General features: G+C 62.1%; 45 protein-coding genes, 1 tRNA gene and 3 pseudogenes (1 of these 49 only partly in view). 35 read left to right on the top strand and 14 right to left on the bottom strand.

What is annotated here, in order from left to right; genetic code table 11:
- On the bottom strand, positions 1 to 1,045 hold the 5' portion of the coding sequence (locus tag C8K61_RS01700; protein ID WP_178086406.1) for a PilT/PilU family type 4a pilus ATPase. It extends 164 nt beyond the left edge of the window; the window shows 1,045 of its 1,209 coding nt (coding positions 1–1,045); the start codon lies at positions 1,043 to 1,045; its stop codon lies off the left edge, out of view.
- Positions 1,046 to 1,222: 177 nt separating this feature from the next.
- Between C8K61_RS01700 and C8K61_RS01695 the strand changes: the two genes are divergently transcribed.
- A complete protein-coding gene (locus tag C8K61_RS01695) occupies positions 1,223 to 1,501 on the top strand; it encodes a peptidylprolyl isomerase (RefSeq protein ID WP_108094445.1) in 279 nt (92 codons plus the stop codon).
- Between the two features lie 71 nt (positions 1,502 to 1,572).
- Here the strand turns inward: C8K61_RS01695 and C8K61_RS01690 are convergent, their stop codons facing one another.
- Complete coding sequence (locus C8K61_RS01690; protein ID WP_108094444.1) at positions 1,573 to 2,799, bottom strand: acyl-CoA dehydrogenase; 1,227 nt, start codon at positions 2,797 to 2,799, stop codon at positions 1,573 to 1,575.
- A 160-nt stretch (positions 2,800 to 2,959) separates the two neighbouring features.
- On the opposite strand from C8K61_RS01690, the gene C8K61_RS01685 reads away from it, so the two are divergent.
- The 10 genes from C8K61_RS01685 (at position 2,960) to C8K61_RS01640 (ending at position 13,020) form a co-directional block, all read left to right on the top strand.
- Positions 2,960 to 3,868: a LysR family transcriptional regulator gene (locus tag C8K61_RS01685; protein ID WP_108094443.1), complete on the top strand. Its 909-nt coding sequence runs from the start codon at positions 2,960 to 2,962 to the stop codon at positions 3,866 to 3,868.
- Between the two features lie 96 nt (positions 3,869 to 3,964).
- Positions 3,965 to 4,369, top strand: coding sequence for an MbcA/ParS/Xre antitoxin family protein (locus tag C8K61_RS01680; RefSeq protein ID WP_108094442.1), 405 nt, complete (start codon positions 3,965 to 3,967; stop codon positions 4,367 to 4,369).
- Between the two features lie 29 nt (positions 4,370 to 4,398).
- Complete coding sequence (locus C8K61_RS01675; protein WP_108094881.1) at positions 4,399 to 5,049, top strand: RES family NAD+ phosphorylase; 651 nt, start codon at positions 4,399 to 4,401, stop codon at positions 5,047 to 5,049.
- A gap of 18 nt (positions 5,050 to 5,067) precedes the next feature.
- Positions 5,068 to 5,718 (top strand): DUF502 domain-containing protein, encoded by a 651-nt coding sequence (locus C8K61_RS01670; protein ID WP_108094441.1) that lies wholly within the window; start codon positions 5,068 to 5,070, stop codon positions 5,716 to 5,718.
- A gap of 91 nt (positions 5,719 to 5,809) precedes the next feature.
- Positions 5,810 to 6,187: a MerR family DNA-binding transcriptional regulator gene (locus C8K61_RS01665; RefSeq protein WP_108094440.1), complete on the top strand. Its 378-nt coding sequence runs from the start codon at positions 5,810 to 5,812 to the stop codon at positions 6,185 to 6,187.
- Positions 6,188 to 6,234: 47 nt separating this feature from the next.
- A complete protein-coding gene (locus C8K61_RS01660; protein ID WP_108094439.1) occupies positions 6,235 to 7,398 on the top strand; it encodes an isovaleryl-CoA dehydrogenase in 1,164 nt (387 codons plus the stop codon).
- A 153-nt stretch (positions 7,399 to 7,551) separates the two neighbouring features.
- Positions 7,552 to 9,159 (top strand): carboxyl transferase domain-containing protein, encoded by a 1,608-nt coding sequence (locus C8K61_RS01655; protein WP_108094438.1) that lies wholly within the window; start codon positions 7,552 to 7,554, stop codon positions 9,157 to 9,159.
- 125 nt (positions 9,160 to 9,284) lie between these two features.
- Entirely contained in the window at positions 9,285 to 10,085 is an 801-nt protein-coding gene (locus C8K61_RS01650; protein WP_108094437.1) for a gamma-carboxygeranoyl-CoA hydratase, read from the top strand.
- Positions 10,082 to 12,016 (top strand): acetyl/propionyl/methylcrotonyl-CoA carboxylase subunit alpha, encoded by a 1,935-nt coding sequence (locus C8K61_RS01645; protein WP_108094436.1) that lies wholly within the window; start codon positions 10,082 to 10,084, stop codon positions 12,014 to 12,016. The genes C8K61_RS01650 and C8K61_RS01645 overlap by 4 nt, the downstream gene beginning before the upstream one ends.
- Before the next feature lie 101 nt (positions 12,017 to 12,117).
- Entirely contained in the window at positions 12,118 to 13,020 is a 903-nt protein-coding gene (locus tag C8K61_RS01640; protein ID WP_108094435.1) for a hydroxymethylglutaryl-CoA lyase, read from the top strand.
- A 92-nt stretch (positions 13,021 to 13,112) separates the two neighbouring features.
- Here the strand turns inward: C8K61_RS01640 and C8K61_RS01635 are convergent, their stop codons facing one another.
- On the bottom strand, positions 13,113 to 14,531 hold the full coding sequence (locus C8K61_RS01635) for a short-chain fatty acid transporter (protein ID WP_108094434.1): 1,419 nt from the start codon (positions 14,529 to 14,531) through the stop codon (positions 13,113 to 13,115).
- A 306-nt stretch (positions 14,532 to 14,837) separates the two neighbouring features.
- On the opposite strand from C8K61_RS01635, the gene C8K61_RS01630 reads away from it, so the two are divergent.
- The gene (locus tag C8K61_RS01630) at positions 14,838 to 16,262 is read left to right on the top strand and encodes a sigma-54-dependent Fis family transcriptional regulator (protein ID WP_108094433.1); all 1,425 of its coding nucleotides are present in this window, start codon (positions 14,838 to 14,840) and stop codon (positions 16,260 to 16,262) included.
- A gap of 86 nt (positions 16,263 to 16,348) precedes the next feature.
- Here the strand turns inward: C8K61_RS01630 and uvrB are convergent, their stop codons facing one another.
- Complete coding sequence (gene uvrB / locus C8K61_RS01625) at positions 16,349 to 18,364, bottom strand: excinuclease ABC subunit UvrB (RefSeq protein WP_108094432.1); 2,016 nt, start codon at positions 18,362 to 18,364, stop codon at positions 16,349 to 16,351.
- A 187-nt stretch (positions 18,365 to 18,551) separates the two neighbouring features.
- On the opposite strand from uvrB, the gene C8K61_RS01620 reads away from it, so the two are divergent.
- Both C8K61_RS01620 and C8K61_RS01615 read left to right on the top strand, forming a co-directional pair.
- Positions 18,552 to 19,748 (top strand): amino acid aminotransferase, encoded by a 1,197-nt coding sequence (locus C8K61_RS01620; RefSeq protein ID WP_108094431.1) that lies wholly within the window; start codon positions 18,552 to 18,554, stop codon positions 19,746 to 19,748.
- Positions 19,749 to 19,829: 81 nt separating this feature from the next.
- Positions 19,830 to 19,905: transfer RNA gene (locus C8K61_RS01615), tRNA-Asn, on the top strand.
- A gap of 123 nt (positions 19,906 to 20,028) precedes the next feature.
- Here C8K61_RS01615 and C8K61_RS01610 read toward each other — a convergent pair.
- Positions 20,029 to 20,688, bottom strand: a complete 660-nt coding sequence (locus tag C8K61_RS01610; protein WP_108094430.1) for a thiopurine S-methyltransferase — start codon at positions 20,686 to 20,688, stop codon at positions 20,029 to 20,031.
- Between the two features lie 98 nt (positions 20,689 to 20,786).
- On the opposite strand from C8K61_RS01610, the gene C8K61_RS01605 reads away from it, so the two are divergent.
- Positions 20,787 to 21,557: a class III extradiol ring-cleavage dioxygenase gene (locus tag C8K61_RS01605; protein WP_108094429.1), complete on the top strand. Its 771-nt coding sequence runs from the start codon at positions 20,787 to 20,789 to the stop codon at positions 21,555 to 21,557.
- 137 nt (positions 21,558 to 21,694) lie between these two features.
- Here the strand turns inward: C8K61_RS01605 and C8K61_RS01600 are convergent.
- A pseudogene (locus tag C8K61_RS01600) lies at positions 21,695 to 23,399 on the bottom strand (DEAD/DEAH box helicase).
- Positions 23,400 to 23,779: 380 nt separating this feature from the next.
- Here C8K61_RS01600 and C8K61_RS01595 point away from each other — a divergent pair.
- Complete coding sequence (locus C8K61_RS01595; protein WP_108094427.1) at positions 23,780 to 24,571, top strand: crotonase/enoyl-CoA hydratase family protein; 792 nt, start codon at positions 23,780 to 23,782, stop codon at positions 24,569 to 24,571.
- Between the two features lies 1 nt (position 24,572).
- Here C8K61_RS01595 and C8K61_RS01590 read toward each other — a convergent pair whose 3' ends face one another.
- A complete protein-coding gene (locus tag C8K61_RS01590; protein ID WP_178086418.1) occupies positions 24,573 to 25,319 on the bottom strand; it encodes a spermidine synthase in 747 nt (248 codons plus the stop codon).
- 326 nt (positions 25,320 to 25,645) lie between these two features.
- On the opposite strand from C8K61_RS01590, the gene C8K61_RS01585 reads away from it, so the two are divergent.
- From C8K61_RS01585 to C8K61_RS01575, 3 genes are all read left to right on the top strand, one after another.
- The gene (locus C8K61_RS01585; protein ID WP_108094425.1) at positions 25,646 to 26,980 is read left to right on the top strand and encodes an NAD(P)/FAD-dependent oxidoreductase; all 1,335 of its coding nucleotides are present in this window, start codon (positions 25,646 to 25,648) and stop codon (positions 26,978 to 26,980) included.
- Positions 26,970 to 27,710 (top strand): sulfite exporter TauE/SafE family protein, encoded by a 741-nt coding sequence (locus tag C8K61_RS01580; protein WP_108094424.1) that lies wholly within the window; start codon positions 26,970 to 26,972, stop codon positions 27,708 to 27,710. Before C8K61_RS01585 ends, C8K61_RS01580 begins: the two co-directional genes overlap by 11 nt.
- Before the next feature lie 111 nt (positions 27,711 to 27,821).
- Positions 27,822 to 29,168 (top strand): class II 3-deoxy-7-phosphoheptulonate synthase, encoded by a 1,347-nt coding sequence (locus C8K61_RS01575; protein ID WP_108094423.1) that lies wholly within the window; start codon positions 27,822 to 27,824, stop codon positions 29,166 to 29,168.
- 84 nt (positions 29,169 to 29,252) lie between these two features.
- On the opposite strand, the pseudogene C8K61_RS01565 reads toward C8K61_RS01575, so the two are convergent.
- Positions 29,253 to 31,579: pseudogene (locus tag C8K61_RS01565) on the bottom strand (autotransporter outer membrane beta-barrel domain-containing protein).
- Between the two features lie 1,026 nt (positions 31,580 to 32,605).
- The gene (locus C8K61_RS01560) at positions 32,606 to 33,238 is read right to left on the bottom strand and encodes a TetR family transcriptional regulator (protein ID WP_108094420.1); all 633 of its coding nucleotides are present in this window, start codon (positions 33,236 to 33,238) and stop codon (positions 32,606 to 32,608) included.
- Positions 33,239 to 33,504: 266 nt separating this feature from the next.
- Between C8K61_RS01560 and C8K61_RS01555 the strand changes: the two genes are divergently transcribed.
- Genes C8K61_RS01555 through adeC form a run of 3 tightly spaced genes read left to right on the top strand, consistent with a single transcriptional unit; the run spans position 33,505 to position 39,269 of the window.
- On the top strand, positions 33,505 to 34,674 hold the full coding sequence (locus tag C8K61_RS01555; RefSeq protein ID WP_108094419.1) for an efflux RND transporter periplasmic adaptor subunit: 1,170 nt from the start codon (positions 33,505 to 33,507) through the stop codon (positions 34,672 to 34,674).
- Between the two features lie 3 nt (positions 34,675 to 34,677).
- Positions 34,678 to 37,812, top strand: coding sequence for an efflux RND transporter permease subunit (locus tag C8K61_RS01550; protein WP_108094418.1), 3,135 nt, complete (start codon positions 34,678 to 34,680; stop codon positions 37,810 to 37,812).
- Positions 37,812 to 39,269: an AdeC/AdeK/OprM family multidrug efflux complex outer membrane factor gene (adeC, locus tag C8K61_RS01545; RefSeq protein WP_108094417.1), complete on the top strand. Its 1,458-nt coding sequence runs from the start codon at positions 37,812 to 37,814 to the stop codon at positions 39,267 to 39,269. The genes C8K61_RS01550 and adeC overlap by 1 nt, the downstream gene beginning before the upstream one ends.
- Positions 39,270 to 39,457: 188 nt before the next feature.
- On the opposite strand, the gene C8K61_RS01540 is transcribed toward adeC, so the two are convergent.
- Genes C8K61_RS01540 through C8K61_RS01525 form a run of 4 tightly spaced genes read right to left on the bottom strand, consistent with a single transcriptional unit; the run spans position 39,458 to position 44,123 of the window.
- Positions 39,458 to 40,831: an aspartate aminotransferase family protein gene (locus tag C8K61_RS01540; protein ID WP_108094416.1), complete on the bottom strand. Its 1,374-nt coding sequence runs from the start codon at positions 40,829 to 40,831 to the stop codon at positions 39,458 to 39,460.
- 45 nt (positions 40,832 to 40,876) lie between these two features.
- Positions 40,877 to 42,238 (bottom strand): glutamine synthetase family protein, encoded by a 1,362-nt coding sequence (locus C8K61_RS01535; protein ID WP_178086405.1) that lies wholly within the window; start codon positions 42,236 to 42,238, stop codon positions 40,877 to 40,879.
- 23 nt (positions 42,239 to 42,261) lie between these two features.
- Complete coding sequence (locus C8K61_RS01530) at positions 42,262 to 42,819, bottom strand: helix-turn-helix domain-containing protein (protein WP_108094879.1); 558 nt, start codon at positions 42,817 to 42,819, stop codon at positions 42,262 to 42,264.
- Between the two features lie 14 nt (positions 42,820 to 42,833).
- Entirely contained in the window at positions 42,834 to 44,123 is a 1,290-nt protein-coding gene (locus C8K61_RS01525) for an FAD-binding oxidoreductase (RefSeq protein ID WP_108094415.1), read from the bottom strand.
- A 177-nt stretch (positions 44,124 to 44,300) separates the two neighbouring features.
- On the opposite strand from C8K61_RS01525, the gene C8K61_RS01520 reads away from it, so the two are divergent.
- From C8K61_RS01520 to C8K61_RS01500, 5 genes are all read left to right on the top strand, one after another.
- Positions 44,301 to 44,501: a heavy-metal-associated domain-containing protein gene (locus tag C8K61_RS01520; RefSeq protein WP_108094414.1), complete on the top strand. Its 201-nt coding sequence runs from the start codon at positions 44,301 to 44,303 to the stop codon at positions 44,499 to 44,501.
- Positions 44,502 to 44,523: 22 nt separating this feature from the next.
- On the top strand, positions 44,524 to 46,227 hold the full coding sequence (locus tag C8K61_RS01515; protein WP_108094413.1) for a copper resistance system multicopper oxidase: 1,704 nt from the start codon (positions 44,524 to 44,526) through the stop codon (positions 46,225 to 46,227).
- Complete coding sequence (locus C8K61_RS01510; protein WP_108094412.1) at positions 46,224 to 47,123, top strand: copper resistance protein B; 900 nt, start codon at positions 46,224 to 46,226, stop codon at positions 47,121 to 47,123. The genes C8K61_RS01515 and C8K61_RS01510 overlap by 4 nt, the downstream gene beginning before the upstream one ends.
- 236 nt (positions 47,124 to 47,359) lie before the next feature.
- The gene (locus C8K61_RS01505; RefSeq protein ID WP_108094411.1) at positions 47,360 to 47,746 is read left to right on the top strand and encodes a hypothetical protein; all 387 of its coding nucleotides are present in this window, start codon (positions 47,360 to 47,362) and stop codon (positions 47,744 to 47,746) included.
- A 436-nt stretch (positions 47,747 to 48,182) separates the two neighbouring features.
- Positions 48,183 to 48,428 carry a DUF3077 domain-containing protein gene (locus tag C8K61_RS01500; RefSeq protein WP_158272491.1) on the top strand — a complete coding sequence of 82 codons (246 nt, stop codon included), beginning with the start codon at positions 48,183 to 48,185 and terminating at the stop codon, positions 48,426 to 48,428.
- A gap of 454 nt (positions 48,429 to 48,882) precedes the next feature.
- Here C8K61_RS01500 and C8K61_RS01495 read toward each other — a convergent pair.
- Positions 48,883 to 49,044: pseudogene (locus C8K61_RS01495) on the bottom strand (helix-turn-helix domain-containing protein); the annotation flags it as partial.
- Between the two features lie 273 nt (positions 49,045 to 49,317).
- On the opposite strand from C8K61_RS01495, the gene C8K61_RS01490 reads away from it, so the two are divergent.
- From C8K61_RS01490 to C8K61_RS01455, 8 genes are all read left to right on the top strand, one after another.
- Positions 49,318 to 51,192 carry a cytochrome c gene (locus tag C8K61_RS01490; protein ID WP_108094408.1) on the top strand — a complete coding sequence of 625 codons (1,875 nt, stop codon included), beginning with the start codon at positions 49,318 to 49,320 and terminating at the stop codon, positions 51,190 to 51,192.
- Between the two features lie 114 nt (positions 51,193 to 51,306).
- Positions 51,307 to 52,443 carry a catalase family protein gene (locus C8K61_RS01485; RefSeq protein ID WP_108094407.1) on the top strand — a complete coding sequence of 379 codons (1,137 nt, stop codon included), beginning with the start codon at positions 51,307 to 51,309 and terminating at the stop codon, positions 52,441 to 52,443.
- A gap of 287 nt (positions 52,444 to 52,730) precedes the next feature.
- Positions 52,731 to 53,000: a hypothetical protein gene (locus tag C8K61_RS01480; RefSeq protein WP_108094406.1), complete on the top strand. Its 270-nt coding sequence runs from the start codon at positions 52,731 to 52,733 to the stop codon at positions 52,998 to 53,000.
- A gap of 174 nt (positions 53,001 to 53,174) precedes the next feature.
- Entirely contained in the window at positions 53,175 to 53,873 is a 699-nt protein-coding gene (locus tag C8K61_RS01475; RefSeq protein WP_108094405.1) for a DUF421 domain-containing protein, read from the top strand.
- A complete protein-coding gene (locus tag C8K61_RS01470; protein ID WP_178086404.1) occupies positions 53,870 to 54,970 on the top strand; it encodes a DNA topoisomerase IB in 1,101 nt (366 codons plus the stop codon). Before C8K61_RS01475 ends, C8K61_RS01470 begins: the two co-directional genes overlap by 4 nt.
- A gap of 103 nt (positions 54,971 to 55,073) precedes the next feature.
- Positions 55,074 to 56,087, top strand: coding sequence for a GlxA family transcriptional regulator (locus C8K61_RS01465; RefSeq protein WP_371919957.1), 1,014 nt, complete (start codon positions 55,074 to 55,076; stop codon positions 56,085 to 56,087).
- A 39-nt stretch (positions 56,088 to 56,126) separates the two neighbouring features.
- Positions 56,127 to 56,378 carry a DUF1272 domain-containing protein gene (locus C8K61_RS01460; RefSeq protein ID WP_108094404.1) on the top strand — a complete coding sequence of 84 codons (252 nt, stop codon included), beginning with the start codon at positions 56,127 to 56,129 and terminating at the stop codon, positions 56,376 to 56,378.
- 30 nt (positions 56,379 to 56,408) lie between these two features.
- On the top strand, positions 56,409 to 57,578 hold the full coding sequence (locus tag C8K61_RS01455) for an MFS transporter (protein ID WP_256589358.1): 1,170 nt from the start codon (positions 56,409 to 56,411) through the stop codon (positions 57,576 to 57,578).
- Positions 57,579 to 57,671 lie beyond the last annotated feature (93 nt).

The following is a 57,671-nucleotide window of genomic DNA, read 5'->3' as shown; positions in this document are numbered from 1 at the left end:
TGAGCTTGAGACGCACGTTGTTGGCCGAGTCGGCGTTTTTCACCGCCTCTTCTTCATCGATAGCCCCTTCGTTGACCAGCTCGATCAGCGCCTGGTCGAAGGTCTGCATCCCCAGGTTGCGCGACTTCTCCATGATTTCCTTGATCTCACTGAGCTCACTGCGCTTGATCAAGTCGCGCACGGTGGGCGTGCCCAGTAACACCTCAACAGCAGCACGACGTTTGCCGTCGGTGGTTTTCACCAGACGCTGGGAAACGAACGCTTTAAGGTTGTTACCCAGGTCGTTGAGCAACTGCGGGCGGCGTTCTTCGGGGAAGAAGTTGATGATGCGGTCCAGCGCCTGGTTGGCGTTATTGGCGTGCAACGTGGAGATCGCCAGGTGGCCGGTGTCGGCAAACGCCAGGGCGTGTTCCATGGTTTCGCGGTCGCGGATCTCGCCAATCAGAATCACATCCGGTGCCTGACGCAGGGTGTTTTTCAGCGCAGCGTGGAAACTGCGGGTGTCCACCCCCACTTCGCGCTGGTTGATGATCGACTTCTTGTGCCGATGCACATACTCCACCGGGTCTTCGATGGTGATGATATGGCCGCCGCTATTGCGGTTGCGGTAGTCGATCAGCGCCGCCAGGGAGGTGGACTTGCCCGAACCGGTCCCACCCACGAACAGCACCAGGCCGCGCTTTTCCATTACCGTTTTCAGCAGAATTTCCGGCAGCTTCAAGTCTTCGAACTTGGGGATCTCCATCTTGATGTTGCGCGCCACGATCGATACTTCGTTGCGCTGTTTGAAGATGTTGATGCGGAAGCGGCCGATGCCTGCCAGGGAGATCGCCAGGTTCATTTCCAGCTCGCGCTCGAACTCGACTTTCTGTGCCGAATCCATGATCGAGTCGGCCACAGCGGCGATTTCGCCAGACTTCAGCGGCTCGGCACTGAGTGGTTTAAGCACACCGTTGAACTTGGCGCAGGGCGGCGCACCGGTGGACAGGTAGAGATCTGAACCATCCTGGGTGGCCAGAATTTTCAGCATCGGGTTCAAGTCCATGGGCTACGCCTCCTTTAAGTCGGTGGAATTAATACGGTAGGACACTGTGAGGGAAACACTCGCCAGCTAATTGGCGCCATTTCTGCGACGCCGCGAATACTGGCACACTATGCGGCCCAAGCGTTTAGCTCGACCTTTGCAACTGCAAAATAGTTAACGAAATTCGTAGGAGCCCCCATGGCAAAAGCAATGGCCCGCCACATTCTGGTGAAAACCGAGGCCGAAGCCGCCGCATTGAAAAAGCGTATCGCTGCGGGCGAGGCATTCGATGTGCTGGCAAAGAAATACTCGACCTGCCCCTCTGGAAAAAAGGGTGGCGACTTGGGTGAGGTGCGCCCGGGGCAGATGGTCAAGTCCATCGACTCAGTGATCTTCAAGAAAGAACTACGCATCGTGCACGGTCCGGTGAAAAGCCAGTTCGGCTATCACCTGGTGCAGGTGTTTTACCGCGATTAACCGCGCCGATTCGAAGACGTAAAAAAGCCCGCCGCGGTTATCCGGGCGGGCTTTTTCTTACAGGCTAAGCCTTAGTGGCTTTTCAGCATGTCTTTGGGCATGTGCTTGCCAATTTCGAACTTGCCGATCGCTGCGCGGTGCACTTCGTCCGGGCCATCGGCCAGGCGCAGGGTACGTTGCATGGCATACATGTAGGCCAGCGGCGTGTCGTTGGAAACACCGGCGCCGCCATGCATCTGGATAGCGCGGTCGATCACTCGCAGGGCCACGTTCGGCGCCACGACTTTGATCTGGGCGATTTCGCTTTTGGCTACTTTGTTGCCGACGGTATCCATCATGTACGCCGCTTTCAGGGTCAGCAGGCGCGCCATGTCGATCTCCATCCGCGAGTCGGCAATGATGTCGACGTTGCCACCCAGGCGAGCCAGCGGCTTACCGAAGGCAGTGCGGCTGACGGCACGCTGGCACATCAACTCCAGGGCGCGCTCGGCCATGCCGATGGAGCGCATGCAGTGGTGGATACGGCCCGGGCCAAGGCGACCCTGTGCGATTTCAAATCCACGGCCCTCACCCAGCAGCACGTGATCGTAAGGAACGCGGACGTTTTCGAAGAGGACTTCGGCGTGACCATGCGGGGCGTCGTCGTAGCCGAACACCGGCAATGGACGCAGAATTTTTACCCCGGGGGTGTCGACGGGCACCAGAATCATCGAGTGTTGTTGGTGACGCGGGCCATCCGGATTGCTCAGGCCCATGAACACCATGATTTTGCAGCGCGGGTCGCAAGCGCCCGACGTCCACCATTTGCGACCGTTGATCACCCACTCATCACCCACGCGCTCGGCACGGGCTTCCATGTTGGTGGCGTCGGACGAGGCAACACCCGGCTCGGTCATGGCGAAGGCGGAGCGGATCTCGCCAGCCAGCAGCGGCTCGAGCCAGCGCTTTTTCTGCTCTTCATTGGCATAACGCACCAACACTTCCATGTTGCCGGTGTCTGGTGCCGAGCAGTTGAACGGCTCGGAACCCAGCAAGGAGCGACCCATGATTTCCGCCAGCGGGGCGTATTCCATGTTGGTCAGGCCGGCGCCGAGTTTCGACTCCGGCAGAAACAGGTTCCACAGCCCTGCGCTCTTGGCCTTGGCTTTCAGCTCTTCCATGATCGCGGTCGGCTGCCAACGATCACCTTCGTTCACCTGGGCTTCGAACACCGCTTCGGCGGGATAGACATATTCGTCCATGAATGCGGTAACGCGTTCGCGCAGTTCTTGAACCTTGGGGGAGTAAGCGAAATCCATCGGAGACACCTTCTGACGGGCTGTTGGTGAGGTTGGAAAAGATCCTAGAACAGCGATGAAAATTTATCTAACCTATTCTCGGCGTGTATAAACATTCATCACCGATATATGATTGGCTGATACTGAGCACAATCCCAATAAGATCAGGAGCGCGTTGGCAATGAATTTGAGCAAGGTCGATCTCAACCTCTTTATCGTCTTCGACGCCATCTACACCGAAGCCAACCTGACCCGCGCCGGGCAGATCGTCGGCATCACCCAACCTGCCGTTTCCAACGCCCTGGCCCGCTTGCGCGAGACCTTCAACGACCCGCTGTTCGTGCGCACTGCGCAAGGCATGGTGCCTACGCCGATGGCGCAGAACATCATCGGGCCGGTCCGCAATGCCCTGTCGCTGCTGCGCGTTTCCGTGCAGGAAAGCCGCACCTTCAACCCGCTGCAAGCCAACAAGACCTACCGCATCAGCATGACCGACCTCACCGAGGAGATCATTCTGCCGCCACTGTTCCAGCGCCTGCGTCGCCAGGCCCCGGCAGTGCAGATCGAAAGCTTTTTGTCCAAGCGCCGCGAGACCACTAAAGAGCTAGCCGCCGGCCGCCTGGACTTTGCCGTTGACGCGCCGCTGAACACCGACCCGCAGGTGCGCCACGTCAAGTTGCTATCCGACCGTTATGTGTGCGCAATCCGCAAGGGCCACCCGCTGGCCAAGGAAAAACTGAGCCTGGATGAGTATATGTCGCTCACCCACATCCATATTTCCAGCCGCCGCAGTGGCCTCGGCTACGTCGACCTGACCCTCGGCAAAATGGGCATCCAGCGCAAGATCGCGCTGCGCTCGCAGCATTACCTGATGGCCTCGATGGTGATGCAGAAAACCGATATGGCGATGACCGTGCCCGAGCGTTTCGCCCGCAGCCACGACCTGCATTACGTCGGTGTGCCGGTGGAAGTACCGGCCGTGGAAACCCACCTGTATTGGCATGAAAGCACCGACCAGGACCCGGCCAACCGCTGGATGCGCGAGCAGATGATCGAGCTGGCCCAGCAGGTCAGCGCTCAGGACGCATAAGCCCCCGTATCACGGTTCCGGCCGCATCGTTGGCTATTTGCGAATCTTCCACGAATGGACTAATGTTCCATTCAAGTCCACTTGTGGAGAGTCGCCATGTCGCTCGCCAACGCCACCAATAGCGCCACCCTTGATCTGGATTCCGCTCACGCGGGCCATGTGGCGCTGAAGTTCTTCTTCAATCTGATGGAGAAATGGAACTGCTCGGTAGAAGAACAGACCGTGCTGCTCGGCTCCATCGGCCGCAGCACCCTGTACAAATACCGCCAGTTGCCGGAAATCCGCCTGCCCCGCGACACGCTTGAGCGGGTGTCGTACCTGATGGGCATTCACAAGTCCCTGCGCATTCTGTTTGGCGACAAACCGTCGACCTACGACTGGATTCGCAAGGCCAACAGTGAAGCCCCCTTCAACGGTATGAGCGCCTTACAGTTGATGCTGGCCGGCGGCGTGATGGATATTGCCGTGGTGCGTCGTTACCTGGATGGAGTACGTGGTTGAAACAACCCACTCAAGTTTTGCCTGCATGGATGCGGGCCTATCGCATCGTTTCCAGCTCCTTTCCGCCGATCTCGGTGTTCGAGGACGTGCTGGACCCCGCCGACCTCGAACAAGCCTTTCTGCTTGAAAGCCTGACCAACGACCGCCTGCGCGAAGAGGCCGGCCTGCTCAACCACGTGGCACCGGAAGACCGCGTCTGCGGCCCCGGCGCCTCGCCGCTGATGGCAGCCTTTACCCATGTCGGCGCCAAAAGCCGTTTCACCGACGGCCAGTACGGCGTGTATTACTGCGGCAGCACGCTGCAAACCGCCATCGCCGAAACCCGTTACCACCGCGAACGTTTTATGCGCGCCACCCACGAGCCGAGCATGGAGCTGACCCTGCGTACCTACGTGTGCAAGGTGGTGCAGCCGCTGGACGACATTCGCCAGGGCTTCGATGAGTTGCACGACCCCAATCCCGACAACTACGCCCTGCCCCAACGTTTTGCTGCAGAGCGTCGCAAGTTGCGCTCCTGGGGTTTGCTCTACCGCAGCGTGCGGCTGGCCGAAGGCGAATGTGCCGCCCTGTTTCGCCCACCGGCGGCCAGTATTCCGGTGCAGGGCGAGCACCTGCGCTACGTCTGGGACGGCCAGTTGCAACAGATCACCCAGGTATTCACCCTCAAAGCCATTGCTTGATTGCCCGCGGACGTGCCGATGTTTAAGAAGAGTTTCAACTCCCTGCTGACCACCTGGCTGGCGGGGCTGATCGTGTTGCTGCCGCTTACCTTGACCATGATTCTGCTGACCTGGGTAGTCAGCCTGCTCAACCGCGTGATCGGGCCGTCCACCTACATCGGCGGCGTTTTCGCGGCCATGGGTCAACCCTTTGCCAGCAACACCTACCTGGCTTACGGCCTGGGCACGGTTTTGCTGGTGGTCGCCATCTACGCGCTCGGCCTGGGCGTCCAGCTCGGTTTGCGCAAGCCGCTGGACTGGCTGACCGACATGACCCTGCGGCGCATTCCGCTGTTCGGCAAGCTATACAACCTGGCCGATCGTTTCGTCGCCTTGCTGGACAAGAAAGAAGGCGCCGATATCAACGCCATGAGCCCGGTGTGGTGCTTCTTCGGCGGTGACGGCGTAGCGGTTCTGGCCTTGATGCCCAACCCCGAGCCCATCGATATCGACGGCCGTCATTACTACGCCGTGCTGGTGCCCACTGCCCCTATCCCGATTGGCGGCGGCTTGCTCTACGTGCCAGTGGAATGGGTGAAACCGGCCAATATCGGCGTTGATGCGTTCACCAGCATTTACGTGTCCATGGGCATCAACCCACCGCCGCAAAGCCCGAAAAAACCAGAATAAGCCTCGCACAAGGCATAAAAGCTGGCTTGACGCTGTAGGGAAATCTGCTTTACGTTAACGTAAAGGTAAGAACCCCCTAGAGCGTTTTCCCATGCCGACCACCTACAGCATTTCCGACCTGGCCCGCGAGCTGGACATCACCACCCGAGCCATCCGCTTCTATGAAGAACAAGGCATGCTCAGTCCCGAGCGCCGTGGCCAGGAACGTATCTATTCGGCGCGGGACAAGGTCTCGCTGAAGCTGATTCTGCGCGGTAAGCGCATCGGTTTTTCCCTGGCTGAATGCCGCGAGCTGATTGAGCTCTACGACCCCACCGGCAACCACAAACAACTCGAAACCTTTATGCGCAAGATCGCCGAGCGCCGCGAACAGCTGCGCCAGCAATTGCTCGACATCGAACAGATGCAACTGGAGCTCGACACCGCCGAAGAGCGCTGCCTGACCGCCATGGCGCAGATTCCCGCTTAACCACCTTTCCCGGCGCAAGCCCAACAAAAATAATCAGCAGGTGCCCCATGAGCTATCCCTCCCTGAACTTTGCCCTCGGCGAAACCATCGACATGCTGCGCGACCAGGTGCAAGCCTTCGTCGCCGCCGAACTGACCCCGCGCGCCGCTGCCATCGACAGCGACAATCTGTTCCCCGCCGACATGTGGCGCAAGTTCGGTGACATGGGCCTGCTCGGCATCACCGTTAGCGAAGAGTACGGCGGCGCCGGCCTCGGCTACCTGGCCCACGTGGTGGCCATCGAGGAAATCAGCCGCGGTTCGGCCTCGGTCGGCCTGTCCTACGGCGCCCACTCCAACCTCTGCGTCAACCAGATCAACCGCAACGGCACGGCCGCACAGAAAGCCAAGTACCTGCCCAAGCTGATCAGCGGCGAGCACGTTGGCGCGCTGGCCATGAGCGAGCCCAACGCCGGCTCCGACGTGGTGTCGATGAAGCTGCGTGCCGACAAGCGTGGCGACCACTACGTGCTCAACGGCAGCAAAACCTGGATCACCAACGGTCCGGACGCCAACACCTACGTGATCTACGCCAAGACTGACCTGGAAAAAGGCGCCCACGGCATTACCGCTTTTATTGTCGAGCGCGACTGGAAGGGTTTCTCCCGTAGCAGCAAGTTCGACAAGCTGGGCATGCGCGGCTCCAACACCTGCGAGCTGTTTTTCGATGACGTGGAAGTGCCGGAAGAAAACATCCTCGGCGTGCTCAATGGCGGCGTGAAGGTGTTGATGAGCGGCCTCGACTACGAGCGCGTAGTGTTGTCCGGCGGCCCCATCGGCATCATGCAGGCCTGCATGGACGTGGTGGTGCCGTACATCCACGACCGTAAACAGTTCGGCCAGGCCATCGGCGAATTCCAGCTGATCCAAGGCAAAGTCGCCGATATGTACACCCAGCTCAACGCCAGCCGCGCCTACCTGTATGCCGTGGCAAATGCCTGCGACCGTGGCGAAACCACGCGTAAAGACGCTGCCGGGGTGATCCTCTACAGCGCCGAGCGTGCTACGCAGATGGCCCTGGACGCGATCCAGATTCTCGGCGGCAACGGCTACATCAACGAATTCCCCACCGGCCGCCTGCTGCGCGACGCCAAGCTCTACGAGATCGGCGCCGGCACCAGCGAAATCCGCCGCATGCTGATTGGCCGCGAGCTGTTCAACGAAACCCGCTAATTCCACTCGGTCGGTCCCCTCTCCCATTTACGGGAGAGGGTTAGGGAGAGGGCAAGCTGCGCGCACGATCTGCGCCGGGCCAGGCCCTCTCCCCCGGCCCCTCTCCCGCACGCGGGAGAGGGGAGAAAAAGCCCGCATGCTCAGGAGCGCCCCATGGCCATCCTCACCACCCAGATCAACACCCGCACCCCCGAGTTCGCGGCCAACACCGGCGCCATGCTCGAGCAGGTCAATCACCTGCGCGCCCTGCTCGCCCAAGTGCAGCAAGGCGGCGGCGCCAAGGCGCAAGAACGCCATACCTCACGGGGCAAACTGCTGCCGCGCGAGCGCATCAACCGCCTGCTCGACCCTGGCTCGGCCTTTCTTGAAGTCGGCCAACTCGCTGCCCATGAGGTGTATGGCGAAGACGTACCCGCCGCCGGGGTGATTGCCGGCATCGGCCGCGTCGAAGGCGTGGAGTGCATGATTCTGGCCAACGACGCCACGGTCAAAGGCGGCAGCTACTACCCGCTGACAGTGAAAAAACACCTGCGCGCGCAAACCATCGCAAAAGAAAACCGCCTGCCGTGCATCTACCTGGTGGACTCCGGCGGCGCCAACCTGCCGCGTCAGGATGAGGTGTTCCCCGACCGCGAACACTTCGGCCGAATCTTCTTCAACCAGGCCAACATGAGCGCCATGGGCATCGCCCAGATAGCCGTGGTGATGGGTTCCTGCACCGCTGGCGGCGCTTATGTGCCAGCCATGTCCGACGAAACCATCATGGTCCGCAACCAGGCCACCATCTTCCTCGCCGGGCCGCCGCTGGTGCGCGCCGCCACCGGTGAAGTGGTGAGTGCCGAAGACCTTGGCGGCGCCGACGTGCACTGCAAAACCTCCGGTGTGGCCGACCACTATGCCGAAGACGATGAGCACGCCCTGGCCCTCGCCCGCCGCTGCATCAGCAACCTCAACTGGCGCAAACAGGGGCAACTGAACAGCCGCCCTCCGCAGCTGCCGCTGTATGCCAGCGACGAGCTGTATGGGGTGATTCCGGCCGATGCCAAGCAGCCGTTCGATGTGCGCGAAGTGATCGCGCGCCTGGTGGATGGCTCGCAGTTCGACGAGTTCAAGGCCCTGTTCGGCAGCACGCTGGTGTGCGGCTTCGCCCACCTCAACGGCTACCCGCTGGCGATCATCGCCAACAACGGCATTCTGTTCGCCGAGTCCGCACAAAAAGGCGCGCACTTTATCGAGTTGGCCTGCCAGCGCGGCATTCCCCTGCTGTTTCTGCAGAACATCACCGGCTTTATGGTCGGGCAGAAATACGAAGCCGGCGGCATCGCCAAGCACGGCGCCAAGCTGGTGACCGCCGTGGCCTGCGCCAAGGTGCCGAAGTTCACCGTGATCATTGGCGGCAGTTTTGGCGCCGGCAACTACGGCATGTGTGGCCGCGCCTACGACCCGCGTTTTCTGTGGATGTGGCCCAACGCGCGCATTGGTGTGATGGGCGGCGAACAGGCGGCTGGCGTGCTGGCCCAGGTAAAACGTGAACAGGCTGAGCGCAGCGGTCAGCAGTTGAGTGCCGACGAGGAAGCGGCGATCAAGCAGCCGATCCTCGCCCAGTACGAGCAGCAGGGTCACCCCTACTACTCCAGCGCGCGACTGTGGGACGACGGCGTTATCGACCCGGCGCAAACCCGAGAGGTGCTGGCCCTGGCGCTGTCCGCCAGCCTCAATGCGCCGATCGAGCCGACCCAGTTTGGTGTATTCCGGATGTAGCGCTTGGCGGCGAACCTCGTTCCTTGTGGGAGGGGCTTCAGCCGCGATGCTTTTGATTTATGCCAGACCTATCGCGGCTAAAGCCCCTCCCACAGGGTCCGCGCAGCCCAACAGAGAATGTGGCAATGACTGACTTCACCACTGTAGAACTCGACATCTCCGCCAACGGCATCGCCACCCTGTGGCTCAATCGCCCGGAGAAAAACAACGCCTTCAACGCCGAGATGATCCGCGAGCTGATCCTCGCCCTCGACCTGATCAAGGCCGACCGCAGCATCCGCTTTATGCTGCTGCGCGGGCGTGGCAAACATTTCTGCGCCGGCGCCGACCTGGCCTGGATGCAGCAGTCCGCCGCCCTCGACTACAACGCCAACCTCAACGACGCCCGTGAACTCGCCGAGCTGATGCACAGCCTGTATCACCTCAAGGTGCCGACCCTGGCGGTGGTGCAAGGTGCTGCCTACGGCGGCGCACTGGGCCTGATCAGTTGCTGCGACATGGCCATCGGCGCCCGCGATGCACAGCTCAGCCTCTCGGAAGTGCGCATCGGCCTGGCGCCGGCGGTGATCAGCCCGTTCGTGGTGCAAGCCATCGGCGAGCGTGCGGCGCGCCGCTACGCGCTGACCGCCGAACGTTTCGACGGCGAGCGCGCGCAGCAGCTGGGCCTGCTGGCCGAGAGTTACGCGCCGGAACAGTTGGAAAACGAAGTCAACAACTGGACCGCCGCCCTGATGCTCAACAGCCCGCAGGCCATGCAGGCGAGCAAACAGCTGCTGCACGAAGTCGGCAGCGGCGTGCTCACCCCGGCCCTGCGTCGCTACACCGAAAACGCCATCGCCCGGATCCGCGTCAGCGCCGAAGGGCAAGAAGGCCTGAACGCTTTTCTCAGCAAGCGCAAACCCGCCTGGCAGGAGCCGCAGTCATGATCAGCCGTCTGTTAGTCGCCAACCGTGGCGAAATCGCCTGCCGCGTGATGCGCACCGCAAAGGCCTTGGGCGTCAGCACCGTGGCCGTGCACAGCGCCATCGACCGCAATGCCCGGCATGTGCGCGAAGCCGATCAGGCCGTAGACCTCGGCGGCGCCAAGCCGGCAGACAGCTACCTCTTGGTGGACAAACTGATTGCCGCGGCCCAGGCCAGCGGCGCCCAGGCGATTCACCCGGGCTACGGTTTCTTGTCCGAGAACGCCGGTTTCGCCCGCGCCATCGAAGCGGCCGGGCTGATCTTCCTCGGCCCGCCCGCCTCGGCCATCGACGCCATGGGCAGCAAGTCGGCGGCCAAAGCGTTGATGGAAACCGCCGGCGTGCCGCTGGTGCCCGGCTACCACGGTGAGGCGCAGGACATTGCCACCTTCCGCGCCGCCGCCGAGCGCATCGGCTACCCGGTGCTGCTCAAAGCCACGGCGGGCGGCGGCGGCAAAGGCATGAAGGTGGTGGAACAGGAAAGCGAGCTGGCCGAAGCCTTGGCCTCTGCCCAGCGTGAAGCACTGTCGTCGTTCGGCAACAGTCAAATGCTGGTGGAAAAGTACGTGCTCAAACCGCGGCACGTGGAAATTCAGGTGTTCGCCGACCAGCATGGCAATTGCCTGTACCTCAACGAGCGCGACTGCTCGATCCAGCGCCGCCACCAGAAAGTGGTCGAAGAAGCCCCCGCCCCCGGCCTGAGCCCGGAGCTACGCCAAGCCATGGGCGAAGCAGCGGTAAAAGCAGCCCAGGCGATCGGCTACGTCGGTGCCGGCACTGTGGAATTTCTGCTGGATGCCCGCGGCGACTTCTTCTTTATGGAAATGAACACCCGCCTGCAGGTGGAACACCCGGTGACCGAAGCCATCACCGGCCTCGACCTGGTGGCCTGGCAGATCCGCGTGGCCCGAGGCGAGGCGCTGCCATTGACGCAGGAACAGGTGCCGCTGATTGGCCACGCGATTGAAGTGCGCCTGTATGCCGAAGACCCGGACCACGATTTTCTGCCGGCCACCGGCACCTTGCAGCTGTACCGCGAATCGACGCCTGGCGTTGGCCGGCGGGTCGACAGCGGTGTGGCCGAGGGTGATCAGGTGTCGCCGTTCTACGACCCGATGCTGGGCAAGCTGATTGCCTGGGGCGACAACCGCGAAGACGCGCGTCTGCGTCTGCTGGCCATGCTCGGCGAGTTTGCCGTTGGCGGGGTGAAAACCAACCTGGCCTTCCTGCAGCGCATCCTCGCTCACCCGGCCTTTGCGGCAGCGGAGTTGGATACCGGTTTCATTCCCCGTTATCAGCAGCAACTGCTGCCCGCCCCTGGCGAACTGCCGGTGGCCTTCTGGCAACTGGCCGCCCGCGCCTGGCAACTGACCCAGACGCCCGCGCAACGTGACGACGACCCGCACGCTCCCTGGACCACCAGTAGCGGCTGGCGCGCCGGTCTGCCAGCGGAAACCGACCTGCACCTGAGCTGCGCTGGCGAACACCAGGTGGTTCGTTTGCGTGGCAGCGACAGCAGCGTGCAACGCCGCGGCGACTACCTGCTGGTGGACGACAATGGCCTGCGCCATCAGCATCTGGCCATTCGCCAAGGCGCGACGCTGTATCTGCAGTGGCACAGCGAACTGCACGCGGTGCAACTGTTCGACCCAATTGCCGCCGCCGACGCCAGCCATCAGCAACACGGCGGGCTGACGGCGCCCATGAACGGCAGTATCGTGCGCCTGCTGGTCGAGCCCGGCCAAAGCGTGCAAGCCGGCACCGCCCTGGTGGTGCTGGAAGCAATGAAAATGGAACACAGCATTCGCGCCCCGCAGGATGGCACCGTCAAAGCGTTGTATTGCGCCGAGGGTGAGATGGTCGCGGAAGGTGCGGTGTTGGTGGAGTTGGAATAGCGTAATGGCCGTCGCGGCTAAAGCCCCTCCCACAAGGAATCACGGTCCCTGGTGGGAGGGGCTTTAGCCGCGAGCTTTTTGTACCTGACTTGGAGACTGCTATGCCCTTGCCCTCCCACGTCCGCCTGGTCGAAGTCGGCCCGCGTGACGGTTTACAGAACGAGAAACAGGCCATCAGCGTGGCGGCAAAGGTCGCATTGGTGGACCAACTGTCCGCCGCCGGCCTGGGCTATATCGAAGTCGGCAGCTTTGTCTCACCCAAATGGGTGCCGCAGATGGCTGGTTCAGCTGAGGTGTTTGCCCAGATCCAGCGTCTGCCGGGCGTTACCTACGGCGCGCTGACGCCCAACCTCAAGGGCCTGGAAGCAGCGATTGAAGCCGGTGTCACCGAAATCGCGGTATTCGCCGCAGCCTCGCAAGCCTTCTCGCAGAAAAACATCAACTGCTCCATCGCCGAGAGCCTGGCGCGGTTTCAGCCGGTGATGGAACTGGCCAAACAACACCAGATCACGGTGCGCGGCTACGTCTCCTGCGTGCTCGGTTGCCCGTATGAAGGTGAAGTGCCGCCTGAGCAGGTCGCCATGGTCGCCCGCGAGCTGTTCGCTATGGGCTGTTACGAAGTGTCGTTGGGCGACACCATTGGCACCGGTACACCGAGCAGCACAAGAACCCTGTTCGAAGTGGTCGGCCGCGATATTCCGCGCGACAAACTGGCCGGTCATTTCCATGACACCTACGGCCAGGCCCTGGTGAATATCTACGCCAGCCTGCAAGAAGGCATTGCGGTGTTCGACAGCTCGGTCGCCGGCCTCGGCGGTTGCCCCTATGCCAAAGGCGCCACCGGCAACGTCGCCACCGAGGACGTGCTGTACATGCTCAATGGCATGGGCATCGAGACTGGCATCGACATGGGCAAATTGATTGCCGCTGGCCAGGGCATTTGCGAAGTGCTCGGCAAAGCCAATGGCTCGCGCGCGGCCAAGGCGTTTCTCGCCAAGCATTGATCGCTCTTTTGTGGGAGGGGCTTCAGCCGCGAGGCTTTTGATTTTAAAAGCTCGCGGCTGAAGCCCCTCCCACAGGGATTACCGCTGTGCCCTCAAGGCGCCACCGGCGGCGTATAGGTCAAGGTCGTGCCCAACGCCCAGAGCAGAAACAACACCAGCGGCGCATGCACCAGCAACTGCACGAACGAGAAGCCGATCAAGTCGCGCGCCCGCAGCCCCAACACGCCCAACAGCGGCAGCATGTAAAACGGGTTGATCAGGTTCGGCAGCGCCTCCGCCGCGTTGTAGATCTGCACCGCCCAGCCGCGGTGGTACTGCAGTTCGTTGGCCACCTGCATCACATACGGCGCCTCAATGATCCACTTGCCGCCGCCCGAGGGAATGAAGAACCCCAGCACCGCCGAGTAAGTACCCATCAGCAGCGCGTAGGTGTCGTGCGAGGCGATCTGCACAAAGAAGGTGGAGATGTGGTGCGCCAGGGTCTGGCCGTCGCCGCCGTTCACCGTGGTCATGATCGCGGCAATCGAGCCATACAGCGGGAACTGGATCAGCACCCCGGTGGTAGTCGGCACCGCACGCGCCACGGCGTCGAGAAAACTGCGCGGCCGCCAATGCAGCAAGGCACCCACCATCAGGAACAGCAGGTTGTAGGTGTTCAGCCCGGAGATGGCGACGATGGCCGGCTTGCTGGCGAACTCCTGGGCCAGCCAACCGGCGGCCAGCAGCACCAACACAATGATCAGCAGCGGGCTGTGCTCCAGCCATTCACCTGGGCGCGTGGGTTTTTCCAGTTTCGCCGCGTTGAAGCTCGGGTCGATGCCACAGGCCTTGGCATCCCGCGCACTGGCCGCACTGGGCGCCGTGACGTAGGCAATCACCAGGGAGACCACCACCAACGCCAGTAACAACAGGCCGGACTGCCAGAGAAAGATCGTCTCGGTAAAGGGGATCACGCCGGTAATCGCCAGGATCGAGGGCGGCAAGCTGGTGGGGTTGGCCTGCAACTGCGCCGCCGACGACGACAGCCCCAGCGCCCATACCGCGCCCAGCCCCAAATAGGCCGCTGCGCCAGCTGCGCGGTAGTCCATGTGCAGCTCTTCCCGCCGCGCCAGGGCACGCACCAGCAAACCACCGAAGACCAGGCTCAGGCCCCAGTTGAGCAACGAGGCTGCCATCGAAATCAGCGCCACCCAGGCCACCGCCGAGCGGCCGTTTTTCGGCACCCGCGCCAGCACATCAATCAGCCGCGAGGCCGGGCCGGAACTGGCCACCACGTAACCGCCAATCACCACAAACGCCATCTGCATGGTGAACGGGATCAGGCTCCAGAATCCGTCACCAAATGCCTTGGCCGCCTGCGCGGCGGGGGCGCCCATGGCCAATACGGCCACCGTCACCAGCAACACGGCCAGGGTGGCGAACACCCAGGAATCCGGAAACCAGCGCTCCGCCCAATTGGAGCAGCGCATGGCAAAACGCGCGTAACGGCTTTTTTCGACTTGAGTATTCATGCCCGAACCTCGTCTTTATTGTTTTGCGAAGTAGGTTGGGTTGAGCCAACGGCGAAGCCCAACAGTGCGAAGATGCGGCGGATCGTTGGGCTTCGCTGCGCTCAACCCAACCTACGGATCAGTGGCGCTGCTGGCGATTTAGTTCCACTTGCGTAACGCCGCCAGCGTTCGAGCATCCCCCTTAGCGCCTGCCTTGATAATTTGCTTTTTCTGCCGCATTGATCGAAACAGACAAACAATGCCCCCGCGCGCGCCTTTGGCATTTCTGGCACGCTGGCACCCTCTCCCGCTCAAGGCCTGCGCACAATGAAAGACTCCGACAACCTCAAGGACTACCGGCAGGTGCGCCAGTTGGCGATCCGTTCGTTGTTCGAGATTGTTGAGCAGTCCAGCGAGGGCACGGTGATCGTCGACAAGGACGCCCGCATCGTCTGGATGAACGAGCGCTATGCCCGCCGTTATGGCCAGCCCAGCGCCAAAGCGGCCGTCGGCCAGGAAGTGGAAAAGGTCATTCCCGGCAGCCTGATGCGCCAGGTAGCCCAGACCGGCGAGCCGATCCTGCTGGACATGCTCGACACCCCCAACGGCCCGCTGGTGGTGATGCGTCTGCCAATCCATGACGCTGTCGGCAAAGTGATCGGCGCCATCGGTTTTGCCTTGTTCGACCAGCTCACCCGCCTGGCACCGCTGGTCACGCGGTTTACCCAGATTCAGAAGGAGCTGGCTTCCACCCGCTCCCTGCTGCAGGCGCGCCAAGCCAAGTACAGCTTCTCCCATTTCATTGGCACCAGCGCCCGCAGCCTGGAGGTCAAACGCCACGCCCGGCGCGGTGCCAGCAGCGAATCGCCGGTGCTGTTGCTGGGCGAAACAGGCACCGGCAAAGAGCTGCTGGCCCACGCCATTCACAGTGCCAGTGCCCGCGCTTACAAGCCCTTTGTCAGCGTCAACTGTGCGGCGATTCCGGAAAACCTGTTGGAAGCGGAGTTCTTCGGCACCGCTCCTGGCGCCTTTACCGGTGCCGACCGCAAAGGCCGTTCAGGCAAGTTGCAATTGGCCGAAGGCGGCACCCTGTTTCTCGATGAAATTGGCGACATGCCCTTAGCCCTGCAAAGCAAACTGCTGCGGGTGTTACAGGAAAAAGAGTACGAGCCCGTTGGCTCCAACCAGATGCTGCGCAGCGATATTCGCCTGATCGCCGCCACCTCCCTGGACCTGGAAAGCGCGGTCGCCGATGGCCGTTTCCGCGCCGACTTGTACTACCGCCTGAATGTGCTGCCAATTCAGGTGCCACCGCTGCGCGAACGCCTGGATGACTTGCCGGCGCTGTGCGAGGCAATTCTCGATGAGCTGCTGGTAGGTGACGGACGCGGGCACTTCGAACTGGCCAACGACGCCCTGGCTTTGCTCGCCAGCCATGCCTGGCCGGGCAATATCCGCGAGCTGCGTAATGTGCTGGAACGGGCAGCGTTGCTCAGTGATGAGCCGCTGCTGAATGCGGCCGCGCTGCGGGTAGCGATTGGCCGGCTGAGTCCGCTGCCTGCTGGAATCATGCCCAAGCTCAGTGGCGACCAGGACTTCTACAGCGCCCGCGCCGCCTTCGAGCGCGAACTGATCGAACAGAGCCTGGCCGCGCACAACGGCAACGTGGTGGAAGCAGCCAAACGCCTCGGCCTGGGGCGTTCGACCTTGTACAAAAAGATGGTTGCCCTCGGCATCAGCGGCAACGAATAACCTTGTGGGAGGGGCTTTAGCCGCGAGCTTTTAAAATCAAGAGCATCGCGGCTAAAGCCCCTCCCACAAAAAACCTCGCCCTTAACTCACACCTGCAACAACCGATCCCGCAGCTTGGTGATCTCGTCACGCATCTGCGCTGCCGCTTCGAACTCAAGGTCGCGGGCCAACTGGTACATCTTCTCTTCCAGCTGACGGATGCGTTTGTTGATTTCGCTCGGCGAGCGCAGTTCGTTTTCGTAGCGGGCGTTTTCTTCGGCGGCCTTGGCCATGCCTTTGCGCTTGTTGCTGCGCGAGCCCGGTACCACGGCGCCTTCGAGAATGTCCTGAACGTCTTTTTTCACGCCTTTCGGGGTGATGCCGTTGGCCAGGTTGAAGGCGATCTGCTTGTCGCGGCGCCGCTCGGTTTCGCCGATGGCGCGCTCCATAGAACCGGTCATGCGGTCGGCATACAGAATTGCCCGGCCGTTGAGGTTACGCGCGGCGCGGCCAATGGTCTGAATCAGCGAGCGCTCGGAACGCAGAAAGCCTTCCTTGTCGGCATCGAGAATCGCCACCAGCGACACTTCCGGCATGTCCAACCCTTCGCGCAACAGGTTGATGCCCACCAGCACATCGAAGGCGCCAATGCGCAGGTCGCGGATGATCTCCACGCGTTCAACGGTGTCGATGTCCGAGTGCAGATAACGCACACGCACGCCATGGTCGGCCAAGTAATCGGTGAGGTCTTCAGCCATGCGTTTGGTCAGGGTGGTGACCAGCACACGCTCATCGATGGCGCTGCGTTTCTTGATTTCCGAAAGCAGGTCGTCGACCTGGGTGGTCGCCGGGCGCACTTCAATCTGCGGATCGACCAGGCCGGTCGGCCGCACCACTTGCTCGACCACGCGCCCGGCATGTTCGGCTTCGTAGTTGCCCGGCGTGGCGGACACAAAGATGGTTTGCGGGCTGATGGACTCCCACTCGTCAAAACGCATGGGGCGGTTGTCCAGCGCCGAGGGCAGACGGAAGCCGTACTCCACCAGGGTTTCCTTGCGCGAGCGGTCGCCTTTGTACATGGCGCCGACCTGCGGCACGCTGACGTGGGACTCGTCGATCACCAGCAAAGCATTGGCTGGCAGGTAGTCGAACAGGGTCGGCGGCGCCTCGCCTGAACCCCGCCCGGACAGGTAGCGCGAGTAGTTTTCGATGCCGTTGCAGTAGCCCAGCTCAACGATCATCTCGATGTCGAAACGGGTGCGCTGCTCCAGGCGCTGAGCTTCCACCAGCTTGTTGTTGGCGCGCAGGTATTCCAGGCGCTCCTTGAGCTCGACCTTGATGTTCTCCACGGCGCTCAGCAGGTTTTCCCGCGGCGTCACGTAGTGGCTTTTCGGGTACAGGGTGTAGCGCGGCAATTTGCGCAGCACCTCGCCGGTGAGCGGATCGAACGAGGCGATGTTTTCGATTTCTTCGTCGAAGAGCTCGACGCGGATGGCCTCCAGATCTGATTCCGCCGGGAAGATATCGATCACATCACCGCGCACGCGGAAGGTGGCGCGGGCGAAGTCGACGTCGTTGCGGGTGTATTGCAGGTCGGCCAGGCGGCGCAGCAGCTCGCGCTGGTCCATGCGGTCGCCACGGTCCAGGTGCAGGACCATTTTCAGGTACGACTGCGGGTCGCCCAGACCATAGATGCACGACACGGTGGTGACGATGATCGCGTCCGAACGCTCCAGCAGCGCCTTGGTGGCGGACAGACGCATCTGCTCGATATGGTCGTTGATCGAGGCGTCTTTCTCGATAAAGGTGTCCGAGGACGGCACATAGGCCTCGGGCTGGTAGTAGTCGTAGTAGGAGACGAAGTACTCCACCGAGTTGTTCGGGAAGAAGCTCTTGAACTCGCCATACAACTGCGCGGCCAGGGTTTTGTTCGGCGCCAGCACCAGCGTCGGGCGCTGCACCTGGGCGATCACGTTGGCAATGCTGAAGGTCTTGCCCGAGCCGGTCACACCCAGCAAGGTCTGGTGCGACAAGCCGGCTTCCAGGCCTTCCACCATTTGTCGAATGGCCTCTGGCTGATCGCCAGCGGGCTGAAAACGGGTCACTAACTGAAACTGCGACATTCATTACCTCGACAAAAGGCTGTGACGTGGCGAAAAACCCTACGTCAAACCTGGCGAAATGCGTGCAGACGTTATCGCCCCACGCAACCTTGGTCGCTATACTAGCGGCCCACTTGCGCAACCCCTAGCACCTGCGTAGCAAGGCGGTTGTTTTGGTTTACCACCCTCTTCTTCGAGCTCCCGCATCATGAGTTTGTTCTCTGCCGTCGAAATGGCTCCGCGTGACCCTATCCTTGGTCTCAATGAAGCATTCAACGCCGACACCCGCACCACCAAGGTAAACCTTGGCGTGGGTGTCTACTGCAACGAAGAAGGCCGCATTCCGTTGTTGCGTGCCGTCGCTCAAGCCGAACAAGCCCGTATTGCAGCGCATGCACCGCGTGGTTACCTGCCGATCGAAGGCATCGCTGCCTACGACCAGGCCGTACAGAAACTGATTTTCGGTGCCGACTCGGCCCTGCTGGCCGAAGGCCGCGTGGTCACTACCCAGGCCCTCGGCGGCACCGGCGCGCTGAAAATTGGTGCCGATTTCATCAAGCGTCTGCTGCCAGACGCCGTGGTCGCGATCAGCGACCCAAGCTGGGAAAACCACCGTGCACTGTTCGAATCTGCCGGTTTCCCGGTGCAGAACTACCGTTACTACGACGCCAGCACCCACGGCGTAAACCGCGCCGGCCTGCTGGAAGACCTCAAAGCCCTGCCCGCACGCTCGGTGGTAGTGTTGCACGCTTGCTGCCACAACCCGACCGGTGTGGACTTGGGCACTGACGACTGGTTGAACATTCTCGAAGTGCTGAAAGAGCGCGAGCACGTGCCCTTCCTCGACATCGCCTACCAAGGCTTTGGCGACGGCATCGAAGAAGACGCCGCCGCCGTGCGCCTGTTCGCTAAATCGGGGCTGACCTTCTTCGTTTCAAGCTCGTTCTCGAAATCCTTCTCGCTGTACGGCGAGCGTGTCGGTGCGCTGTCAATTGTCACCGAGTCGAAAGAACAGGCCGCCAAGGTGCTGTCGCAAGTCAAACGCGTAATCCGCACCAACTACTCCAACCCGCCAACCCACGGCGCCACCGTGGTCGCTTCGGTGCTCAACAGCCCGGAACTGCGCGCCCTGTGGGAAGAAGAACTGGGCGAGATGCGCGTGCGCATTCGTGACATGCGCGTGGCCATGGTCGAGCAATTGGCCGCCCTCGGCGCCAAGCGCGACTTCAGCTTCGTGGCCCAGCAACGCGGCATGTTCTCCTACTCCGGCCTGACCGCCGAGCAGGTTGAACGCCTGAAGAACGAGTTCGGCATCTACGCCGTCAGCACCGGCCGCATTTGCGTCGCCGCACTGAACACCCGCAACCTCGGCGCCGTCACTCACGCCATCGCCAACGTCCTGTAAAAATCTTCAGGGGAAGCTTGCTCAAGCTTGACTTCCCCTTTTGAATCAGTAGGATACGCACCGTTGTCGCAAGACAGCTGTTCCGCGATAGCTCAGTTGGTAGAGCAAGTGACTGTTAATCACTGGGTCCCTGGTTCGAGTCCAGGTCGTGGAGCCAAATTCAAAAGCCTCAGTTTCGACTGGGGCTTTTTTATGCCCGTTAAAAAACAGCATCGCGGCTGAAGCCGCTCCTACAGGGGATCGCATTTCACCTGTAGGAGCGGCTTCAGCCGCGATGTTTTTAAGAGCGTTGCAGGCGGTAGATGCGTTCGTCCATGCGGCTCAGGCCTCGCTGCAAAAACTTCCAGTTCTCTTCAGCTTGCAGCCCGTTCTCGATGTGCAGCAATTCAGGCGCCCAGTCTGCTAACAGCGCCTGCACCTCTTCATCCGACACCGAAAACGGCGGACCGTCCATTTGCGCCTGATCGTAGTCGAGACTCACCAGCAGGCCCTCGCAGCCACTCGGCAGCACACGGGTCAGGTGCTGTGCATAGCGCTCACGCATCGCTGATGGAAAGGCGATCAACGCCGCGCGGTCGTACAGCGCGGTGCATTCACTGACATCCTCAGCAGTCAGGGCGAAGATATCGCCACACCACAGCTGCAGATTGGCCGCTTGATAGATGCGGAAGGCGCCGTGCTCGCGTACCAACGGTTCTAGCGCCTGCTCGCGGAAAAAATCCTCCACCGCCCGCTCCACCAACTCCACCCCGAGCACGCGATAGCCCTGCCCCGCCAGCCACACCAGATCCAGACTCTTGCCGCATAACGGCACCAGCACCTGCGCCCCGGCGGCCACCTTCAACTGCGACCAGTACTGCTGCAGATAGGCATTGGTGGTAGCGGCATGAAAGCCGATCTGGTTGTTCTGCCAGCGTCTCAGCCAGAAGTCGGGCTGCATGATTGCCTCACTAATTCGATCAAATTGCTCGAAATTTTATACTGGTTTTCGATATATCCAAGCTCGAAGATGCCGCCATGAATATTGAGGATTTACCCATGTCGCTCCCTAGCCTGTTCATTTCCCATGGCTCGCCCATGCTGGCGCTAGAGCCCGGCGCCAGTGGCCCGGCGCTGGCTCGCCTGGCAGCCGAACTGCCGCGCCCGAAGGCGATTCTGGTGGTGTCGGCGCACTGGGAAAGCAATCAACTGTTGGTGAACAGCAACCCGAGACCCGATACCTGGCACGACTTCGGCGGTTTCCCGCCGGAGCTGTATGCCGTGCAATACCCAGCCCCCGGCGCACCGGATGTGGCGGTAGCAGCCCGCGACCTGCTGCTGGCCGCCGACCTGCCGGCCGAGCTGGATGCCACCCGCGTGTTCGACCACGGTGTGTGGGTGCCGCTGAGTTTGATGTACCCGGATGCAGATATTCCTGTCGCCCAAGTGTCGATTCCCACCCGTCTCGGCCCGGCGTTTCAGACCCGTGTCGGGCAAGCGCTGACCAGCCTGCGTGGGCAAGGCGTGTTGCTGATCGGTTCGGGCAGCATCACCCACAACCTCGGTGAACTGAACTGGCGTGCCGGCCCGGACGTAATCGAGCCCTGGGCCAAAGCCTTCCGCGACTGGATGGTCGACCACCTCGCCGCTGACGATGAGCAAGCGCTGCACGACTACCGCAGCCAGGCGCCCTTCGCCGTGCGCAGCCACCCGCGGGATGAACACTTGTTGCCGCTGTACTTTGCCCGCGGTGCGGGCGGTACGTTCAGCGTGGCGCACAAGGGGTTCACCATGGGGGCGCTGGGGATGGATATTTATCGGTTCGATTGAAGATCAAGGACATCGCGGCTGAAGCCCCTCCCACGGGAATATGCGATCCCTGTGGGAGGGGCTTCAGCCGCGAGCTTTTTGCTTTTTAAAGCCATAAAAAAACCCGCACTAGGCGGGTTTTTTGTTAAGCGACTGAATCAGTCTTCACGATACCGACGCAGCTTCAGCTGCTTACCGGCTACGCGAGTGTCTTTCAGCTTGGTCAGCAGACGCTCCAGACCTTCTTCCGGCAGCTCGACCAGGCTGAAGCTGTCGCGCACCTGGATGCGGCCGATCGCTTCGCGGGCCAGGCCGCCTTCGTTGAGGATCGCGCCCAGCAGGTTCTTGGCGGCGATACCGTCACGTGCGCCCAGGGCGGTACGGCAACGGGCACGGCCTTCGGCCAGTGGCATCGGTGCGCGACGCTCACGCGGCTCGCTGCGCTCGGAACCAGCAGGACGCTCGCTGCGCTCACGCGGTGCGCTGGTCGGAACCAGTGGCTGCTCGCGCTCAACGTCAGCCAGGGTCAGCGCTTGGCCATTGGTGGCCTTGCGCAGCAGGGCCGCGGCCAGGGCACGCGGGCTGCAACCGATGTCAGCGGTCAGACGATCCAGCAGATCACCGTGGCTGGCTTCGGCATCGGCAACCAGCGGCGCGAGGGCGTTGGTCAGTTTCTTGATGCGGGCGTCCAGTACTTGCTGGCCGTTCGGCAGGCGTACTTCGGCCACTTTCTGCCCGGTTACGCGCTCGATCACTTGCAGCATACGGCGCTCACGTGGAGTCACCAGCAGCAGCGCGCGACCGGTACGACCGGCACGGCCAGTACGGCCAATACGGTGTACGTAGGATTCCGGGTCGTACGGCATGTCCACGTTCATTACGTGGGTGATGCGCGGTACGTCGAGACCACGAGCAGCAACGTCGGTAGCAACAACGATGTCCAGACGACCATCTTTCAGCGAGTCGATTACGCGCTCACGCTGGTTCTGGGCGATGTCACCGTTCAGGGCAGCAGCTTTATAACCCTTGGCTTCCAGCGCGGCGGCCAGGTCCAGGGTGGCTTGCTTGGTCCGTACGAAGGCAATCAGCGCGTCGAAGTCTTCCACTTCCAGCAGACGCAATACAGCAGCGTGCTTCTGGTCAGCGTGAACCAGCAGGTGAGCTTGCTCGATGGCAGTCACAGTCTGGGTTTTGGTTTCGATTTTGATGTGCTTCGGCTCACGCAGGTGCTTTTCAGCAATGGCGCGAATCGAGTGCGGCAGGGTGGCCGAGAACAGCACGGTCTGACGGGTAGCTGGCATGGCCTTGAAGATAACTTCGAGGTCGTCCATGAAGCCCAGCTTGAGCATTTCGTCCGCTTCGTCGAGCACCAGGTGCTGGATAGTCGACAGCACTTTCTCGTCGCGACGCAGGTGGTCAACCAGACGACCCGGGGTAGCCACAACAATCTGAGCGCCATTACGGATGGCTTTCAGCTGTGGGCCCATCGGTGCGCCGCCGTAAACGGCAACCACGTTCACGCCTGGCATTTGCTTGGCGTAGGTTTCAAAAGCGGTAGCAACCTGCAGAGCCAGCTCGCGGGTTGGCGCCAGGATCAGGGCCTGAGGCTCGCGTTTGGCCGGGTCGATACGGCTGAGAATTGGCAGAGCGAACGCGGCGGTTTTACCGGTACCGGTTTGCGCCTGGCCGATCATGTCGTGGCCGGCAAGAATGACCGGAATGGCCTGCAATTGAATAGCCGACGGCTCTTCGTAACCGGTAGCGATTACTGCAGCGAGAATATTGGGGTTAAGTCCGAGCGCGGCGAAGCCGCCGGATACCTGGGTCATGGGTCTGCCTCAAAGTGCATCCGCAAAGACCCATGTTCCAAAGCTGCGCATGCCGTGTAAGACCCGAAGGTAACCCTGGCAGCCCTGTAGGCGGGGATTTGCGAAAACGTATTAATGAAAAAAGAAGATATTCAGGACGTTCACTTGGTGAACTGCACCCGAAGCTCGCTTCGGGAAAAACCTGCAAAACCTGAACACGGCTGTCTGAAGCCGGCGCGCACTATACCGGAAAATCTTGACCTCGGTGTAAGTTTTGCCAAGAAAATCCTTACGCTCCGCTGGCCGGTCACCGGACTAGACCGCTGCAACGCTTGTGAACCGTAGCACACAGCCGTACATGGACAAGGTAAAGCAGCCCAGCTATACCGCACGAGTCGCCCTCTTTCTCGCCACTTCTAATAAGGATAATTCGTCATGAGCAGCAGCAATGAAGGCCGTGTAACTCGTGAAAAGCGTGGCCACATCATGTTGATCGGCCTGGACCGACCAGCCAAACGCAATGCCTTCGACCTGCCGCTGCTCAACGACCTGACCCTGGCCTATGGCGAATTTGAACGCGATACCGAAGCGCGGGTGGCGCTGGTGTTTGCCCATGGCGAACACTTCACCGCCGGGCTGGACCTGGCCAATGTCGCCGCCACCTTTGTCAGTGGCTGGCAGATTCCCCCGGGCGGTTGCGATCCCTGGGGCGTGTTCGGCGGGCCACGGGTAAGCAAGCCGGTGATCGTTGCCGTGCAGGGCTATTGCTACACCATCGGCATCGAACTGATGCTGGCCTCGGACATCAACCTGTGCGCCAGCAACACCCGCTTCGCGCAGATGGAAGTGCAGCGCGGCATCTTCCCGTTTGGTGGTGCGACCTTGCGTATGCATCAGGCTGCAGGCTGGGGCAATGCCATGCGCTGGCTGCTGACCGGCGATGAGTTCGATGCCCATGAGGCCTGTCGCCTGGGCTTGGTACAGGAAGTATTGGCCAGCGAAGAGTTGATGCCGCGCGCCCTGCAGCTCGCCGAACGGGTGGTCGCACAAGCACCGCTGGGTGTGCAGGCGACCTTGGCATCAGCCCGTCAGGCGGTGGTTGAAGGGGAAGCAGCGGCGGCCTCTGCCCTGCCGGCCACCATGCGCCAGCTGATGGCCAGCGAAGATGCACAGGAAGGCGTGCGCGCCATGCAGGAACGCCGCCCGGGCGAATTTAAAGGGCGTTGAATCAGGTGGCCGGGCGAACCAGGTCGATCAAAGGCTGCAACGAATAGCCAAGCTGGGTTTGCAATGCCGCTGCGCGTTGCTCCAGCGCGGCGATATCCAGTTGCTGATCAAGGTCGGCCGGCACGATCAGAATCACATTGCCCTCCTTCACCGGCAGCTCCCAGTAGTGCCGGTGGTACAACCCACGCAGCAGCGCCGCGCCCAGCGGCTTGCCGTCATCGCTGGCCCACTGGTTGATCACCAGCCAGCCGCCCGGATTCAAACGCTGCTGACAGCCTTCGAGGAAACGCCAGGCCAAATGGCCAACGGCCGGGCCGGTGTCGGTGTAGAGATCGACGAAAATCAGGTCGGCGTTCTCCGCACTTTCCAGTAACTCCAGGGCATCGCCAATGCGCACATACAGACGCGGATCGTCGTCCAGGCCCATGAATTCCATGGCCAGGCGCGGCACGTCCGGGCGCAGCTCGATGGCTTCCACATCGTCCAGCGGCAGAAATTTGAGGCACGCCTGGGTCAGGGTGCCGGCGCCCAGGCCGAGAAACAACGCGCTCTCCGGCTGCCCATGGCTCAGCGCACCAATGAACATGGCGCGGGTGTAGTCGTACTCCAGCCAAGTGGGATCGGGCAGAAACACGCAACTCTGCTCGATGGCATCGCCGAACTCGAGAAAGCGGTAGTCGCCCACCTGCATGACCTTGATCACGCCGTGCTCGTCGTGCACCTCGGCCAACAGAAGCTCTTCGGTCAGCTCGTCCCGTGGCGGCTGTTCAGGCATTGTTCTCTCCAAAATCCACCGTGACATCGCCGACCAGGCGTTGCCGAGAAAGGCGCCGATTGTCATTGATGAGCCGGGGCCCGGTCACGCGATAATTCGCCCACTTTGTACCCCCTCACTAGAATAAAAATGCTCAGGTCGTGTGAAAACGTAGCGAGCGAAGGGTAGGCAAGGCCTTTCTAGTCCAAGGGCAGGGCGAACAAGCGGAGTTGGCTGTAGCCAATGCGCATTGTGATCCCGTTTTTAACGCCGCCTAACCGAGCGCAGTAGTTTTCACGCGACCTGAACGGGAGATTGTTATGTACGCGATTATTGGCGCCGGCCCCATGGGCCTATGCACAGCCCGTCAACTGCAGAAGCACGGCATCAGCTTCGTCGGCTTCGAGCTGCACGACAACGTCGGCGGCCTGTGGGACATCGATAACCCGCACAGCACCATGTACGACTCGGCGCACCTGATCTCCTCCAAAGGCACTACCCAGTTCAGCGAATTCCCCATGCGCGACGACGTGGCGCCCTACCCGCACCACAGCGAAATGCGCCGCTATTTCCGCGACTACGCCGAGCACTTCGGCCTCTACGAGCACTACCAGTTCGGCACCCGCGTGCTGCGCATGGAGCGTCAGGACAAGGGCTGGAAGCTGTACACGGAAAAAGCCGGGGTCACCCGCGAGTGGCAGTTCGACGGCGTGCTGATCGCCAACGGCACCCTGCACAAGCCCAACTTTGCCAAGTTGCCGGGGCAGTTCAGCGGGGAGCTGCTGCACTCCAGTGACTATCGCTCAGCAGAAGTTTTCAGCGGCAAACGGGTACTGGTGGTGGGCTGTGGCAACTCGGCTTGCGATATCACGGTGGACGCCGTGCACCGCGCCGCCTCGGTCGACCTGTCGGTACGTCGCGGCTATTACTTCCTGCCGAAATTCCTCCTCGGCCGCCCCATCGACACCTTCGGCGGCGCGGTAAAACTGCCGCGCGCCTTGAAGCAGCGCATCGACGGCCTGCTAATTCGCGCGCTGATCGGCAAGCCATCCAACTACGGCCTGCCCGACCCCGACTACAAACTCTACGAATCGCACCCGGTGGTGAACTCGCTGGTGCTGCATCACCTCGGCCACGGCGACATCAAGGCACGTCGCGACGTCGCCAACGTCGACGGCAAATGGGTGACTTTCACCGATGGCGAGCAGGCCGAGTACGACCTGATTCTGCAAGGTACCGGCTACAAGCTGGACTACCCCTTCATCGAGCGCAGCCACCTCAACTGGCCGCAGAACGCCGGGGCGCCGAAGCTGTACCTCAACGTGTTCCACCCCGAGTACGACGACCTGTTCATGATGGGCATGGTCGAAGCCTCGGGCCTGGGTTGGCAGGGACGTGCCGAGCAGGCCGAACTGGTGGCCCTGTTTATTCGCCAGTTGCAAGCCGAAAGCCCGGCGGCCAAAGCGTTCCAGACCACCAAACGCGAGCGCGCGAGCATTCGCCTGGACGGCGGCTACCAGTACCTGGAACTGGAGCGCATGGCCTACTACGTGCACAAAGACACCTACCGCCAGAGCATTGCCGAACACGCCGCCGAGCTGCGTCTTCCGGAGCCGCACGCGACGCCATTGGGCGCCACCGCGAATGCCTCTTGAGGTTCACCTGGCGCTAGGGGTTTTTATTCTGCTGGCGTACACCCTGGAAGCCATTACCGGTTTTGGCAGCGTGGTCATCGCTCTGTCGCTGGGCGCCCTGTTGCTGCCTATCGAGCAACTGTTGCCCATTCTGGTGCCGCTGAATATCTGCATGACCGGTTACCTCAGTTGGCGCTACCGGCGGCTGATCGACCGGCGCCTGCTGCTGGGCAGCATTCTGCCGGGCATGTTGGTCGGCACCCTGCTCGGCTATTGCCTGTTGCCGTGGCTGGACGGCCAGGCGCTGAAACGCGGCTTTGGCGTGCTGGTGTTGTGGTTCGCCGCGCGCGAACTGCTGCGCAAGCCCAGCGACAAGGTCCGCCATGTGCCGAACTGGGTCATGCGCGCCATCACCACCGCTGCCGGCATCTGCCATGGCTTGTTCGCCTCCGGCGGGCCGCTGTTGGTCTTCGCACTGGCTGGCAGCCCGCTGGATAAAAGCCGTCTACGGGCGACCCTGGTGGCGGTGTGGTTCACCCTCAATGGCCTGCTGACCCTGGCGTTTCTGCTCGATGGCCGGCTGCTGCCAGCACTGCCGCAGGTGCTGAGTTTTGCCCCGCTGTTGGTGCTGGGCGTATGGCTCGGCGAGCGCCTGCATCGGCAGGTGGACGAGCGGCATTTCCGCCGTGGCATCTATGGCCTGCTGCTGATCACCGGGCTGCTGCTGATTGCACCGTGGAAACTGTTCTGAAAGCGCGTATGCAGCGTCTCTATCACGCCAATCGACAGCCTCTGCGCTTGTGAGCCCGGGCTGATCGGTTACCATGCCCGTCCACCTGATCTGCTTGAGCCGAGAACCTCGATGTCGCAACCATGGAGCCCCAGCAGCTGGAGAGCTAAACCCATCCAGCAGCAACCGCAGTACCCAGACGCCGCCCACCTGAGCCAAGTCGAACAAACCCTGGCCGGTTATCCGCCGCTGGTGTTTGCCGGCGAAGCGCGCGAACTGCGCCGCCAGTTTGCCGAGGTCACCCAGGGGCGCGCGTTTCTGCTGCAAGGGGGCGACTGCGCCGAGAGTTTTGCCGAGTTCAGCGCGGCGAAAATTCGCGACACCTTCAAGGTGCTGCTGCAGATGGCCATCGTCATGACCTTCGCTGCCGGCAGCCCGGTGGTAAAAGTCGGGCGCATGGCCGGCCAGTTCGCCAAACCGCGCTCCTCCAATGACGAAACCATCGACGGCGTCACCCTGCCGGCCTACCGCGGCGACATCGTCAACGGTATCGGCTTCGACGCCAGCAGCCGTGTGCCGGACCCGGAGCGCCTGCTGCAGGCCTACCACCAGTCCACTGCCAGCCTCAACCTGCTGCGCGCCTTTGCCCAAGGCGGTTTTGCCGACCTGCACCAGGTGCACAAGTGGAACCTGGAGTTCATCGAGAACTCGGCCCTGGGCGAGAAGTACAACCAGTTGGCCGACCGCATCGACGAAACCCTGGCCTTCATGCGCGCCTGCGGCATGGACACCTTGGCGCAAGTGCGCGAAACCAGCTTCTTCACCGCCCACGAAGCGCTGCTGCTGAATTACGAGCAAGCCTTCGTGCGCCGCGACAGCCTCACCGGCGGCGACTACGCCTGCTCGGCGCACATGCTGTGGATTGGCGACCGCACCCGTCAGGTTGACGGTGCCCATGTCGAATTCCTGCGTGGCGTCGGCAACCCCATCGGGGTGAAGTGCGGTCCGAGCATGAGCAGCGAAGACCTGATCCGCCTGATCGACATCCTTAACCCGGACAACGATCCCGGCCGCCTCAACCTGATCGTGCGCATGGGCGCCGACAAGGTCGAAGCCGGCCTACCGCGTTTGCTGCGTACGGTAAAAGAGGAAGGCCGCCACGTGCTGTGGAGTTCCGACCCCATGCACGGCAACACCATCAAGGCGTCCAGCGGCTACAAGACCCGCGACTTCGCGCAGATCCTTGCCGAGGTCAAACAGTTCTTCCAGGTGCACGAAGCCGAAGGCACCTATGCCGGCGGCATCCACATCGAAATGACCGGGCAGAACGTCACCGAATGCATCGGTGGCTCGCGACCGATTACTGAAGATGGTTTGTCGGATCGCTACCACACCCACTGCGACCCGCGGATGAATGCAGACCAGTCGCTGGAATTGGCGTTTTTGATTGCTGAGACCTTGAAGCAGGTTCGCCGCTAAGCCTTAGATTCAAAGCATCGCGGCTAAAGCCCCTCCCACGACCCACTCGGTTCCTGTGGGAGGGGCGTGCAGTGAACAGCCTCGCTACCACGCCCAGTTCAACCCCACTCGCGCTTCAGTCCCGTGGCCGGTGCCCTGATCGAATGCCAGGTTGTAATCAGCGCTGACAAACACCTCCAGATTGCGCCGCACCTTCCCCGACACCCCTACCCCCGCTTGCCCCCAACTGCCACCTAGGTCGGTATGCAGTGCCACCGGAAAGTTGCCACTGGGCGCTGAAAACGTGGTGGTCGCCTCATCGCTGAACGCCTGCCACAGGTTCACGCGCAGCCAGGCCGTCAGTGCCTGGCCATCTGGGTGGTCGACTCGCTGCACCAGCCGCGCGCCCACACGCCCGTAGGTGGTATCGGTATTGCCCTGGTCAATGCGGCCAAAGCGGTCGGCGCCATCGTCGATGGCGATGTGTTGATAGATCACCTGTGCCTGCGGCTCAAACGCCAGATTGCCGCCCAGCTCGAACGGGAGCCGCCTTCCAGGGAACCCAGCAGGCCGTAGGCACGAAACTCTGCACTCTCACCGTGGCTTGAGCGGGCGCGCAGGTTGTCGTACCAGGTGGCCTGAACCACACCATCCAGGTAGGCATCCGCCGCATTCTTGCGGGTCCAGTAGCCGCCCAGGGAATAGCCGTTGACGCCCGAAGAGCCCGCATGGCCGCCGTACACACCGGCCACATCGCTGCTGGCGCGGCCGATGGAGAGATAACCACCGGCGCTGTCCTGGGTGCCGTTGGTGTTGATCTGGCGGTACAGATCGGCGCCGGCGGCCATGCCGGTGACGGTGTAATCGTAGGTCGGTCCATGCTCGTAGAAACTGTCCAGGCGGCTGGCAGCGTCGTCACCGTGGGAAAAACCCACCGAGCCCTGCTCGCCGTACACACGACTCCAGGTCGCCGGCTGCTCCTGGACATCGCTACCCGAATACGCGTAGGCACCGTTGCGTTCGCGATACGAGCCGAGCATCGCCAGCCCCAAGCGATTGAGCATGGCTGGCACAGCAAGGTTCACCGGCACCTCGTCGCGCAGATTCGGCAGGTTGGCTTCGTCCGAGGGAACGTCGACCAGCGTCGAGCGCAGGTACCAGTTCTGATCGCCAGCATTGCCGCCATTATCAAGGTCGCCGCCATACACCAAGCTGTATTCATACACACCCGCTGCCACTCGACCGCCGAGGGTAAAGGCGCCAGCCGTGGTGCCGTTATTGCCCTGCACCACTTGAATACCCAAGCCTGAGGTCGGCCCGCCCAAACCGGCCAGGCTGCCGACTTGCAGGGCGGCCTGGCCACTCACCGCGCTGCCGCCCAACTCCAGCACCAGGAGGTCGGCGCTGGCCTGTTGCCCAGGTTCAAGGTAGGTATTGAACAGCACACGACTGCCGCCAGCGAAGGTGAGCTGCTGGCTGTCGAGGGTAAAAAAACTGCGTGTGGCCTGCCGGCCGGCGAGCGCCAGATCGCCGCCCAGGGTGAACTGATCGGCAATCACCGTGCCACGGCTACCGCCCTGCAACGTGCTGCCTGCCGCCGTGGTAAACACGCTTGGCGCTGGCCTGCCGACAGTACTGGCGTGCACACCGTACACCGCGTCATTGGCCACCTCGAAGGTACCGCCCTGCACCTCGGTGCTGGCGTACACCGTTGACCAGCGATCCGCTGCGCTGCTGTAGCGCGAACCATCGAAGCTCACCCGTCCTGCCCCGCTGCTGATCACCGTGAGCCGGTTGTTGGCAGCGTTGCTGGTAATCGGGTCGAAAAAGGTGATGGCGTTGCCGGTGGCGGCCACGAACGTGGCGACAGCGGTGCCACCGGCGTTGTTCAGATACAGCGCATTGGCTCGCGTGCTGCCCCCTGTGCCCTGGGTGTTGCCACTGAAGGTCATGTCACCTTGGCTGGCGGCGAGGGTCAGGCTGCCGCCCGCCCAGATCGCGCCACCCAGCGTGCTGGCGGTGTTGCCCTCGGCGATCAGGCTGCCATCGATAAGCACCGGCGCATCGCTGTAAATAGCGCCGCCTCGCCCGGTAGCCTGGTTGCCGGACAGGGTGATGGTGCGGCCATGGATCACCGTTCCGAGGCCGGTGCCCAGGTTGGCAATGGCACCGCCGTCGCGGGAGGCGCTCACCACCTGGCCAGCGCTGTTGTAGCCCGCGCGATTACCGGTGATGGTCACCAGGCCATTGGCATTACCGATGGCCACATCGATATTGGTATTGGCGAAGATCACGCCACCGGCTTGCGTTGCCGTGTTGTTCTGCAACGTCACGTCGCCCCTGTTCAGCGACAGGCTGACGTTGCCGGGGCTGGTGCTGGCGACAGCGGCGAAAATAGCGCCGCCACGCCCGGTAGCGCTGTTGTTGGTCATTCGGGTAGCGCCATCGATGACTACCCCCACCCCGGAGGAAAGCGCCCCGCCATCACCGGCGGCGCCGATCACACCCGCCGAGTTGGCGTCGGCGAGCAAATCGCCATTGATCAGTATCGCCCCCGTTGAGCGCGTCACTCCACCGCCGCCGGAGGAGCGGTTATTCGACAGCGTTACGGTGCGGCCAGTGATGATCAACGGAAAATTGGTGCCGCCTGCATTCAGCAGTGCGCCACCGCTCGCATTGGTGCTGCCTCCTGGCAACAGGCCCGCCGAGTTATCGCTGATGGTCACCGTGCCGTTGGCATTGCCGATCGCCATGCCGCCGCTGGAACTGCCGTACAACGCGCCGCCATTGCCAAGCGTATGGTTGTTGGTGATCAGCAGATTGCCCGATGTCGTCGCCAGATTGAGCTGTCCACCACTATGGAAGGCACCCCCTTCGCGACTCCCCACGTTGCCGCTCAGCGTGAGGGTGCTGCCAGCGCTTACGTTGATGTTGAGGTTGGTGGCCGTCGCCGCGCCACCACTGGCGCTGGCGCGGGTGCCACCGGTAAAGGTCAGGTCCCCCTCCACATTGATCACTCGGGTGCCCGAACCAGCGAGTCTGCCGAAGCTCGACCCGCCGTTGTTCAGGGTGATAACGCTGCCCCCAGGCGCCGCCTGGATGGTTAGCCCCGTGCCGCTGGGCAAGGTCAGGTCGAAGTTGGCGATTGGAGAGGCACCTGGGTCGAAGAGTGAGGCATTGCCCTGCAATACCCACACATCACCCGCTTGGAGTGCCGGAACGACGGCGGAATCGCCCAGATTGCTGCCATCCGCGATAGTGACGGTGGCCGCGCCGGCCTCAGCGCACAGCAACGTCTGAACCAAAACAAACGGGAGCATTTTCATAGAGATCCCTCTCTCGAAATGGCGAGTGTAGACGGCCCGAAACAAACACGCTGCTTATCGACCCGCGCTACTCACGCCCTACCCCCCTCTAGCCTCCCGCAAGCCCCAATCATTGCGCAGGATTGTCCCGCCCTACACCCGCAACCCTGGGCTCAAGCGCAACATATCCAACGCCACATCCACCATCCGCTCAGCCTCTTTGCCCAGGGCAAAGCTCTTGGGTGCCAGGAGCCATTTGGCTAGCGCACCGTCGATATAGGAATGCAGACAGATCGCCGCACGCCGGGTATCCAGGTCGATAGGCAGTTGGCCTTTGTTGATGGCGTTGCGTAAGGTCAACTCGATACGCTGGTCGCAGTCGATGCTGTTGTCTTGCATCTGCTGACGCAGGTCGTTGAGCTCGTCGGTGTACTCACATTTGTGGAACAGAATCTCGTTGATGCGCCGCACCTTGGCGTCCGTAGCGGTTTGTTTGAACAGTTGCACCAACAACTCACGCATACGCCCCAACGGGTCAGGCTCGGTGGTGCTCTCGCTGGCCTTGGCCAGTTCTTCGAACGGCAGGTGCGCGCGTTCGAGCATGGCCTGGAACAGGTCGCTCTTATTGCTGAAATGCCAATAGATGGCGCCGCGGGTCACCCCGGCCACATCGGCAATTCTGGCCAGCGTGGTGCGCCCGACGCCATGCTCGTAGAACGCCTTTTCGGCGGCATCGAGAATCTGGCTGCGGGTTTCCTGCGCTTCTTCTTTGGTACGTCTGACCATGCAAAAACGGCCTTTGGTTAGCGACACGTAAGGCTTTTGTCAGCGTCGTGTCAGTTAGCTGCAAAGCTTTAAAAAAGCTTATGTAACAGTGAGTTTTAGGCGTTTACAAACAACCGTGAATGTAAGTATATTTCTTAGCATCCTACCTATCCACAAGAAAATTTGTACTTTTTGATCACCCCTTGATCAGCCGCCTAACTAAAAACGCTTACAACTAACCAATCGTACCGACGCCGTTTCACGCGCCGATCGACATGAGGCCTTTCATGCAATTCAAGCCAGCCCACACCGCTCTGGTTTCCGCCGTCGCCCTGGCAACGCTGTTGCTCACCGGATGCGAAAAAGCAGCAGAAGCGCCGCCACAACAAACCCCGCAAGTGGGTGTGGTGACCTTGAAGCCGCAGGCCTATTCCCTGGTCAGTCAACTGCCCGGCCGCACCAACGCCTACCGCGTTGCCGAAGTTCGCCCGCAAGTGAACGGCATCATTCTCAAGCGTCTGTTCACTGAAGGCCGTGAAGTCAAAGCCGGCGAGCAGCTGTACCAGATCGACGCCGCCGTTTACGAAGCCACCTTGAAAAGCGCCGAAGCCACCCTGCAGTCGGCCAAGTCGCTGGCCGACCGTTACAAGCAGTTGGTCGGCGAGCAAGCGGTGAGCCGTCAGGAATACGACAACGCCGTGTCCCAGCGCCTGCAAGCTGAAGCCACCCTGCAAAGCGCGCAGATCAACCTGCGCTACACCAAAGTGTTGGCGCCGATTGCCGGCCGCATCGGTCGCTCCGCTGTTACCGAAGGCGCCCTGGTGAGCAATGGCCAGACCACTGCCCTGGCGACCATTCAGCAGCTCGACCCGATCTACGTCGACGTCACCCAGTCTTCGGCCCAGTTGCTCAAGCTGCGTCGTGAACTGGAAAGCGGCAACCTGCAGAAAGCCGGCGACAACGCCGCCAAGGTCAAGCTGGTACTCGAAGACGGCAGTCTCTACGAGAAGGAAGGCAAGCTGGAATTCTCCGAAGTGTCGGTCGACGAAGGCACCGGCTCGGTGACCATTCGTGCGGTATTCCCCAACCCTGATCACCAGTTGCTGCCAGGCATGTTTGTCCACGCGCAACTGCAAGCCGGGGTAAACGACAACGCCATTCTCGCCCCGCAACAAGGCGTGACCCGCGACCTCAAAGGCCTGCCCACTGCGCTGGTGGTCAACGCCGAGAACAAGGTCGAACTGCGTCAGCTGAAAGCCGAACGCACCCTGGGTAACGACTGGCTGATCAACGACGGCCTGAAAGCCGGCGACCGCGTCATCACCGAAGGCCTGCAGTACGTCAAACCCGGTGTCGAAGTGAAGGTATCCGAAGCCACCAACGTCGCGCCTGCCAACGGCGGCGCGCAACCGGCAGCCGCCCCGGCAGCTGAAAAAGCCCAAGGCGAAGGGAAGTAACTCATGTCGAAATTTTTTATCGACCGTCCCATTTTCGCCTGGGTAATTGCCCTGGTGATCATGCTGGTCGGCACCCTGTCCATCCTCAAGTTGCCGATCAACCAGTACCCGGCGATTGCGCCACCGGCCATCGCCATCCAGGTGACCTACCCGGGTGCGTCCGCACAGACCGTGCAGGACACCGTGGTGCAGATCATCGAGCAACAGCTCAACGGTATCGACAACCTGCGTTATGTCAGCTCGGAAAGTAACTCCGACGGCAGCATGACCATCACCGCCACCTTCAACCAGGGCACCAGCCCTGATACCGCCCAGGTTCAAGTGCAGAACAAGCTCAACCTGGCCACCCCGCTGCTGCCGCAAGAAGTGCAGCAACAGGGTATTCGGGTGACCAAGGCGGTGAAGAACTTCCTGATGGTGGTGGGTCTGGTGTCCGAAGACGGCAGCATGACCAAGGACGACTTGTCCAACTACATCGTCTCCAACATGCAGGACCCGATCTCGCGTACCGCCGGTGTCGGTGACTTCCAGGTGTTCGGTGCCCAGTACGCCATGCGTATCTGGCTCGACCCGGCGTTGCTGAACAAATACCAGCTGACCCCGGTGGACGTGAAAACCGCAGTGGCCGCACAGAACGTGCAGATCTCCTCCGGCCAGCTCGGTGGTTTGCCAGCGGTGGCCGGCCAGCAGTTGAACGCCACCATCATCGGCAAGACTCGTTTCCAGAACGCTGACCAGTTCAAGAACATTCTGCTCAAGGTCAACTCTGACGGTTCGCAAGTACGTCTCAAAGATGTCGCCAAGGTCGAACTGGGCGGCGAAAACTACAGTATCAGCGCCCAGTTCAACGGCAAACCGGCGTCCGGTCTGGCAATCAAACTGGCCACCGGGGCCAACGCCCTGGACACCGCCAAAGCCATCCGCGCCACCATCGCCGACCTGGAACCGTTCTTCCCGGCCGGCATGAAAGCCGTGTACCCGTACGACACCACCCCGGTGGTCACCGCCTCCATCGAAGGCGTGGTACACACCCTGCTCGAAGCCGTGGCACTGGTGTTCCTGGTGATGTTCCTGTTCCTGCAGAACATCCGCGCCACCATCATCACCACCATGACCGTACCGGTGGTGTTGCTCGGTACCTTCGGCATCCTTGCCGCCTCCGGTTTCACCATCAACACCCTGACCATGTTCGGCATGGTGCTGGCCATCGGCCTGTTGGTGGACGATGCCATCGTGGTGGTGGAGAACGTCGAACGGGTGATGGCCGAGGAGCATTTGTCGCCTAAAGAGGCGACGAAAAAATCCATGGGCCAGATCCAGGGCGCCTTGGTCGGTATCGCCATGGTGCTGTCGGCGGTATTGCTGCCAATGGCCTTCTTCGGCGGCTCCACCGGGGTGATCTACCGGCAGTTCTCGATCACCATCGTCTCGGCCATGGGCCTGTCGGTGCTGGTCGCGCTGGTCTTCACCCCGGCGCTGTGCGCCACCTTGCTCAAGCCGATCAAGGAAGGCGAGCACGGCGTTCCGAAACGTGGCTTCTTCGGCTGGTTCAACCGCAACTTCGACCGCAGCGTGCGCGGCTACGAACGTGGCGTGAGCAGCATGCTGCGCAACAAGGCACCGTACCTGCTGGCCTATGTCGTGCTGCTGATCGGCATGATCTGGCTGTTCACCCGCATTCCCACCGCATTCCTGCCGGAAGAAGACCAGGGCGTGCTGTTTGCCCAGGTGCAAACCCCAGCGGGCTCCAGTGCCGGCCGCACCCAAGTGGTGGTCGATGAAATGCGCGCCTACCTGCTCAAAGACGAAGCAGATACCGTCAACTCGGTGTTCACCGTCACCGGCTTCAACTTCGCTGGTCGCGGCCAGAGCTCGGGTATGGCCTTTATCATGCTCAAGCCGTGGGGCGAGCGTTCGAAGGAAAATACCGTGTTTGCCCTGGCCCAGCGCGCCCAGCAGCACTTCTTCAGTTTCCGCGATGCCATGGTGTTCGCCTTTGCCCCGCCAGCGGTATTGGAATTGGGTAACGCCACCGGCTTCGACGTGTTCCTGCAAGACCGTGCCGGCATTGGGCACGACAAGCTGATGGAAGCCCGCAACCAGTTCCTTGGCATGGCCGCGCAAAGCAAAAAGCTGATGCAAGTGCGCCCCAACGGCCTCAACGATGAGCCGCAATTCCAGCTGACCATCGACGACGAACGCGCCAGTGCCTTGGGCATCACCCTATCGGACATCAACAACACCTTGTCGATTGCCCTGGGCGGTAGCTACGTCAACGACTTCATCGACCGCGGTCGGGTGAAGAAGGTGTATATCCAGGGCGACGCCAAAGCGCGCATGACCCCCGAAGATCTGCAGAAATGGTACGTGCGTAACGGCGAAGGCAAGATGGTGCCCTTCTCCGCCTTCGCCTCCGGCTCGTGGATCTACGGCTCGCCGAAACTGGCCCGTTACAACGGTGTAGAAGCCATGGAAATCATGGGCTCGCCGGCACCGGGTTACTCCACCGGTGAGGCCATGGCCGAAGTCGAAGCGCTGGCGCAGAAACTGCCGGCCGGTGTCGGCATCTCCTGGACCGGCCTGTCGTACGAAGAGCGCCTGTCCGGCTCGCAAGCGCCGGCGCTGTATGCCATCTCGCTGCTGCTGGTATTCCTCTGCCTGGCCGCGCTGTATGAAAGCTGGTCGATTCCGGTGGCGGTGATTCTGGTGGTGCCCCTGGGTATCATCGGTGCACTGATGGCCACCAGCCTGCGCGGTCTGTCTAACGACGTGTTCTTCCAGGTGGGGCTGTTGACCACGGTCGGCCTGGCGGCGAAAAACGCCATTCTGATCGTCGAGTTCGCCAAAGAACTGCACGAGCAAGGCAAGTCGCTCACCGAAGCGGCGCTGGAAGCCTGCCGCATGCGTCTACGGCCGATCATCATGACCTCCATGGCGTTCATTCTCGGCGTGGTACCGCTGGCGATCTCCACCGGCGCAGGCTCGGGCAGCCAGCACGCCATCGGTACCGGCGTGATCGGCGGCATGATCACCGCCACCGTATTGGCCATCTTCTGGGTGCCACTGTTCTTCGTCACCATCTCTTCGCTGTTCAAAGGCAAAGAGACCGAAACCCCAAGCAATGAGGCTCGCCACTGATGCGCAAGTCACTGTTGTCCCTCGCGATTGCCAGCCTGATGCTCAGTGGCTGCTCGCTGATCCCCGAGTACCTGCAGCCGGCCTCGCCGGTTGCCCAGGCCTACCCGCAAGGGCCGGCCTACGGCCCGAACGAGTCGGCGCAAGTGGCCGAAGCCGAGCAAGGCTGGCGCCAGTTCTTCCACGACCCGGCGCTGCAGCAACTGATTCAGACCGCCCTGGTGAACAACCGCGACCTGCGCGTGGCGGCGTTGAACCTCGACGCCTACGCCGCGCAGTACCGCATCCAGCGCTCTGAACTGTTGCCCAAAGTCACCGCCAACGGTACCGGCGTGCGTCAGCGCACCCCGGGCGACCTGTCGCAAACCGGCGAGGCCACCACCAGCGGCCAGTACTCGGCCACCCTGGGCGTCAGCGCCTATGAGCTGGACCTGTTCGGCCGCGTGCGCAGCCTCAGTGAAGAAGCGTTGCAAACCTACTTCTCCAGCGAGCAAGCACGGCGCAGCACCCAGCTCAGCCTGGTGGCCAACGTCGCCAATGCCTACCTGACGCTGACTGCCGACCAAGAGCTGTTGCGCCTGACCCAGGAAACCCTGAAAACCTACGAAGACAGCTACAAGCTGACCCAACGTAGCAATGAAGTGGGCGTGGCTTCGGCCCTGGACCTCAGCCAGTCGCGTACATCGGTAGAAAGCGCGCGCGTGGCCTTGGCCCAGTACCAACGCCTAGTGGCGCAAGACCGCAACAACCTGGCCCTGCTGCTCGGCACCTCGGTGCCGGATGACCTGGTCGCTAACAAACCGCTGGCCGATGACCTGCTGGAAGAAATGCCAGCCGGCTTGCCGTCCGACCTGCTGCAACGCCGCCCGGATATTCTCCAGGCCGAGTTCCTGCTGAAAGCGGCTAACGCCAACATCGGTGCGGCCCGCGCGGCGTTCTTCCCGAGCATCAGCCTGACCGCCAATGCCGGCAGCAGCAGCGCCGACCTGTCGAACCTGTTCAAAGGTGGTTCGGGCAGTTGGTACTTCTCGCCGACCATCAGCATTCCGATCTTCAATGCCGGTGAGCTGAAGGCCAGCCTGGACTACTCGAAAATCCAGAAAGACATTCGTGTGGCGCAGTACGAGAAGTCGATTCAAACCGCCTTCCAGGAAGTCTCCGACGGCCTGGCCGCACGGCAAACCTACAACCAGCAGTTGCAGGCCCAGCGTGACTTCGTCACCGCTAACCAGGACTACTACCGCCTGGCCGAACGTCGCTACCGCACCGGTATCGACAGCAACCTGACCTTCCTCGACGCCCAGCGTTCGTTGTTCAGCGCGCAACAGTCGCTGATCACCGACCGCCTGGCGCAGCTCACCAGCGAGGTCAATTTGTACAAGGCCCTGGGCGGTGGCTGGGTGGAAACCACCGGGCAGAAGCCGGCTGACCCGGCCACGCCGGGGTGGATTTCCGAATAACAAAAAGCCCGCCGAAATGGCGGGCTTTTTGTTGGATGGGATTGGGGATGCAGCGGCCCTCTCCCCCAGCCCCTCTCCCGTAAACGGGAGAGGGGAGCCTAATCGGCGATTGCCAACCCAACCTCATTCCAGTCCCCTCGCCCCCTTGGGGGAGAGGGTTAGGGAGAGGGGGTAACTGCAGGCACGAGTTACAGATCCGCCAACGTCAGATCCAGGCACTTGCGCGCCTTCTCCACCAACTCATCGATCTCGGCTTTGCTAATCACCAACGGCGGCGCAATGATCATGGTGTCGCCGACAGCGCGCATGATCAGGCCATTGTTGAAGCAGTGCCCGCGGCAGATCATGCCCACGCCCTTGCCTTCATAGCGGGCACGGGTGGCTTTGTCTTTTACCAGTTCGATGGCGCCGAGCATGCCCAAGCCACGCACCTCGCCTACCAGCGGATGGTCGGCCAGTTCACGCAGGCGTTGTTGCAGGTAAGGCGCCGTGGTTTCACGCACGTTTTCCAGAATCTTTTCTTCGCGAATGATCCGCAGGTTTTCCAGCGCCACCGCCGCCGCCACCGGGTGCCCGGAGTAGGTGAAGCCGTGGTTGAAATCACCGCCTTCGTTGATCACCTCCGCAACTTTGTCGCTGACAATCAAACCACCCATGGGGATGTAACCCGAGGTCAGGCCTTTGGCGATGGTCATCAGGTCCGGGGTATTGCCGTAATAGTCGCTACCGAACCACTCGCCGGTGCGGCCGAAACCACAGATCACTTCGTCGGCCGCAAACAGAATGTCGTACTTGGCAAGAATCTCGCGCACGCGCGGCCAGTAGGTCTCTGGCGGAATGATCACGCCGCCGGCACCTTGAATCGGCTCGGCGATAAAGGCCGCGACCTTGTCTTCGCCGACTTCGAGAATTTTCTTTTCCAACTGATCAGCCGCCCAGACGCCGAACTCGGCCGGGCTCATGTCGCCGCCCTCACCGAACCAGTACGGCTGCGGAATATGCACGATGTCCGGCAGCATGCCGCCCTGCTCGTGCATGCCCTGCATGCCACCCAGCGCGGCGCCGGCCACGGTGGAGCCGTGGTAGCCGTTGATGCGGCCGATGATCACTTTTTTCTCCGGCTTACCTTTCACCTGCCAGTAGTGGCGAACCATGCGCAGCATGGTGTCGTTGCCTTCGGAACCTGAACCGGTGAAGAACACGTGGTTCATGTGCGGTGGCGCCAGCTCGGCGATGGTCTTGGCCAGTTCGAGCACCGGTGGGTGCGCGGTCATGAAGAAGGTGTTGTAGAACGGCAGCTCTTTCATCTGCTTGGCAGCGGCATCGGCCAGCTCGTCGCGGCCGTAGCCGATGGCCACGCACCAGAGACCGGCCATGGCGTCGAGAATCTTGTTGCCTTCGCTGTCCCACACATACACGCCATCGGCCTTGGTGACGATGCGCGGGCCGACTTCTTTCAGCTGCTTGTAGTCGCTGAAGGGGGCGAAGTGGTGGTCGGCGCTGAGGGCTTGCCACTCACGGGTTTGGGGATTCTTGGTGGATGAATCGGCTGACTTGCTCATACGCACTCCTTACGGCCCGGCGGCAACCCGCCCGGCAGGGAAAAATTAAAGAAACCAGCGGTACTCGCGGGCGCTGATTTCCTGCAGGAAGGCCAGGTGGTCCTGGCGCTTGTTTTCGCAGTACACATCGACGAACTCGGCACCCAGGCCCTGGCGCAGTTCGGGTTGCTGCTGCATGGCACGCACGGCTTGGAGGATGTCCAAGGGGAAATCCAGGCCGCTGCTACGGTCTTCGTTCAGCGGTGCTATAGGCTCACGACCATTGGCCAGGCCTTGTTCCAGGCCGACCAGAATGGCCGCCAGCACCAGATACGGGTTGGCATCGGCTCCGGAAATACGGTGCTCGATACGCAGGTTTTTCGCGTCCGACTCGGGAATCCGCACGCACGCGTCGCGGTCCTCATAGCCCCAGCTGGCACGGGTGGCGGCGTTCACCGTACCGCCCAGGCGGCGGTAGGCGTTTTGATTCGGGGCAAAGATCGGCATGCAATGCGGCAGCAACTCCAGGCAGCCGGCTACCGCATGGCGCAGCGCCTGCTGTTCATTGGCTGCCAGCAGGTTGTTGCCCTCGGCGTCGTACAGACTGACATGCACGTGCATGCCGCTGCCCGGATGCTCCAGGTACGGCTTGGCCATAAAGCTCGCGCGGTAACCGTGCTTGAGCGCTACGCCACGGGTGCTGCGGCAGAACAGAGCAGCCCAGTCGGCAGCCTTGAGGCCGTCTTCAAGGTGACCAAAGTTGATCTCGAACTGGCCCGGGCCGAGCTCGGCGGTGATCACCGTGGTGTCGATGCCCTGCTCACGAGCCGTCTCGACCATGTCGTCGAGCACCGGGGCGAAACGCGACAAACGCTCGATGTGCATGTTCGGCATGTCATCACCGTCGTCGCTCAGCTCGTCACGGGGGAACTGTGGCAAGCCATCACGGAGCTTCTTGTCGAACAGATAAAACTCCAGCTCGAACGCCACCACCGGGTGAATGCCCTTGCTGCGCAGGCGCTGCAGCACCTGGGCGAGCACTTCGCGCGGTTCGAATTCGATGGGCGCAGCGGTGCCGTCAGAGGTGATCAGCATCTGCCCCACCGGCGTTGCTTCCCAGGTCACCGGCTTGAGCGTACCTGGCACCAGACGGCGCACCGCATCCGGGTCGCCGTCGTGGAAACAGTAGTCACCGATCTTGAACAGGCCGCCCTGCACACCCAGCAGCACGCAGTTCTGCGGCAGCTTCAGGGCACTGCCGGCAGCGACCTTTTCGAGCATCTCCACCGGGTAACGTTTGCCGTAGAAATGCCCGGGAATATCCAGGGATATCAGGTCGACGTAACGCACCTCGGGGTAGCGCTGGCGAAAGGCGCGCACCTCCGCGAGCAGGTCAGCGTGTTCTGCGCTCAGGGGGCCGGCAGTCATGGGGAAAATTCCTTCAGAGTTGATCATGTGTACACCCACAGCACGCGGGTCGGTTGTTCGGACAGGTTGCCGTAGCGGCAATGGGCATGTTGGTCGAGTTGGAAGGCGTCGCCGGTGCGCAGGGTCACCGGCTCTTCGCTGTCGCCCAGCCACAGGGTCAGTTCGCCTTCGAGCACGTAACCGCCCTGTTCGGAAATATCGCTGAGGGTCCGCTCGCCGGAACTGGAGCCGGGTTCGAGCAAGCTTTCCAGCATGGAGAAGCTCGCCGACATCTTCGGCGACACCAGAATGTCGGTAATGCCATTGGCGAAATACAGGGTGCGGCGCTCGTCCGGGCGGGTCACCCAGGGCAGTTGCTTGGGCTTGGACAGGTTGTAGAAATAGGTGGTGGTGACGTCCAGCGCCTGGCTGATGGCCGTGAGGTCGGCCACGGTTGGGCGCGACAGGCCGCGCTCCACCTGCGAGAGAAACCCCACCGAGCGGCCGATTTTGTCCGCCAGCTCTTTCAAGGTGTATTTCTTGTGCTTGCGCAGGTCGTGAATCAGGATCGCCAGCGCGGCAATTTCTTCTTCTTTGGTCACCGGGGTGTGCTCCATCAGATGCTGTCGCGCAGGCGGTACCAGGCCTTGCCCACCGCTTCCAACGGCGCCGCCAGGTAGCGGCCGCCAGGGAAGCCCGGGTTGTTCAGGCCCTGGTACAAATTCAGTAGATCGGCGTTGCCGAGAATGGCGTCGCTCACCGCGCGGGCGCCGGCCAGAGTCGGCAATACGCCGTGGCCCGAATAGCCTTGCAGCCAGTAGCGGTTGTCGGCGCCGCCGATGTCCGGGGTGCGTTTAAGGGTGATGTCGATATGGCCGCCCCAAGCGAACTCGATCGGCACCCCGGCCAACTGCGGAAATACCCGTTCCAGGAAAGGCCGGGTGGCGCTGGCGATGTCGTTTGGCATGCCCCCGAGGTAGGTGCAGCCGCCACCGAACAGCAGGCGGTGGTCGGGCGTTACGCGGAAATAATCGAGCACAAACTGGTTGTCGGTGACGCAGGCATTGGTCGGCAGCAACGCCTTGGCTTGCGCGGCACCCAGCGGTGCGGTGGCCACCTGGTAGGTGCCCACCGGCAATACGCGCTTGGCCAGCGCCGGGTCCAGCTCATCGATATAGGCATTGCAGGCCAGCACCAACACATCGGCACGCACACTGCCCTGCTCGGTTTTCAGCACGTAACCCTGGCCTTCCTGGCGGTAGCTGAGCGCCTTGCTGTGCTCATAAATGCGCCCACCCGCCGCCTCGATGGCTGCGGCCAGGCCCAGGGCCAGTTTCAGCGGATTGAGGTGGCCGCCTTCCGGGTCGTACAGACCGGCCTGGTAACGGTCGCTGGCCACCCAATACGGCAGCGCTTCGCGGGGGATAAATTGCAGGGCGTCGTGGCCCCATTTGTGACTGGCCTCGTGCTGCCACTCATGGAGGATGGCGTTGCGCCGCGGCATCACCGAGGTCCACAGGTGGCCAGCGCGGTAGTCGCAATCAAAATTGTGGCGGCCGGGCAGATCACGCAGCTCCTGGGCGGCCCAGCGCATGCTGTCCCACAGACGCCGGGCGCGCTCCAGGCCCAGCGCGGCTTCCAGCGGCGGCATATCGCACGACCAACCGAGAATCGCCTGCCCGCCATTACGGCCACTGGCGGCCCAGGCCACGCAGCTGGCTTCCACCACTGTTACCCGTTTGCCGGCCAAGGCCAGGCGTAACGCGGTGTGCAGACCACTGAAACCCGCGCCAACAACGACTATATCGGTGCTGTGCTCGCCTTGCAGAGACGGGCGTGGGGTCAGTAAATCGGCACAGCTGTGGGCGTAGTAACTGGCAACGTGCTGGGAGGAGTGCTGAAACATGAGCCGTCCAAATTCACGCATGTGAAATTTATTAAGATTAATTTCATGAAAATTATCTGAAAAATTTCACCAGGGCAACCTTGGCCGGCAAACCTGTGGCGTTGCGCCACACTTGACCTTGCCACGGTGACAACCCTGAAGCTCCCTCCATCACTCGTTAAAGCAGGGAGAAAAACCATGATCACCCTCAACGTTTCCGGCATCGGCTGCAGCAGCTGCGTGAGCAAAATCACCACCGCCATCCATGCCCTCGACGCCACTGCCCAGGTGCAAGTAGATGGCAGCGCTGGCCAGGTTCGCGTGGTCAGCAGCGTCAGCGCCGAGCGCCTCAACCAAGCCGTCAGCCAGTTGGGCTTTGCCAGCCAGATCGCCGTCTAACCCTGGATCGGGATATCCATGCATGCCCTTCACCCCTAAAAGCACCCGCCGCACCTTCGTCAAAAGCCTGGCCGCCGGCACCGTCCTCGGCGGCCTGGGCCTGTGGCGCACGCCGGTCTGGGCAGTAACCAGCCCCGGCCAGCAACAGGTACTGAGCGGCAGCAACTTCGATCTGTTCATTGGCGAAACCCCAGTGAACTTCACCGGCGCGCCGCGCACCGCAATGACCGTCAACGGCAGCCTGCCCGGCCCGCTGCTGCGCTGGCGCGAAGGCGACACCGTGACCCTTCGGGTAAAAAACCGCCTGCGCGAAGAGGCCTCCATCCACTGGCACGGCATTCTGCTGCCGGCCAACATGGACGGCGTGCCTGGCCTGAGCTTCAACGGCATAGCCCCGGACGGCCTGTACACCTACCAGTTCACCGTCAAACAGCACGGCACCTACTGGTACCACAGCCACTCCGGCATGCAGGAACAGGCCGGTGTCTACGGCCCGCTGGTGATCGAACCGCGCGAGCCCGAGCCCTTCGCCTATGAGCGCGACTACGTGGTGATGCTCAGCGACTGGACCGACGAAAACCCCAGCCACCTGTTGCGCACCCTGAAAAAACAGGCCGACTACTACAACAGCCACAAACGCACCCTTGGCGACTTTATCGACGACGTCGGTCAACACGGCTGGCGCGCCACCTTCAACGAACGCCTGAACTGGGCGCAGATGCGCATGACGCCCACCGACATCGCCGACGTCAGCGGCCAGACCTACACCTACCTGATCAACGGCCATGCCCCGGACGCCAACTGGACCGGCCTGTTCCAACCCGGCGAACGCCTGCGCCTGCGCCTGATCAACGCCAGCAGCATGAGCTACTTCGACCTGCGCATTCCCGGCCTGAAAATGACCGTGGTCGCCGCCGATGGCCAACCGGTGAACCCGGTCAGCGTCGACGAACTGCGCCTGGCGCCAGCGGAAACCTACGACGTGCTCGTCCAGCCCCAAGGCGCCGAGGCCTACACCCTCTTCGCCCAGGCCATGGACCGCAGCGGCTACGCCTGCGCCACCCTCGCCGTACGCCAGGGCCTGCGCGCCGCCGTGCCAGCCCTCGACCCACGGCCACAACTGAACATGGCCGACATGGGCATGGACCATGGCGATATGGCCGGCATGGACCACAGCCAGATGGCAGACATGCAACAACACCCCGCCAGCGAAACCGCCAACCCGCTGGTGGACATGCAAGCCATGGCCCCCAGCCCCAAACTCGACGACCCCGGCCTGGGCCTGCGCAACAATGGTCGCCGCGTACTCACCTACAGCGACCTGCGCAGCACCTTCGCCGACCCCGACGGCCGCGCCCCCAGCCGCACCCTGGAACTGCACCTGACCGGCCACATGGAAAAATTCGCCTGGTCGTTCGACGGCGTGCCCTTCTCGGCCGCCGAGCCGATTCGCCTGGCCTACGGCGAGCGGGTGCGCATTGTCCTGGTCAACGACACCATGATGACCCACCCCATTCACCTGCACGGCCTGTGGAGCGACCTCGAAGACGAGCACGGCAACTTCCAGGTGCGCAAACACACCATCGACATGCCCCCCGGCAGCAAACGCAGCTACCGCGTCACCGCCGACGCCCTCGGCCGCTGGGCCTACCACTGCCACCTGCTGCTGCACATGGACGCCGGCATGATGCGCGAAGTGCGCGTGGAAGAAGGACAACCGACATGAAGCGACTGACCTGCGCCGCCCTCGCCGCAACCCTGCTGAGCACCGCCCAGGCCGCCGAAACCATGGACCACTCCCAGCACAGTGGCATGAGCATGCCGGGCATGGACATGGGCGCCATGGACCACGGCGCTATGGCCCCTGAGGGCATGAACCACGACATGAGCGCAGGCAGCACACCGCTGCCCGCCGCAACAGAAAGCCGCACACCCATCCCGCCCATTACCGACGCCGACCGCCAAGCCGCCTTTCCACCCTTACACAATGGCCACGCCAGCCACGACCAAGCGCTCAACAGCTACCTGCTGATCGATCGCCTGGAATGGCAAAACCTCGACGCCGGCAACACCCTGGCCTGGGACATCGACGCCTGGCTGGGGGGCAATATCGACCGCCTGTGGCTACGCAGCGAAGGCGAACGCACCGACGGCCACACCGACAAAGCCGAGCTGCAAGCCCTCTGGGGCCACGCCATCAGCCCCTGGTGGGACGTAGTGCTAGGCGCTCGCCAGGACTTCAAACCCGGCAACCCGCAAACCTGGGCCGCCCTTGGCATTCAAGGCACCCCGCTCTACGGCCTGGAAACCGAAGCCACCGCCTACCTCGGCGAAGCAGGCCAAAGCGCCCTGCGCCTGAAAGCCGAATACGACCTGCTGCTCACCAACCGCCTGGTCCTCCAGCCCTTGGCCGAGGCCAACTTCTACGGCAAAAACGACCCGCAGCGTGAAGTGGGCTCAGGCCTTGGCAACACCGAACTTGGCTTGCGTCTGCGCTATCAACTGCGCCCGGAAATTGCCCCGTATGTAGGCCTGACCTGGAACAAAGCCCACGGCAATACCGAGGCGGAAGAAGATGATGGTGAGGCGCGGCTGGTGCTGGGCGTGAGGGCGTGGTTCTAAGCGCCAACCCAAGCCCACGCGGGATGGGTCGAGCCAACGGCGACACCCATCGCGGCTCATCCCGCCCTCATCACTTCGTACGCATCGGCCTGTGCGTCACGCACCACCCGCCATCACTGCCTCAAAAGTCCACTATCAGCCGAATCGAATGGTACGACTGGCGATCCACGTTGAAACTTCGGGCACGGCCACGCGGATAACCGCCGCCCCCAGAGACCAGCAAAAGGTACTGACCCATGACCACCTCAACCCACCTGAAACACGTCCGCACTCTGTTAGGCGCCCTGGCATTTGCCCTCCTCGCCCTGACCGGCCTCGCTGGAACCGCCTACGCCGATGACGTGCGCCTGAGCCACGACAGCTACAGCGGCATCACCAACAAAGACCGCGCGAGTTATTTGGAATGCGTGAGCGGCAGCGTCAGCTACAGCAAACGTGTATTCACCTCCACCAACAAAGACCAGAGCCAACTGCTCACCAGCAGCGCCGATCCACAACTGGCCAGCGGTATCGTCGAAGTGACTGAACAAGATGGCGTGAACCATTTCAGCGCCCATCAACGCGACGCCTGGCAAGACAAAGGCGCACTGCTGAGTGCAGCGCAGCTGTGTGCACATAGCTGATTCGCGGCGTCAGTTGCCATATAGCGTTTCTGAAAGCATGCAACGGCTGAACCTCCCGCCGCTCCCATACCCAGTAGGAGCGGCTGGGTGGCATTCCGATCATGTCTTCCCGAATTCCCCCAGCCGCGTAAGCACCACCCCTCGCCCGCACCCGCCCCAGCCGACAGCCAACGCTCAAAGCCCCCACCTAAAGTTCGCCGTCGCTGAAGTTTCAGTGATCCGGTTTGATCGCCGGAAACGAAACGGCATTTGCGGACGCGAGCGTCTGCTATAAAAGCAGGCGCTTTGGATGCCTGCAGTTATGGCAGTTGCGCGTGGGACACCTTCTGGTGTGCCGGCTTTTTAACCGCTAATGCTGTTTTCTCCGGTCGATCAACCCACGTGCAACTACCACCCTCCAGTGGGTGGTGGTCCCTCACCGACTGGAGTCACGACCATGAAAGGGAATACAGCAGTAACCACCCAGCAACCCTTCGACACCCTCGACAGCGTTCCGCTGTTCTCCGTCAACGCCGGAGTGCCCATAGAAGACGCCCTCGAACGCGCCGCCGACCTGATGCTCTACGTCCAACGCCTGACCGGCTGCGACGCCTTCGTCGACAAAGCCCACGAAACGGCGGTGGTGCAGATCCTCAGTGAAATGGCGCAGGCGTTGATTAAGGCCAGCAAAGGTAAGTTGTAAGTAGACTTGCCGACCGCGCATGGGAGGGGGACTCAGTCCGTCCCCTTTTAGCTGGCATGATTTCAACAATCAGCTGTCGCCGGTAAAGTTTGAAAAGCATTATTTACAGAGCCTGGAAAGTGTCTAGAAAACCTGGGGCGGTTCATTTTTCTGGCCGCTTCCTGCCTCACAACTGCATATCTGCTCCAAAAAATCTCAGCCATATATCACTGCACTGAATCTACCCACCATGGTGCTCAAACCATGTCATTGCAGTGTCCTTGTTGCCTTTCCAGGCGGATCGCTTCACTTCGAACGGGCATGAAAGTTGGCACTGCCATCGGCACGGTCGGCGGGGCCGTTCGCGGCATTAGCGGCGCATTGGCGGGCGGTCAGATTGGCGCGTCTGCCGGCATAGTCGCAGGTCCACATGGCTGAAGCCTGGGCGCTATTTCCGGCGTAGTGCCGGGTGCCCTCACCGCAACCGATGCTTATGCAACAACCGATAAAACGTCGGCCGCGAAATGCCGAGCATTCTCGCCGCCACGCTCATGTTGGTGCCGTAGCGTGCCAGGGCGTCGCTCAGGGCTTGGCGCTCGGCGTTGCGTTTGTAGTCGTCCAGGGTGGCGAGGGGTGGTGGGGTGTCGTGGCTATCGAGCATGTCGAGCATGGCGTTCTGCTCCCTGGCGGCTTTATATTTTTTCCGATTAAAAACAAGCGTTTTCGAGCCCTGACTGAACGGTAGCAAGTTTTTTGACGGCACTTGGATGCTTTTCTTATAAGGAGCGCCATTGCCCTATAAGAAAAGTTCCCGATGCCCATAAGAACATTAGGTGATTAGCGTCTTGCCATTCCTGTAATTGCAGGGCATAAACGCTCAGCCAACAAAAAATGCACAAGGATTGTTCCCATGAGAGTTGTGAAGCGGGTTTTGCTTCTGGTGCTGCTCGCCGTTTTGGCGCTGCTCGCCGTGGTGTTGTATTACATCGCCAATCCCAACTTGCCGGCCTATGAGCCCCCCAGTCAGTTGCACTATCTGGAGCAGTGGACTCCGGAGGCGCGGCAGACTTACTACTACACGCCGCAGGGCACCGAAGTGAAGGGCCTGCGCTATGAGTGGTTCACGGCGCTGGAGTTGCCGTTTTCCGAGGACAGGTTCGCCGCGCCGGACTACCTCGCCCGCTTCGGTTTTCTCACCGAGCCCAATCAACAACCGACGACCTTGAACCCGGGCAACCTGCCGGTGGGTTTTGCTCGCCATGTGGAAGATGAAACCGGCGCGCAGTTGCTGGATATCAGCTGCGCCGCTTGCCACACCGGTGAGCTGCGCTTCAAAGGGCAGTCGGTGCGTATCGATGGTGGTGCGGCGCTGCATTCGTTGGCGTCCACGGTGCCGACCTTGAAGGGCGGCAGTTTTGGTCAGGCGTTGGGCATGAGCCTGGCGTTCACTTATTACAACCCGCTGAAGTTCACCCGCTTCGCCAAGAACGTGTTGGGCGACAAGTACCCGGAAGGCCGCGACCAGTTGCGCACGGACCTCAAAGTGACGCTCAACCGCATTCTGTCGCAGGCCTGGAACGACACCCACCGCGGCCTATACCCCACTGAAGAAGGCTTTGGCCGTACCGATGCGTTCGGCCGTATTGCCAACAGTGTGTTTGGCGATGCCATTGACCCAAGCAACTACCGGGTCGGCAACGCACCGGTCAGCTACCCGCAGCTGTGGGATATCTGGAAGTTCGATTGGGTGCAGTGGAACGGTTCGGCGATGCAGCCGATGGCGCGCAACATCGGTGAAGCCCTGGGCGTTGGCGCCACGGTTAAGCTGTTCGAAGACAACCAGGGCCGCGTGCCGGAAGCCGAGCGTTATGCCTCCAGCGTGCGCGTGCGCGACCTCTATACCCTGGAAGAAACCCTCAAGCAGCTCAAGCCGCCGGCCTGGCCAGAGCCGGTGCTGGGTAAGGTCAACCTGGAGTTGGCCAGCCGTGGCCGGGCGCTGTATCAGGAGAACTGCGCTTACTGCCACGCGCCAGACCCGAAAGCGCCGGACAAACGCCTGGCGCCGACCCGCGACCCGGAATGGCATATGCGCATTGTGCCGGTGAGCATCGTTGGCACCGACCCGACCACGGCCGACAACATTGCCGATCACCGCTTCAACATCAGCAAGCTGGGCTGGAGCAAGGAGCAGTTGAGCAAGCTCGGCGTGAAGCTGTTTGACGGCAAGCTGGAAGACCTGAATTTCCGCAGCATTTCCAGCGCCAAGGGCCTGGCCTATGTCACTGCTTATGTAGAGAACCGCGCCTACCAGGACGCCGGTATCAACGGTGAAGAGCGCTGGAAGATGGATGGCTACGGCCTGCCCATCGGCGTGCAGGAAAAGCGCGGCTACAAGGCGCGGCCGCTGGACGGCATTTGGGCCACCCCGCCCTTCCTGCACAACGGTTCGGTGCCCACCCTGTTCGAGTTGCTGTCGCCGGTGTACGAGCGGCGCAGCGAATTCTGGGTCGGCAACCATGAATACGACCCGGAGCGTGCGGGCTATCGCAGCGAGAAGTTCGACGGCGGTTTCCTGTTCAAAACCAGCGTCACCGGCAACAGCAATCAGGGCCATGAATTCCGTGACGGCTGCCGCCAGCAAGGGGTGATCGGCCGTGGCCTGCAACCGAATGAACGCCTGGCGCTGATTGAGTACCTCAAGGTGCTGGGCAACGCCTCCCTGGAAAACCAACTGCAGCCGATTACCCCGGCGCCGTGGAGCCCAGGGCCGAGCTGCCAGGGATAAAACACTTCCCTCCCGTGGAGGAGCGGCTGCAGCCGCGATGCTCTTGAGCGTAAACAGCATCGCGGCTGAAGCCGCTCCTACGGGAGCCCGGATACAACAAAAAGGATTCGCTTCATGCTTAAACGCTTCTGGCTGTGGCTGGGCCGCTTGCTTGGCAAATTGGTGTTGTTTCTGGCGGTGGTCGGCCTGGGTGGCTGGGGCATAGCCGAGCTGTATTACGCGTGGAAGTTCTCTGGCCCGGTGTCTGCGGAGGAGCAGATTCCGCCCGGCGAAGCGGCGATGACCCGCGGCATTATCGAAGACGCCATCCGCGTGGTGGAGCAACACAAAGACCAGACCCGCGTGCTGCGTGACGCCCACGCCAAGGCCCATGGCTGCGTGAAGGCCGAGGTCACGGTGTTGCCGGAACTCAATGGCGAGTTGCGCCAGGGCGTCTTCAGCGAGCCGGGCAAAACCTGGCAGGCGTTGATGCGTTTGTCCAACGGCAATGCCTACCCGCAGTTCGACCGCGTGCGTGATGCCCGGGGCATGGCGATCAAGCTGTTCGACGTGCCGGGCGCCAAGCTGATGAGCTCGCCTGCCGTGGCCGGTGAGCAGGACTTTGTGATGTTCAATCACCCGTCGTTTTTCGTCAGCGATGTGGCCGAATACCAGAGCAACTTCAAGGCCCAGGCCGATGGCAAACAAATCGGCGCGTTCTTCCCCAGCCTCGATCCGCGCACCTGGCAGGTTCGCCACCTGACCATCGCCCTGAAAACCCTGGCGCCGGCGCCCGACAGCCCGGTAGCAACCACTTACGACTCAGTGGCGCCATTCAAATTCGGCCCACACAACATCAAGTACCGCGTGGTGCCAGCACCGGAGCGCTGCCCGGCGTACACCCTGCCGGCGGTGAACACCGACATGCCCAACTTCCTGCATGACGCCCTGTATCAGCAGTTGTCGCTGGACCGCGTGCCGGCCTGTTTCGAGTTGCAAGTGCAGCGCCAGAACCCCGACCACTACATGCCGCTGGAAGACACCAGTATCGAGTGGAGCCAAGCCATTTCGCCGTTCGAAACCGTGGCCACCATCAAAGTGCCGGCGCAGGATTTCGACAGCACCGAACAGACCATCGCCTGCGACAACCAGTCGTTCAACCCCTGGCACGCCCTGCCGGAACACCGCCCGCTGGGTGGTATCAACCGCTTGCGCAAAGCCGTGTATGAAGCGGTGAGCGCGTATCGGCATGAGCGCAATAACCCGCAATAGCCGCAGTTCTCTGTGGGAGGGGCTTTAGCCGCGAGCTCTTAAAATCAAAAGCTCGCGGCTGAAGCCCCTCCCACAAGGGCTGCGTGTCATCCTTAAAAGCCCCGCCAGCCGGGGCTTTTTGTTGAAAAACCTGGCTCTTTTATCAGTTTTGCGACTTTTTTCTTCGTTTCAGCGACTTCTTTGTGACTCCAGGGTCAGGTGCGGCCATCAACACCATGAAGGCCCCAGTAGCGAAGACTCGCTCCAGCGGCCGCTTACTGTTTGGGACCCATCGGAGAAACAACCCCATGAACACCCCGCTCCGTGTTAACGAAGCCTTGTTGATCGCTCACCGTGCTTTTCAACCTTTCCAGTGCGTAGCCTGGGCGCCTCAAGATGGCACCGGCGAAGTCAACTTTTCTGTCGTCGACCGCACCAATACCCGCCTGCTGGGCCGTAACCAGGTTTCCCCCAGCGCGTTCACCAACCCAGCCGAGCTGGAGCGCCTGCTGAAACAATCGCGGGCCGAGTTGAACCAGCAAGGTTACGACCTTGAGCCTTGGCAGATGACCGCCTAAGCGCACGTTCAGCACCACCCCAGCGGGCAGCCTTCGAGCTGCCCGTTGTCGTTTCTGCGGCTGGTATTTGTGCAGCGCGCAAATACTCCGAACCTCCCCAGCGCCCCGCCGTCTACCTTCTACAACCCAGACAGGCAGGACGTCTCCCATGCTTTACCCGTTGAGCCCATCGCCATGACCGCCTTCGATTGGCAGCGGATGCTGATCGACAAACTGCCGCTGCCCTTTCTGTTCGAAGTGACCGTGCGCACGCTGTTCGCTTACCTGGTGGTGTTCAGCTTTCTGAAAATTTCCGGGCGCCGCGGCGTGCGCCAGCTGTCATTGTTCGAGCTGGTGGTGATCCTCACCCTGGGCTCAGCCGCCGGCGATGTGACCTTCTACGACGACGTACCGCTGCTGCCGATCGTGGTGGTGTTCGCCACCCTGCTGCTGCTCTACCGCTTCACCACCTACGCGATGGAACGCCTGCCGCGTTTTGGCGACTGGCTGGAGGGCAAACCGGCGGTGATCATCGAAGACGGTGTGTGCGATGTACCGGCCCTGGCGAGCAAGAACATTTCCACCGACGAGTTCTTTATGGAGCTGCGGCAAAAAGGCGTGGAGCACCTGGGCCAGGTGCGCATCGGCATCATGGAAGTGAACGGCGATGTCAGCCTGTATTTCCAAGCGAAAGACGCTGTTCGCCCCGGCCTATCAGTGCTGCCCAGCCCGCTGCGTCAGCAATACCGCCAGGTGCCCACGACCGGTTTGTACGCCTGCACCTGGTGCGGCGAAACGGTGTCGATGCAGGCTGGCGCAAGCGGCACCTGCCAGCGCTGTGAACACGAGGAATGGAGCGAGGCAATCACCAGCCAGAGGCAGGGCCCCGCATGACCAGCGCGATCAAACCGCAAGTGCTGCCGCTGGCCAAGGGCAAGCGCCCGTTGCCCAGCGACGAAGGCTGCGACACCGGCACCCTGCTCTGCCCGGCGCTGCCCCCGGACCTGCACTATGTCGACGACCGCCAGCCCGGCTTTCGCCGGCGCAAACTGCGCGGCAAGTTTGCCTACTTCGACCTGCAGGGCGAGCGCATTAACGACCCGGATGAAGTGCAGCGCATCAACAAACTGGCAATACCGCCGGCCTACCAGGACGTGTGGATCTGCCCCGACTCCAAGGGCCACCTGCAAGCCACCGGCCGCGATGCTCGGGGCCGCAAGCAGTACCGCTATCACCCGCGCTGGCGCGAGGTTCGTGACGCCGACAAGTACGAACGTCTACTGGAGTTCGGCCGCGCCCTGCCCAAGCTGCGCACGCGCATGGAGGAGCATTTGCAGCTGCCGGGGTTGGGCCACGACAAGGTGGTAGCCACCGTGGTGGCGTTGCTCGACTCGACCCTGATCCGCGTCGGCAACAGCCAGTACGCGCGGGACAATAAATCCTTTGGCCTCACCACCCTGCGCAATCGCCATGTCGAGGTGAAAGGCGCCGGCATCCGCTTTCATTTTCGCGGCAAGAGCGGCATCGAGCACCAGGTCAGCCTGCAGCACCCCCGGCTGGCGCGGATCATCCGCCGCTGCCGGGAATTGCCCGGCCAGCACCTGTTCCAGTACCTGGACGACGACCAGCAGCGCCGCGTGGTGACCTCCTCGGACATCAACCTGTACCTGCAGGAACACAGCGGCGACGACTTCACCGCCAAGGACTACCGCACCTGGGCCGGCACTGCCCTGGCGCTGGACCAACTCCGCCAATTACCGGTGGAAGAACGCTCGGCAACCGAGCAGAAACGCCTGATCAACGAAGTGATCAAATCCGTCGCCAGCCAGCTCGGCAATACCCCGGCCATCTGCCGCAAGTGCTACGTGCACCCGGCGGTGCTGGAGAGTTTTATTGCCGGCGAGTTGGCCGGCCTGGGCAAACCGCGCACCCGCAAAGGGCTGCGCGAAGAAGAAGTGACGCTGATGCGGTTCCTGGAACAACTGCACTGATTGCATTGGCCATCCAAATGGCAAGATCTGTGGGCTTATTGTCATTGTTGCCAGCGCCCACGCGCGACAGAATGGCACCATCGTTTACCGAGGTGCCCTGCCCATGGCCAAACCCCTTCCTCTGGAGCACCCGCGCACGGTCGCCTGCCTGGTCTACCCGCAGGTGATGAGCCTGGACGTTACCGGGCCGATGCAGGTGTTTGCTTCGGCCAACGTCGAACGTGGCCGTCAGGGCCTGCCACCCTTCTATGAGCTGCTGCTGGTCGGCGCCGATTTGCAGCCGGTGGCCACCTCGGCCGGCATGCGTTTGTGCGTTGACCGCAGCTGGCGCGAGCTGGACCTGGCGCGCCTGGACACCTTGTTGGTGCCCGGCGGCCTGGGCGTCGATGCGCAGATGGAAGACCTCGAGCTGCTGGCCTGGCTGCACCGCGCCGAACCGCAGGTGCGACGCCTGGGCTCGATCTGCTCCGGGGCCTTGGTGCTCGCCGCCGCTGGCGTGCTCGATGGCCGCCAGGCCACCACCCACTGGGCCGACGTTGATGAGCTGCGCTGCCGCTTCCCCACCGTGCTGATCGAAAGCGATCGCCTGCACACCTTCGACCCGCGCGACCAGGACGGCGACAGCCACGTATTCACCTCGGCCGGCGTCACCGCCGGCATCGACCTGGCCCTGGCGTTGGTCGAAGCCGACCTCGGCCGCGCCATGGCCTTGAGCGTGGCGCGGCGGCTGGTGATGTTCCTGCGCCGCCCCGGCGGCCAGACCCAGTTCAGTGCCCTGCTCACCCCGGAACCCAGTCGTGTGCCGCGCCTGGCGGCGCTGCTGGATTGGCTGCCGGCGAATCTGGGCGAAGACTTGTCGCTGGAAGCCTTGGCGCAACAGGCCAAGCTGACCCCGCGCACGCTGTCGCGGGTATTCACCCAGGAGCTCGGCATGGGCCCGGGGCGTTATGTCGAACGCCTGCGCCTGGAAGCGGCCCGCACGCTGCTGCAAGACGCCCAGGCATCGATCAGCACCGTCGCCCGCCTGACCGGCTTCGGCCATCCGGAAAACCTGCGCCGCACCTTCCACAAACACCTGGCGGTAAGCCCGCAGGAATACGCCCAACGCTTTTGCTGAACCCAACGCCATAAAGACGCCAACGAAAAGGACGCCACCATGCTCGAACTACGCCCCAACTGCGAATGCTGCGACCGCGACCTGCCGCCCGACTCGGTGGACGCGCGCATCTGCACCTTCGAATGCACCTTCTGCGTCGACTGCGCCGAAACCCACCTGGCTGCCAGTGGCTGCCCTAACTGCGGTGGCGAGCTGCTGCAACGCCCGCGCCGGCCAGCCAACAAGCTGGCGAACAACCCGGCTTCCACCGAGCGGGTACTGAAACCCGCGGGCTGCCAACAGGCCAGCTAAGCCCCTTCATCTTCCCGAGGTCGCACCATGTTGCTGCTACGCAATGCTTCCGTTCGCCTGCTGTTTGGCGGCCAGGCCCTGTATTGGTCCTGCTCGCTGATCGGCATCACCCTCACCTCGCTGGTGGGCCTGCAGTTGGCGCCAAGCAATGTGCTGGCCACCCTGCCGCTGGCCTTGCTGGTGCTCGGCAACCTGCTGGCGGTGCAGCCGTTGTCGCTGTTTATGCAGCGCCACGGGCGTCGGCCGGGGTTGATGCTCGGCGCCGGTTGTGGGGTCGTCGGTGGGCTGGTGTGTGCCTTGGGAGTGGAACTCGGCGACTTCAGCCTGTTCTGCCTCGGTGCCCTGCCCATCGGCGCCTACCAGGCCTCGGCGATGTATTACCGCTTTGCCGCCCTGGAAGCGGTTGATGAGCGCCAGAAAGGTCGCGCCACTGCCTATGTGATTGGCGGCGGCGTGTTGGCGGCGTTGCTCGCGCCGAGCCTGGCGCTGTGGTCACGCAGCGCGCTGAGCACGCCGTATGTAGGTGCTTATCTGATGATTGCGGCGCTGGCCGCCGCTGGTTTGCTGCTGGTCAGCCAACTGCGCGAAGGCGCCGCGCCGGCTCCAGGCAAAGCCGGGTTGGCGGCGATGCGTGAGCTACTAAGCCGGCCGCTGGTGCGCGCCGCGATTGCCACCACCGCCATCGGCCATGGCCTGATGATACTGGTGATGAACGCCACGCCCCTGGCCATGAGTTTTTGCGGCTTTGACCTGGCCAGCAGCGCCGAAGTGATCCAGTGGCACATGCTCGGCATGTTCCTCCCCGCCTTTGTTGCGGGGCCCTTGGTCGACCGCCTCGGCAGCCGCCGGGTGGCCGTTCTCGGCGGCAGCATTCTGTTGGCCAGCGCCGTGGTGGCCCTGGGCGGGCTGAGCCATACGCATTTTCTGCTCAGCTCGTTTCTGCTCGGCCTGGGCTGGAATCTGGCGCTGATCGCCGGCACCACACTGCTGGCCGAAGGGCATGCACCGACAGAGCGCGGTCAGGCGCAGGGGTTGATGGAGATGGTCAATAGCTCGGTGGCGGCATGTGCGTCGTTTGCCTCCGGGGCGTTGATCACCGGGCTGGGATGGGCGGCGATCAATATTGGCGTGCTGCCATTGGTGGCGATCGCGTTGCTGATGTTGTGGCCGGCGCGACGGGGCGCCATGACCTCGACGTAGGGTGTGCTTCGCGCACCGTTGCGTTCTCCAGAGAATCGCTTGGTGCGTGGAGCACACCCTACAAAGCGCCCAGTGGCGGCGGCGTAAAGAGCG

Origin of the sequence: Pseudomonas sp. GV071 (assembly GCF_003050835.1) — a bacterium.
Classification (GTDB): Bacteria; Pseudomonadota; Gammaproteobacteria; order Pseudomonadales; family Pseudomonadaceae; genus Aquipseudomonas.
Note: the sequence above shows the minus strand (reverse complement) of the source record. Positions and strands in the feature narration are given on the sequence as shown.

What these genes read in the sequence shown, in the direction of transcription:
- C8K61_RS01695 (WP_108094445.1), top strand. Translation starts at nt 1,223, where the DNA reads ATGGCAAAAGCAATGGCCCGCCACATTCTGGTGAAAACCGAGGCCGAA.
- C8K61_RS01690 (WP_108094444.1), bottom strand. Translation starts at nt 2,799, where the DNA reads ATGGATTTCGCTTACTCCCCCAAGGTTCAAGAACTGCGCGAACGCGTT.
- C8K61_RS01685 (WP_108094443.1), top strand. Translation starts at nt 2,960, where the DNA reads ATGAATTTGAGCAAGGTCGATCTCAACCTCTTTATCGTCTTCGACGCC.
- C8K61_RS01680 (WP_108094442.1), top strand. Translation starts at nt 3,965, where the DNA reads ATGTCGCTCGCCAACGCCACCAATAGCGCCACCCTTGATCTGGATTCC.
- C8K61_RS01675 (WP_108094881.1), top strand. Translation starts at nt 4,399, where the DNA reads ATGCGGGCCTATCGCATCGTTTCCAGCTCCTTTCCGCCGATCTCGGTG.
- C8K61_RS01670 (WP_108094441.1), top strand. Translation starts at nt 5,068, where the DNA reads ATGTTTAAGAAGAGTTTCAACTCCCTGCTGACCACCTGGCTGGCGGGG.
- C8K61_RS01665 (WP_108094440.1), top strand. Translation starts at nt 5,810, where the DNA reads ATGCCGACCACCTACAGCATTTCCGACCTGGCCCGCGAGCTGGACATC.
- C8K61_RS01660 (WP_108094439.1), top strand. Translation starts at nt 6,235, where the DNA reads ATGAGCTATCCCTCCCTGAACTTTGCCCTCGGCGAAACCATCGACATG.
- C8K61_RS01655 (WP_108094438.1), top strand. Translation starts at nt 7,552, where the DNA reads ATGGCCATCCTCACCACCCAGATCAACACCCGCACCCCCGAGTTCGCG.
- C8K61_RS01650 (WP_108094437.1), top strand. Translation starts at nt 9,285, where the DNA reads ATGACTGACTTCACCACTGTAGAACTCGACATCTCCGCCAACGGCATC.
- C8K61_RS01645 (WP_108094436.1), top strand. Translation starts at nt 10,082, where the DNA reads ATGATCAGCCGTCTGTTAGTCGCCAACCGTGGCGAAATCGCCTGCCGC.
- C8K61_RS01640 (WP_108094435.1), top strand. Translation starts at nt 12,118, where the DNA reads ATGCCCTTGCCCTCCCACGTCCGCCTGGTCGAAGTCGGCCCGCGTGAC.
- C8K61_RS01635 (WP_108094434.1), bottom strand. Translation starts at nt 14,531, where the DNA reads ATGAATACTCAAGTCGAAAAAAGCCGTTACGCGCGTTTTGCCATGCGC.
- C8K61_RS01630 (WP_108094433.1), top strand. Translation starts at nt 14,838, where the DNA reads ATGAAAGACTCCGACAACCTCAAGGACTACCGGCAGGTGCGCCAGTTG.
- uvrB (WP_108094432.1), bottom strand. Translation starts at nt 18,364, where the DNA reads ATGTCGCAGTTTCAGTTAGTGACCCGTTTTCAGCCCGCTGGCGATCAG.
- C8K61_RS01620 (WP_108094431.1), top strand. Translation starts at nt 18,552, where the DNA reads ATGAGTTTGTTCTCTGCCGTCGAAATGGCTCCGCGTGACCCTATCCTT.
- C8K61_RS01610 (WP_108094430.1), bottom strand. Translation starts at nt 20,688, where the DNA reads ATGCAGCCCGACTTCTGGCTGAGACGCTGGCAGAACAACCAGATCGGC.
- C8K61_RS01605 (WP_108094429.1), top strand. Translation starts at nt 20,787, where the DNA reads ATGTCGCTCCCTAGCCTGTTCATTTCCCATGGCTCGCCCATGCTGGCG.
- C8K61_RS01595 (WP_108094427.1), top strand. Translation starts at nt 23,780, where the DNA reads ATGAGCAGCAGCAATGAAGGCCGTGTAACTCGTGAAAAGCGTGGCCAC.
- C8K61_RS01585 (WP_108094425.1), top strand. Translation starts at nt 25,646, where the DNA reads ATGTACGCGATTATTGGCGCCGGCCCCATGGGCCTATGCACAGCCCGT.
- C8K61_RS01580 (WP_108094424.1), top strand. Translation starts at nt 26,970, where the DNA reads ATGCCTCTTGAGGTTCACCTGGCGCTAGGGGTTTTTATTCTGCTGGCG.
- C8K61_RS01575 (WP_108094423.1), top strand. Translation starts at nt 27,822, where the DNA reads ATGTCGCAACCATGGAGCCCCAGCAGCTGGAGAGCTAAACCCATCCAG.
- C8K61_RS01560 (WP_108094420.1), bottom strand. Translation starts at nt 33,238, where the DNA reads ATGGTCAGACGTACCAAAGAAGAAGCGCAGGAAACCCGCAGCCAGATT.
- C8K61_RS01555 (WP_108094419.1), top strand. Translation starts at nt 33,505, where the DNA reads ATGCAATTCAAGCCAGCCCACACCGCTCTGGTTTCCGCCGTCGCCCTG.
- C8K61_RS01550 (WP_108094418.1), top strand. Translation starts at nt 34,678, where the DNA reads ATGTCGAAATTTTTTATCGACCGTCCCATTTTCGCCTGGGTAATTGCC.
- adeC (WP_108094417.1), top strand. Translation starts at nt 37,812, where the DNA reads ATGCGCAAGTCACTGTTGTCCCTCGCGATTGCCAGCCTGATGCTCAGT.
- C8K61_RS01540 (WP_108094416.1), bottom strand. Translation starts at nt 40,831, where the DNA reads ATGAGCAAGTCAGCCGATTCATCCACCAAGAATCCCCAAACCCGTGAG.
- C8K61_RS01535 (WP_178086405.1), bottom strand. Translation starts at nt 42,238, where the DNA reads ATGACTGCCGGCCCCCTGAGCGCAGAACACGCTGACCTGCTCGCGGAG.
- C8K61_RS01525 (WP_108094415.1), bottom strand. Translation starts at nt 44,123, where the DNA reads ATGTTTCAGCACTCCTCCCAGCACGTTGCCAGTTACTACGCCCACAGC.
- C8K61_RS01520 (WP_108094414.1), top strand. Translation starts at nt 44,301, where the DNA reads ATGATCACCCTCAACGTTTCCGGCATCGGCTGCAGCAGCTGCGTGAGC.
- C8K61_RS01515 (WP_108094413.1), top strand. Translation starts at nt 44,524, where the DNA reads ATGCCCTTCACCCCTAAAAGCACCCGCCGCACCTTCGTCAAAAGCCTG.
- C8K61_RS01510 (WP_108094412.1), top strand. Translation starts at nt 46,224, where the DNA reads ATGAAGCGACTGACCTGCGCCGCCCTCGCCGCAACCCTGCTGAGCACC.
- C8K61_RS01505 (WP_108094411.1), top strand. Translation starts at nt 47,360, where the DNA reads ATGACCACCTCAACCCACCTGAAACACGTCCGCACTCTGTTAGGCGCC.
- C8K61_RS01500 (WP_158272491.1), top strand. Translation starts at nt 48,183, where the DNA reads ATGAAAGGGAATACAGCAGTAACCACCCAGCAACCCTTCGACACCCTC.
- C8K61_RS01490 (WP_108094408.1), top strand. Translation starts at nt 49,318, where the DNA reads ATGAGAGTTGTGAAGCGGGTTTTGCTTCTGGTGCTGCTCGCCGTTTTG.
- C8K61_RS01485 (WP_108094407.1), top strand. Translation starts at nt 51,307, where the DNA reads ATGCTTAAACGCTTCTGGCTGTGGCTGGGCCGCTTGCTTGGCAAATTG.
- C8K61_RS01480 (WP_108094406.1), top strand. Translation starts at nt 52,731, where the DNA reads ATGAACACCCCGCTCCGTGTTAACGAAGCCTTGTTGATCGCTCACCGT.
- C8K61_RS01475 (WP_108094405.1), top strand. Translation starts at nt 53,175, where the DNA reads ATGACCGCCTTCGATTGGCAGCGGATGCTGATCGACAAACTGCCGCTG.
- C8K61_RS01470 (WP_178086404.1), top strand. Translation starts at nt 53,870, where the DNA reads ATGACCAGCGCGATCAAACCGCAAGTGCTGCCGCTGGCCAAGGGCAAG.
- C8K61_RS01465 (WP_371919957.1), top strand. Translation starts at nt 55,074, where the DNA reads ATGGCCAAACCCCTTCCTCTGGAGCACCCGCGCACGGTCGCCTGCCTG.
- C8K61_RS01460 (WP_108094404.1), top strand. Translation starts at nt 56,127, where the DNA reads ATGCTCGAACTACGCCCCAACTGCGAATGCTGCGACCGCGACCTGCCG.